The 57,671-nt window shown below is 69.0% G+C and carries 48 protein-coding genes and 1 riboswitch (2 of these 49 cut by a window edge); of the genes, 30 read left to right on the top strand and 18 right to left on the bottom strand.

Annotated features, from left to right (window positions below; all coding sequences use genetic code 11):
• From ACWGE0_RS17220 to ACWGE0_RS17190, 7 genes are all read left to right on the top strand, one after another.
• Positions 1 to 559, top strand: the 3' portion of a protein-coding gene (locus ACWGE0_RS17220; protein WP_452261858.1) for a (2Fe-2S)-binding protein. 92 nt of this gene lie to the left of the window's left edge; 559 of the gene's 651 nt are visible here — the last part of the coding sequence; its start codon lies beyond the left edge, outside the window; the stop codon is at positions 557 to 559.
• 48 nt (positions 560 to 607) lie between these two features.
• Positions 608 to 784, top strand: a riboswitch (cobalamin riboswitch).
• Between the two features lie 32 nt (positions 785 to 816).
• Complete coding sequence (locus ACWGE0_RS17215) at positions 817 to 1,005, top strand: CbtB domain-containing protein (protein ID WP_052685323.1); 189 nt, start codon at positions 817 to 819, stop codon at positions 1,003 to 1,005.
• A gap of 31 nt (positions 1,006 to 1,036) precedes the next feature.
• A complete protein-coding gene (locus ACWGE0_RS17210) occupies positions 1,037 to 1,792 on the top strand; it encodes a CbtA family protein (protein ID WP_452261857.1) in 756 nt (251 codons plus the stop codon).
• A 60-nt stretch (positions 1,793 to 1,852) separates the two neighbouring features.
• Positions 1,853 to 2,323 carry a YbaB/EbfC family nucleoid-associated protein gene (locus ACWGE0_RS17205; RefSeq protein ID WP_452261856.1) on the top strand — a complete coding sequence of 157 codons (471 nt, stop codon included), beginning with the start codon at positions 1,853 to 1,855 and terminating at the stop codon, positions 2,321 to 2,323.
• Positions 2,320 to 3,756, top strand: a complete 1,437-nt coding sequence (locus ACWGE0_RS17200) for a WXG100 family type VII secretion target (protein ID WP_452261855.1) — start codon at positions 2,320 to 2,322, stop codon at positions 3,754 to 3,756. The genes ACWGE0_RS17205 and ACWGE0_RS17200 overlap by 4 nt, the downstream gene beginning before the upstream one ends.
• Positions 3,756 to 4,235 (top strand): hypothetical protein, encoded by a 480-nt coding sequence (locus ACWGE0_RS17195; protein WP_452261854.1) that lies wholly within the window; start codon positions 3,756 to 3,758, stop codon positions 4,233 to 4,235. The genes ACWGE0_RS17200 and ACWGE0_RS17195 overlap by 1 nt, the downstream gene beginning before the upstream one ends.
• Complete coding sequence (locus tag ACWGE0_RS17190; RefSeq protein WP_452261853.1) at positions 4,232 to 5,314, top strand: hypothetical protein; 1,083 nt, start codon at positions 4,232 to 4,234, stop codon at positions 5,312 to 5,314. The genes ACWGE0_RS17195 and ACWGE0_RS17190 overlap by 4 nt, the downstream gene beginning before the upstream one ends.
• On the opposite strand, the gene ACWGE0_RS17185 is transcribed toward ACWGE0_RS17190, so the two are convergent.
• Genes ACWGE0_RS17185 through metH form a run of 3 tightly spaced genes read right to left on the bottom strand, consistent with a single transcriptional unit; the run spans position 5,265 to position 9,869 of the window.
• Positions 5,265 to 5,612, bottom strand: coding sequence for an MmcQ/YjbR family DNA-binding protein (locus ACWGE0_RS17185; RefSeq protein WP_452261852.1), 348 nt, complete (start codon positions 5,610 to 5,612; stop codon positions 5,265 to 5,267). The genes ACWGE0_RS17190 and ACWGE0_RS17185 overlap by 50 nt on opposite strands.
• 50 nt (positions 5,613 to 5,662) lie before the next feature.
• The gene (locus ACWGE0_RS17180) at positions 5,663 to 6,289 is read right to left on the bottom strand and encodes an HAD family hydrolase (RefSeq protein ID WP_452261851.1); all 627 of its coding nucleotides are present in this window, start codon (positions 6,287 to 6,289) and stop codon (positions 5,663 to 5,665) included.
• 37 nt (positions 6,290 to 6,326) lie between these two features.
• Complete coding sequence (metH, locus tag ACWGE0_RS17175; protein WP_452261850.1) at positions 6,327 to 9,869, bottom strand: methionine synthase; 3,543 nt, start codon at positions 9,867 to 9,869, stop codon at positions 6,327 to 6,329.
• Positions 9,870 to 9,974: 105 nt separating this feature from the next.
• On the opposite strand from metH, the gene ACWGE0_RS17170 reads away from it, so the two are divergent.
• From ACWGE0_RS17170 to ACWGE0_RS17160, 3 genes are all read left to right on the top strand, one after another.
• Positions 9,975 to 10,808, top strand: coding sequence for a PAC2 family protein (locus ACWGE0_RS17170; protein ID WP_452261892.1), 834 nt, complete (start codon positions 9,975 to 9,977; stop codon positions 10,806 to 10,808).
• A gap of 51 nt (positions 10,809 to 10,859) precedes the next feature.
• The gene (locus tag ACWGE0_RS17165; RefSeq protein ID WP_452261849.1) at positions 10,860 to 11,528 is read left to right on the top strand and encodes a hypothetical protein; all 669 of its coding nucleotides are present in this window, start codon (positions 10,860 to 10,862) and stop codon (positions 11,526 to 11,528) included.
• Between the two features lie 83 nt (positions 11,529 to 11,611).
• Entirely contained in the window at positions 11,612 to 12,772 is a 1,161-nt protein-coding gene (locus tag ACWGE0_RS17160) for an MFS transporter (protein WP_452261848.1), read from the top strand.
• Here ACWGE0_RS17160 and ACWGE0_RS17155 read toward each other — a convergent pair.
• Positions 12,702 to 14,300: an ABC transporter permease gene (locus tag ACWGE0_RS17155; protein ID WP_452261847.1), complete on the bottom strand. Its 1,599-nt coding sequence runs from the start codon at positions 14,298 to 14,300 to the stop codon at positions 12,702 to 12,704. The two genes, ACWGE0_RS17160 and ACWGE0_RS17155, sit on opposite strands and share 71 nt — an antisense overlap.
• Positions 14,297 to 15,184 (bottom strand): ATP-binding cassette domain-containing protein, encoded by an 888-nt coding sequence (locus ACWGE0_RS17150; RefSeq protein ID WP_452261846.1) that lies wholly within the window; start codon positions 15,182 to 15,184, stop codon positions 14,297 to 14,299. Before ACWGE0_RS17150 ends, ACWGE0_RS17155 begins: the two co-directional genes overlap by 4 nt.
• Positions 15,185 to 15,267: 83 nt before the next feature.
• On the opposite strand from ACWGE0_RS17150, the gene ACWGE0_RS17145 reads away from it, so the two are divergent.
• Both ACWGE0_RS17145 and ACWGE0_RS17140 read left to right on the top strand, forming a co-directional pair.
• The gene (locus tag ACWGE0_RS17145; RefSeq protein WP_452261845.1) at positions 15,268 to 15,765 is read left to right on the top strand and encodes a GbsR/MarR family transcriptional regulator; all 498 of its coding nucleotides are present in this window, start codon (positions 15,268 to 15,270) and stop codon (positions 15,763 to 15,765) included.
• A 138-nt stretch (positions 15,766 to 15,903) separates the two neighbouring features.
• Entirely contained in the window at positions 15,904 to 16,731 is an 828-nt protein-coding gene (locus ACWGE0_RS17140; protein ID WP_452261844.1) for a methyltransferase domain-containing protein, read from the top strand.
• Positions 16,732 to 16,778: 47 nt separating this feature from the next.
• Here ACWGE0_RS17140 and ACWGE0_RS17135 read toward each other — a convergent pair whose 3' ends face one another.
• Positions 16,779 to 17,879 carry a S1 family peptidase gene (locus ACWGE0_RS17135; RefSeq protein WP_452261843.1) on the bottom strand — a complete coding sequence of 367 codons (1,101 nt, stop codon included), beginning with the start codon at positions 17,877 to 17,879 and terminating at the stop codon, positions 16,779 to 16,781.
• 499 nt (positions 17,880 to 18,378) lie between these two features.
• Here ACWGE0_RS17135 and ACWGE0_RS17130 point away from each other — a divergent pair, with 499 nt between their 5' ends.
• Complete coding sequence (locus tag ACWGE0_RS17130; RefSeq protein WP_452261842.1) at positions 18,379 to 20,085, top strand: S8 family peptidase; 1,707 nt, start codon at positions 18,379 to 18,381, stop codon at positions 20,083 to 20,085.
• 69 nt (positions 20,086 to 20,154) lie between these two features.
• On the opposite strand, the gene ACWGE0_RS17125 is transcribed toward ACWGE0_RS17130, so the two are convergent.
• Positions 20,155 to 21,195 carry a hypothetical protein gene (locus ACWGE0_RS17125; protein WP_452261841.1) on the bottom strand — a complete coding sequence of 347 codons (1,041 nt, stop codon included), beginning with the start codon at positions 21,193 to 21,195 and terminating at the stop codon, positions 20,155 to 20,157.
• Positions 21,196 to 21,263: 68 nt separating this feature from the next.
• A complete protein-coding gene (mshC, locus tag ACWGE0_RS17120; protein ID WP_452261840.1) occupies positions 21,264 to 22,502 on the bottom strand; it encodes a cysteine--1-D-myo-inosityl 2-amino-2-deoxy-alpha-D-glucopyranoside ligase in 1,239 nt (412 codons plus the stop codon).
• A 236-nt stretch (positions 22,503 to 22,738) separates the two neighbouring features.
• On the opposite strand from mshC, the gene ACWGE0_RS17115 reads away from it, so the two are divergent.
• From ACWGE0_RS17115 to ctaD, 5 genes are all read left to right on the top strand, one after another.
• Entirely contained in the window at positions 22,739 to 26,899 is a 4,161-nt protein-coding gene (locus ACWGE0_RS17115) for a glycoside hydrolase family 2 TIM barrel-domain containing protein (protein ID WP_452261839.1), read from the top strand.
• A gap of 63 nt (positions 26,900 to 26,962) precedes the next feature.
• A complete protein-coding gene (locus ACWGE0_RS17110) occupies positions 26,963 to 27,760 on the top strand; it encodes a slipin family protein (protein WP_452261838.1) in 798 nt (265 codons plus the stop codon).
• A 58-nt stretch (positions 27,761 to 27,818) separates the two neighbouring features.
• Positions 27,819 to 31,715: an AAA family ATPase gene (locus ACWGE0_RS17105; protein ID WP_452261837.1), complete on the top strand. Its 3,897-nt coding sequence runs from the start codon at positions 27,819 to 27,821 to the stop codon at positions 31,713 to 31,715.
• Positions 31,716 to 33,041: a lipase/acyltransferase domain-containing protein gene (locus ACWGE0_RS17100; RefSeq protein WP_452261836.1), complete on the top strand. Its 1,326-nt coding sequence runs from the start codon at positions 31,716 to 31,718 to the stop codon at positions 33,039 to 33,041. It begins immediately after the preceding gene.
• A gap of 37 nt (positions 33,042 to 33,078) precedes the next feature.
• Positions 33,079 to 34,842, top strand: a complete 1,764-nt coding sequence (gene ctaD, locus ACWGE0_RS17095; protein ID WP_452261835.1) for an aa3-type cytochrome oxidase subunit I — start codon at positions 33,079 to 33,081, stop codon at positions 34,840 to 34,842.
• Positions 34,843 to 34,873: 31 nt separating this feature from the next.
• Here the strand turns inward: ctaD and ACWGE0_RS17090 are convergent, their stop codons facing one another.
• A complete protein-coding gene (locus tag ACWGE0_RS17090) occupies positions 34,874 to 35,686 on the bottom strand; it encodes an SCO6745 family protein (protein ID WP_452261834.1) in 813 nt (270 codons plus the stop codon).
• Between the two features lie 75 nt (positions 35,687 to 35,761).
• Between ACWGE0_RS17090 and ACWGE0_RS17085 the strand changes: the two genes are divergently transcribed.
• From ACWGE0_RS17085 to ACWGE0_RS17075, 3 genes are all read left to right on the top strand, one after another.
• A complete protein-coding gene (locus tag ACWGE0_RS17085) occupies positions 35,762 to 36,298 on the top strand; it encodes a DUF4240 domain-containing protein (RefSeq protein WP_452261833.1) in 537 nt (178 codons plus the stop codon).
• Positions 36,299 to 36,387: 89 nt separating this feature from the next.
• Positions 36,388 to 36,651, top strand: coding sequence for a hypothetical protein (locus ACWGE0_RS17080; protein ID WP_452261832.1), 264 nt, complete (start codon positions 36,388 to 36,390; stop codon positions 36,649 to 36,651).
• Positions 36,648 to 38,966, top strand: a complete 2,319-nt coding sequence (locus ACWGE0_RS17075) for a hypothetical protein (protein WP_452261831.1) — start codon at positions 36,648 to 36,650, stop codon at positions 38,964 to 38,966. Before ACWGE0_RS17080 ends, ACWGE0_RS17075 begins: the two co-directional genes overlap by 4 nt.
• Here ACWGE0_RS17075 and ACWGE0_RS17070 read toward each other — a convergent pair.
• The 3 genes from ACWGE0_RS17070 to ACWGE0_RS17060 are packed head-to-tail and all read right to left on the bottom strand — an operon-like array spanning position 38,935 to position 42,610.
• On the bottom strand, positions 38,935 to 39,294 hold the full coding sequence (locus ACWGE0_RS17070; RefSeq protein ID WP_452261830.1) for a hypothetical protein: 360 nt from the start codon (positions 39,292 to 39,294) through the stop codon (positions 38,935 to 38,937). The genes ACWGE0_RS17075 and ACWGE0_RS17070 overlap by 32 nt on opposite strands.
• On the bottom strand, positions 39,294 to 41,222 hold the full coding sequence (locus ACWGE0_RS17065; RefSeq protein ID WP_452261829.1) for a vWA domain-containing protein: 1,929 nt from the start codon (positions 41,220 to 41,222) through the stop codon (positions 39,294 to 39,296). The genes ACWGE0_RS17070 and ACWGE0_RS17065 overlap by 1 nt, the downstream gene beginning before the upstream one ends.
• Positions 41,219 to 42,610: a sigma 54-interacting transcriptional regulator gene (locus tag ACWGE0_RS17060; protein ID WP_452261828.1), complete on the bottom strand. Its 1,392-nt coding sequence runs from the start codon at positions 42,608 to 42,610 to the stop codon at positions 41,219 to 41,221. The genes ACWGE0_RS17065 and ACWGE0_RS17060 overlap by 4 nt, the downstream gene beginning before the upstream one ends.
• A gap of 156 nt (positions 42,611 to 42,766) precedes the next feature.
• Between ACWGE0_RS17060 and ACWGE0_RS17055 the strand changes: the two genes are divergently transcribed.
• The 4 genes from ACWGE0_RS17055 (at position 42,767) to ACWGE0_RS17040 (ending at position 47,275) form a co-directional block, all read left to right on the top strand.
• Positions 42,767 to 43,192 carry a YcxB family protein gene (locus ACWGE0_RS17055; protein WP_452261827.1) on the top strand — a complete coding sequence of 142 codons (426 nt, stop codon included), beginning with the start codon at positions 42,767 to 42,769 and terminating at the stop codon, positions 43,190 to 43,192.
• A 60-nt stretch (positions 43,193 to 43,252) separates the two neighbouring features.
• On the top strand, positions 43,253 to 44,050 hold the full coding sequence (locus ACWGE0_RS17050; RefSeq protein WP_452261826.1) for a hypothetical protein: 798 nt from the start codon (positions 43,253 to 43,255) through the stop codon (positions 44,048 to 44,050).
• A gap of 100 nt (positions 44,051 to 44,150) precedes the next feature.
• Positions 44,151 to 45,953 (top strand): VWA domain-containing protein, encoded by a 1,803-nt coding sequence (locus ACWGE0_RS17045; RefSeq protein ID WP_452261825.1) that lies wholly within the window; start codon positions 44,151 to 44,153, stop codon positions 45,951 to 45,953.
• A complete protein-coding gene (locus ACWGE0_RS17040) occupies positions 45,950 to 47,275 on the top strand; it encodes an extracellular solute-binding protein (protein WP_452261824.1) in 1,326 nt (441 codons plus the stop codon). Before ACWGE0_RS17045 ends, ACWGE0_RS17040 begins: the two co-directional genes overlap by 4 nt.
• On the opposite strand, the gene ACWGE0_RS17035 is transcribed toward ACWGE0_RS17040, so the two are convergent.
• From ACWGE0_RS17035 to fabG, 5 genes are read right to left on the bottom strand one after another with little or no spacing between them, the layout of a single operon-like run.
• Complete coding sequence (locus ACWGE0_RS17035) at positions 47,276 to 48,010, bottom strand: ABC transporter permease (protein WP_452261823.1); 735 nt, start codon at positions 48,008 to 48,010, stop codon at positions 47,276 to 47,278.
• On the bottom strand, positions 48,007 to 48,729 hold the full coding sequence (locus ACWGE0_RS17030; RefSeq protein WP_452261822.1) for an ABC transporter ATP-binding protein: 723 nt from the start codon (positions 48,727 to 48,729) through the stop codon (positions 48,007 to 48,009). Before ACWGE0_RS17030 ends, ACWGE0_RS17035 begins: the two co-directional genes overlap by 4 nt.
• A 34-nt stretch (positions 48,730 to 48,763) precedes the next feature.
• Positions 48,764 to 49,789 (bottom strand): ferrochelatase, encoded by a 1,026-nt coding sequence (locus tag ACWGE0_RS17025; RefSeq protein WP_452261821.1) that lies wholly within the window; start codon positions 49,787 to 49,789, stop codon positions 48,764 to 48,766.
• Between the two features lie 52 nt (positions 49,790 to 49,841).
• Positions 49,842 to 50,609 carry an enoyl-ACP reductase FabI gene (gene fabI, locus ACWGE0_RS17020; RefSeq protein ID WP_093588011.1) on the bottom strand — a complete coding sequence of 256 codons (768 nt, stop codon included), beginning with the start codon at positions 50,607 to 50,609 and terminating at the stop codon, positions 49,842 to 49,844.
• Positions 50,610 to 50,657: 48 nt separating this feature from the next.
• Complete coding sequence (gene fabG / locus ACWGE0_RS17015) at positions 50,658 to 51,362, bottom strand: 3-oxoacyl-ACP reductase FabG (protein WP_452261820.1); 705 nt, start codon at positions 51,360 to 51,362, stop codon at positions 50,658 to 50,660.
• 108 nt (positions 51,363 to 51,470) lie between these two features.
• Here fabG and ACWGE0_RS17010 point away from each other — a divergent pair, with 108 nt between their 5' ends.
• Genes ACWGE0_RS17010 through ACWGE0_RS17000 form a run of 3 tightly spaced genes read left to right on the top strand, consistent with a single transcriptional unit; the run spans position 51,471 to position 54,905 of the window.
• Positions 51,471 to 54,050 carry an FAD-binding and (Fe-S)-binding domain-containing protein gene (locus ACWGE0_RS17010; RefSeq protein WP_452261819.1) on the top strand — a complete coding sequence of 860 codons (2,580 nt, stop codon included), beginning with the start codon at positions 51,471 to 51,473 and terminating at the stop codon, positions 54,048 to 54,050.
• A 28-nt stretch (positions 54,051 to 54,078) separates the two neighbouring features.
• Positions 54,079 to 54,498, top strand: a complete 420-nt coding sequence (locus tag ACWGE0_RS17005) for a hypothetical protein (protein WP_452261818.1) — start codon at positions 54,079 to 54,081, stop codon at positions 54,496 to 54,498.
• A 2-nt stretch (positions 54,499 to 54,500) separates the two neighbouring features.
• Positions 54,501 to 54,905 (top strand): hypothetical protein, encoded by a 405-nt coding sequence (locus ACWGE0_RS17000; protein ID WP_452261817.1) that lies wholly within the window; start codon positions 54,501 to 54,503, stop codon positions 54,903 to 54,905.
• Positions 54,906 to 54,954: 49 nt separating this feature from the next.
• Here ACWGE0_RS17000 and ACWGE0_RS16995 read toward each other — a convergent pair whose 3' ends face one another.
• Positions 54,955 to 56,256: an MFS transporter gene (locus tag ACWGE0_RS16995; RefSeq protein ID WP_452261816.1), complete on the bottom strand. Its 1,302-nt coding sequence runs from the start codon at positions 56,254 to 56,256 to the stop codon at positions 54,955 to 54,957.
• Between the two features lie 116 nt (positions 56,257 to 56,372).
• Here ACWGE0_RS16995 and ACWGE0_RS16990 point away from each other — a divergent pair, with 116 nt between their 5' ends.
• Both ACWGE0_RS16990 and ACWGE0_RS16985 read left to right on the top strand, forming a co-directional pair.
• Positions 56,373 to 57,032, top strand: coding sequence for a response regulator transcription factor (locus ACWGE0_RS16990; RefSeq protein ID WP_319966548.1), 660 nt, complete (start codon positions 56,373 to 56,375; stop codon positions 57,030 to 57,032).
• Positions 57,033 to 57,671 carry the beginning of an ATP-binding protein gene (locus ACWGE0_RS16985; RefSeq protein WP_452261815.1) on the top strand. Its footprint extends 675 nt past the window's final position, so only the first 639 of its 1,314 coding nucleotides appear in the window; its start codon is at positions 57,033 to 57,035; its stop codon lies off the right edge, out of view.

Below are 57,671 nucleotides of genomic sequence, written 5' to 3'. Positions count from 1 at the left end.
GTGGCTGCCGGGAACGGCGCTGCTGGAAGGCCCGGCGCTCAGAACCACGATCGACGCCATCGCGACCCGGTACAAAGCGGAGGAACCACGCGTAGCGGCCAGCCTGTTCTTCCTCAGCTACACCGCGCGGCTGCTCAGCCCGCTCACCGCCGCGAACATCCCGATCGACGTCCGGCCCGAGAACCTGTGGTGGCACCACCATCCAGCCAACGGCCTGAGCGTCCGCATCGACCAGCCGCGACTGGGCCCACCGGCCGCTGAAGCGCTCGAACCCGTGGTGGAAGCGATCCAGGCGGTCACGCCGGTGGCGCGCGGATTGTTGTGGGGCAACGCGATGTCGAACATCGCGGGCGCGCTCAAAATGGTTGTCCGCGCACGCATGCTCACGGCCGAGGAAGCGGAAGAACGCGGTGAACAGCTCATGAGCGCACCGCCGTTCGAACAAGCGGGAGAATTCATCAGTTTTCCGGGCGAAGTCACGTTCCGGCGTCGGTCGTGCTGCCTCTACTACCGCGTTGCCGCAGGTGGGAAGTGCGGTGACTGCCCACTCGTGAAGTGATGAACACGACAACTCTTATGGCCGGTTGTGTTTAAGCCACCGATCAACTTACGGTGCACGCGCCGCAGTGACGGGAAGCCGGTGAAAATCCGGCGCGGTCCTCGCCACTGTGACCGGGAAGCGATCCCCGCCGAGCACGTCACTGGTCCCCGCGAGGGGGCTGGGAAGACGCGGGGGCAGCGTTGATCCGGGAGTCAGGAGACCGGCTGCGGCGCCGCTAGGAGAGTTGACTTCCACGAGGTATGGAGGAGCCCGTCATGACGAGCCCCGCAGCAAATCTGTCCGCCGTCCAGGTGCCCAAGTGGGCCTTCGCAGTAGCACTGCTCGGCCTCATCGTCACCTACCTGGTTTTGCAGGAGAACGGTCTCGCGCTCGGCGCGGGTTCCGAGATGCTGCACGAGTTCTTCCACGACGGCCGGCACGCGCTCGGCGTCCCCTGCCACTGATCCCGATCTCTGATCCCGGGCAGGGAAGTTCATGACTACGACGTACAAGTCTCTTGCGCTGCGCGGAATCGCGGCCGGCGGCATCGCCGGTGTCGCCTCCGCGCTGGTGCAGCTGCTGGTGACCGAGATCCCGATTCGCGCCGCGCTCGCGGTCGAGGAGGCCAGGGAACCCGCCGGTGAGGCCGGCCATTCGCACGGCGGCGAGGAAGAGCTGGTCAGCCGTGGCGCCCAGATCGCGGGCGGCATGCTCGGCGTGGTCATCGTCGGCATCGCGGTCGGGCTGGTGTTCGCCACGGCCTACGCGCTGTCGAAGCGCTGGTTCGCCGGCCGCACGCCGTTCAGCCGCAGTTTCGCGTTCGGTGCCGCCGTGTTCGGTGCGGTGGCGCTGCTGCCGTGGCTCAAGTACCCGGCCAACCCGCCCGCCGTGGGCGACCCGGAGACGGTGAACTACCGGACCGCGCTCTACCTCGGTGTGGTGGTGGCCGGTCTGGTGATCGTGTGGGGTGCCAGCTGGCTCGCCGAGCAGCTGCGCGCCCAGTCGCAGCCGCTGCGGGTCACCGCGGTGCTGCTCGCGGTGGCCGCGGCCGTCGCCGTGGTCCTCGTGGCGTTCCCCGCGCCGCCGGACACGATCCCCGCGGACATGCCGGTGAACGTGCTGTGGCAGTTCCGCCTCAGTTCGCTCGCCCAGCTCGCCACGCTCTACGTCGGTCTCGGCGTGGTGTTCGGCCTGCTGATCGACCCGGCCACGCGCAGGATCAAGGCCGTCGAAAAGACTGCTGTCGCCTGATGGTGTGGGGTGGCCGAGGGTACGGCCACCCCGCCCAGGCGGCATTGGTACGTTCGGCGCATGCCTGACAGCGCCGAGTTGCTGGAAGAGATGCGTCAGAAGCTCGAGTTCTTCGAGCAGGCCAACCGTGCGGCCGAGGCCCGTGCCGCCGGGTACGACGCGATGGGCACCGAGCTCAGAACAGTGGAAGCCAGCGCCCAGTCCCCCGACCGTTCCGTGACGGTGGTCGCGGGTTTGTCCGGTTCCATCAAGGAAATCCGGTTCACCGAGGACGCGAAGCGGCTCAGCACCACGCAGCTCTCCCAGGCCGTGATGTCGACGTTGCAGCTGGCCGTCGCCGCCGCGGCGCGCCAGCAGGCCGAGATCGTGCAGGGCCACGTCGGCACGGACATCCCGATCGCCGAGCGGGTCATGAAGACCCAGCAGGAGATCTTCGGGCAGCCCGGCGAACCTCCTGCCGGCCCGCGCCCGCCCGCGGACGACGACGGCGGCGACACCGGCAGCATCTTCCGCAAGGACGACCGCTGGTGACCGGCTACGTCGTGCACCCGGACGAACTGGCCCGGTGCGCCAAGGCCGTCGGCGGGCTCACCGGCACCTCGACCAAGCTAAACGACACGGCGACCACCGCGTCCGTGCCCGCGATCAGCTGGGGCGCGCTCGGGCACCTGCTCGGCCTGTACGAGCAGTACGACGCGCTGCTCGGCGACCTGCACGGTCACTTCGGCAAGATGACCGAGGGCTTCGGCAAGATCGACGCCGCCCTCACCGCCACCGCGCAGACCTACGCCGACCACGAGAAGACGACCACCGACGCGTTCGGCAAGACCCTCCGAACAGGACTCGACAACGCGACCGCGGCCCCGATGGTCTCCGGCGGCAAGGCGACCTCCAACGCGGGTGCGGTGGGCAGCAGCTACGGCGACCAGTTCTCCGGCGGCAACGTGGGCAAGCAGGCCGCGAAGTCCGTTCCGTTCGGTGGCAGCAGCTACTCGCTCATGAAGGACGCCACCAAGCTCGGTGACTCCATCAAATCCGGTGACGGCGCGGCGATCGCGAAGGACACCATCAGCGTCATCTCCGACATGAACAACTTCATGCAGGAGGGCATGAAACTCGCCGGCGCCATCGCCGACCCGCTGAACTTCCTGATCAGCAAGGGACTCGGCTGGCTGCTGGACGTCGTCGCACCGTTGAAGCAGGCCGTCGACCTGGTCAGCGGCGACCCGGCGGCCACCAGCAAGGCCGCGGGCGCGTTCAACGACATCGCCGAGCAGACCGAGGAACTGGCCCGCACGTTCGACGAGCAGTTGAAGGAAGGCCTGCAGAGCTGGAAGTCCGAGGCCGGCGACAAGGCGGCGGCCAAGCTCGGCAGCTTCCACCACGGCATCGAGGGCACGGCCTCCACCGCGGGCAACGTCGCGTCCGTGCTGCAGGCCAGCTCCATGTTCATGCAGGTGGCCGAGGACATCATCAAGGGCATCCTGAGCGACCTGATCGAGTGGCTGGTCGTCACGTGGATCGCCGCGCAGCTCGCCGCGATCCCCACCTGCGGCGCCTCCGAGGTCGCCGCGGCCGCCGCGACGCCGGTGGAGGCGGGTGTCTCGACCGCGAAGGCCACGGGCGAGGTGAACAAGGTCCGCTCGATCATCCAGAAGATCCTGAACGTGCTGAAGCGGATCCGTGAGGTGATCGGGCGTTCGAAGATCGGCAAGGCGTTCGTCGAGGGTGCGTCGAAGAAGCCCGACACGCTCGGCAAGGCGTTCTCCGAAGCCGTGGAGAAGAACGCGGACAAGGTGCTGGGTCTGGACAAGAGCGGCCCGGACGGCATGAAGTACACCGACCCGGTCAAGATCGCGAACAAGGTCGCCGGGTACGCCGACGGCATCTACAAGACCATCTCGTACGACCAGCGCGGCGCGGACCAGGAAGCGGAGAAGACCGACCAGGAGCTCGACATCTGATGTGGTGGCGGCCCAAGCGCTTCACGCCCACCGAGGTGGTGACGTCCGTCGGCGGGCGCACGTTCACCACGCGCACCGAGGTCCGAGTGGTCGGCCTGGAGTCCGCCGGCGGTGGCGACCAGAAAGCACGCGAGGAAGCCTTCGTCGCGGTGAGCACCTCGCTGGGCCTGTGCCCTCCCCTGCGAGTCGCCGCCCGTGCTGAAGAGGACTGGCGCCGGATCACGCACGACGAGAACGCCGGCGCGGTGGCCGTCGGCGTTCCGTCGTTCGACGACAGGTTCCTGGTGTTCTGCGAAGAACTCGCCTTCGTGCGCTACCTGACCCCGGCGCTGACCGCCGAGCCGTGCGAGTCGACCGGCGGACTCGAACTGGGTGGCGGCCGGATCACCGTGCACCGCAACGGAATCGGCCACGACGTGGCCGCCGCGAACTACCTCAACACCCTGATTTCGTTGCTACCACCGGAGTTGCGCCGATGAACGACGCGCCGATCGTCGTACCGCTGTCCGACGAGGGCGCCGTGGTGATCGAGCAGGACCGGGTGCTGTTCACGCTGTTGGTGAACGGTGCGCGGGTGGCCACCGACGTGATCGGCGTGCCGCTGGCGGGCGTCATGAAGGTCGAACCGGGCGTGCTGCTCAAGCCCGTGAAGTACCGGACGCCGGAGCACTCGTCCAGCCATCCCCTGAAGTTCGAGCTGCCCGCCGGACCCGCGGTGTGGATTCGCGCGGCCTACGACATCCTCATCCCCACCCCGGATCCCCGCGGGCTGGCCGCCGAGATCGAGCGCCGCCGGCACCGGGTCGCGCGCTACGGCGGCGTGGCGTCGTCCCTGGTCTGGGAGATCAACCCACGGCTGCGGGTGGCGGGCCCTGACGGCTACGAACCCGGCGTCCTGCCAGGCGCGCCCCTGGAGCCCGCCATCGGGAAGTGGCACAGCTCCGAGGCGGCACCGATCGGCCCGTTGTCTCCAGGATGGCCCGCCGGTGAGCCGACTGTGCCCGCGGCGCTGCCGTATCCCGAGTCGCTGCCGGTGGTCTCGGAGACGCTGGCGAACGGTGTGCGGTTCTCGGTGTCGGTGCGGCGGACGTTCCTCGGCTTCGAGCCCGTGTCGCCCGGGGTGGTTGTCGACGCGGCGCCGACGTCGTCGTTGAGCGAACCGCTGGCCGCCTGGCACGTGGTGCGTGCCGGGACTGTGCGGGGCACGCATCGGCCCGTTCGGTGGTGCGCGGCGGACGGGCGGACCGAGATCAGGACGGAGCTGGTGGACGGGCCCGCGCTGTGGCTGTGGGGGCCGGTGCAGGAATGGCTCGTGTGCACGCCGCGGGCCGCTGAGCTCGCCGACGAGGTGCGGCTGCGGCAGGGCGTGGGGATGCGGTTCCCGTTGTCGAGCGATCTCGGGGCGGAGCGGCGGACGTGGCGGAACCTGTCGTCGACGCGGCCGGTGGACACGCCTGCCGGGCGGGCGTTGCCGCCGGTGCCGGAGTGGGCACCGACGGCGCCGACGCTCATCCCTCAGGGTTGCTGGGAGCAGTGCGCAACCTCGCCGGCGCCTTGAGCCGCCACGCCTCCTCGATCAGCTCTGCCAGCTGGCCGTGGTCGACCCTCGTCAGGTCGACCAGGATCGCCCCGTACCCGTCGTAGTGCGGTGTCGTGTAGAACGCCGGGTCTCGAGAAGCGAGCAGCGCTGCTTTCTCGTCGAGGTCGCACATCACCACGAGTCCGCCTTCGGCCTCGGTCCGGAGCCGTGCGAACCCCTTGCCGGACACTTTCAACGACGGCGTGCGGTACCAGGTCGCTTCCTCGACCTCTGGCAGCCGCGACGCCATCGCCACCACGTCTTCCCATGTCGCCATGGGTGTCATGGTCGCAGTGGCCTGCCGGTACCGCCTTGGACGAATGGAAACTAGAGGGCCTTCAGGACGTCCAGGTCCACGCCCACCAGCGAGTCGCGGAAGATCCGCCGCTCCCCCGCCTCCACCTCGACGTCGCAAGGCACCACCAGCACGGTGCACCCGGCAGCCACCGCCGCCGCCACCCCCGTCGGCGAGTCCTCGATCGCCACGCACCGCGCCGCGTCCACGCCGAGCAGCCGGGCGGCCTTCAGGTACGGCTCGGGCAGCGGCTTGTTCAGGCCGTCCACCTCGTCGCCGCACACCGTGACGTCGAACAGGTCGCGGCCGATCGTGTCCAGAGCGACCTCGGTCAGCGCCCGCTCGGTCGACGTCACCAGCGCCATCGGCACGCCGGAAGCTCGCACCGCGCGCAGAGCCTCGGCAGCGCCCGGACGCCACGGCAGGCCGGCGCGGAACACTTCCTCGGTGCGGCGCGAGATCCACGAGGCGCCGTCGAGCAGGTCCGACTCGGAAGGCTCGATGCCGACGTCGGCGAACAGCAGCCGCATCGTGGTGGGCACGTTGGTGCCGACCATGCGTTCGCGGGTGTGCAGCGACAGAACCCCGCCGAGCTTCTCCGCATACTCGTAGAGCGGGATGTCCCAGAGCTTTTCGGAGTCCAGCAGCGTGCCGTCCATGTCCCACAGGACACCAAGGGGATGAGAGACAGCCGGGTCAGACATTGAAGTACTTCGCCTCCGGGTGGTGCGCCACGAAGGCGTCGGTGGACTGTTCTGGGTGCAGCTGGAGCTCCTCGGACAGTGAGACCCCGATGCGCTCGGGGTCGAGCAGGTCGACGATGCGCCGGCGGTCTTCCATCTCGGGGCAGGCGCCGTAGCCGAACGAGTAGCGCGCGCCCCGGTAGCCGAGTTTGAAGAACTCCTCGACGTCGGCCGGGTCCTCGGCGGCGACGGTGCCGCCCGACGACCAGGTCAGCTCCTCGCGCACCCGCTTGTGCCAGTACTCGGCCAGCGCTTCGGTGAGCTGGACCCCCAGTCCGTGGACTTCCAGGTACTCACGATACGCGTTCTTGCCGAACAGTTCGTTGGCGTAGTCGGCGATCGGCTGGCCCATCGTCACGAGGTGGAACGCGATGACGTCGACCTCGCCGGACTCCTTCGAGCGCCAGAAGTCCGCCAGGCACAGCCTCCGATCCCTTTTCTGGCGCGGAAAAGTGAACCGGAAGCGCTCAGGCGAGTCCACCGAAGGTTCCGAAAGGATCACCAGGTCGTCGCCGTCCGAGACGCACGGGAAGTAGCCGTAGACGACGGCGGCGTGGGCAAGAACACCTTCGGTGGCAAGGCGTTCCATCCAGTAGCGCAGGCGCGGTCGGCCCTCGGTCTCCACCAGGTCCTCATAGGACGGTCCGTTGCCGCCGCGGGTGCCCTTCAGGCCCCACTGGCCCATGAACGTCGCCCGCTCGTCGAGCAACGCCGAGTAGTCGGCGACGGGGATGCCCTTCACGACCCGGCTGCCCCAGAACGGCGGCGCCGGGATCGGGTTGTCGGTGGCCACGTCCGAGCGGCCGGCGACCACTTCTTCCTCCACCACGGCGGCTTTGCGGGCGGCGGCGATGCGCAGCGAACGTTCGCGGCGCGCCTTGCGTTCCGCGGCTTTGGCCTCGGCTTCGGGATCCACGAGCGGGCCCTCGCCGCGCTTGGCCGCCATGATCGCGTCCATCAGGCGCAGGCCCTCGAAGGCGTCACGGGCGTAGCGGACGTCGCCGAAGTACATCTCGGTCAGGTCGTTCTCGACGTAGGCACGCGTCAACGCCGCGCCGCCCAGCAATACCGGCCACCGCGCGGCGACGCCCCGGGAGTTCATCTCCTCGAGGTTCTCCTTCATGATCACGGTCGACTTGACCAGCAGGCCGGACATGCCGATCGCGTCCGCGCGGTGTTCCTCCGCGGCCTCCAGGATCGTGTTGATCGGCTGCTTGATGCCGATGTTCACGACCTCGTAGCCGTTGTTGGACAGGATGATGTCGACGAGGTTCTTGCCGATGTCGTGGACGTCGCCCTTGACCGTGGCGAGCACGATGCGGCCCTTGCCGCCGTCGTCGGAACGTTCCATGTGCGGTTCGAGGTGCGCGACGGCGGACTTCATGACCTCGGCGGACTGCAGCACGAACGGCAGCTGCATCTGGCCGGAGCCGAAGAGTTCGCCGACGGTCTTCATGCCCGCCAGCAGCGTGTCGTTGATGATCTGCAACGCCGGGCGCTGGTCCAGCGCGTCGTCCAGGTCGGCTTCGAGGCCGTTGCGCTCACCGTCGACGATCCGGCGCTCCAGGCGTTCGAACAACGGCAGCGCGGCCAGTTCCTGGGCCCGCGTGGCGGAGTTCGACTTCGTGGTGACGCCCTCGAACAGCTCCATGAGCTTCTGCAGCGGGTCGTAACCCTCACGCCGTCGGTCGTAGACCAGGTCCAGCGCCACCGCGCGGTGCTCGTCCGGGATGCGTGCCATCGGCACGATCTTGGAGGCGTGCACGATCGCGGTGTCGAGGCCCGCCTGCACGCATTCGTGCAGGAACACGGAGTTCAGCACCTGGCGCGCGGCGGGGTTCAGTCCAAAAGAGACGTTCGACAGGCCCAGAGTCGTCTGCACGTCCGGATAACGGCGCTTGAGCTCGCGGATCGCCTCGATCGTCTCGAGGGCGTCGCGGCGGACCTCCTCCTGGCCGGTGGAGATCGGGAACGTCAGGCAGTCGACGATGATGTCGTTGACCCGCATGCCCCAGTTCTGCGTGAGGTCCTCGATCAGCCGGACGGCGACGCGGACCTTCCACTCGGCGGTGCGGGCCTGGCCCTCCTCGTCGATGCACAGCGCCACGACCGCCGCGCCGTGCTCGGAGACGAGCCGCATGATCTTCTGGAAGCGGGAGTCGGGGCCGTCGCCGTCCTCGTAGTTCACCGAGTTGACGGCGGAGCGGCCACCGAGACACTCCAGGCCCGCCTGGAGCACGTTCGGTTCGGTCGAGTCGAGCATGATCGGCAACGTCGACGCGGTGGCCAGCCGGGAGGCCAGCGCCTTCATGTCCGCCTCGCCGTCGCGGCCCACGTAGTCGATGCAGAGGTCGATCAGGTGGGCGCCCTCGCGCGTCTGGTCCCGCGCGATCTCGATGCAGTTCTCCCACTTCTCCTCGAGCATCGCCTCGCGGAACGCCTTGGAGCCGTTGGCGTTCGTGCGCTCGCCGATCATCAGCACCGAGGCGTCCTGTTTGAACGGGACGGCCTGGTACAGCGAGGACACACCGGGCTCTGGGCGCGGACGTCGTTGCGAGGGACCGAGATCGCGCACCGCCGCGGCGACCTGGCGCAGGTGCTCGGCGGTCGTGCCGCAGCAGCCGCCGACGAGCCGCGTGCCGAACTCCTGCACGAACCCGGCCAGCGCCTGGGCCAGTTCCTCCGGCCCCAGCGGGTAGACGGCGCCGTTCGGGCCCAGTTCCGGCAGGCCAGCGTTCGGCATCACCGACAGCGGGATGCGGGCGTGCTTGGACAACGTCCGCAGGTGCTCGCTCATCTCGGCGGGACCGGTGGCGCAGTTGAGTCCGATGAGGTCGATGCCCAGCGGCTCCAGCGCGGTCAGCGCGGCGCCGATCTCCGACCCCAGCAACATCGTGCCGGTCGTCTCGACGGTCACCTGGGCGATGATCGGGACGCTCCGGCCCTCAGCGGTCATCGCGCGCTTGGCGCCGATGATGGACGCCTTGGTCTGCAGCAGGTCCTGCGAGGTCTCGACGATGATCGCGTCCACCCCGCCGACCAGCAGGCCCTTGCACTGCTCCTGGTAGGCGTCGCGCAACGTCGCGAACGGCGCGTGCCCGAGCGTCGGCAGCTTGGTGCCGGGACCGACACTGCCCAGCACGAACCGGGGCCGGCCGGGCGTGCTGAACTCGTCCGCCACCTCACGTGCCAGCGCGGCACCGCGTTCGGACAGGTGGAAGATCTGGTCCGGAATGTCGTACTCGGCGAGGTTCGCGAGGTTCGCGCCGAACGTGTTCGTCTCGACGGCGTCCACGCCGACCTCGAGATAGCCGCGGTGCACGGCCTTCACGACGTCCGGCCGGGTCACGTTCAGGATCTCGTTGCAGCCCTCTAGACCGTCGAAGTCGTCCAGAGAGAGGTCAGCTGCCTGAAGCATGGTGCCCATCGCGCCGTCAGCGACAACGACCCGATTCACCAGCGCTTCCAGGAACGGCGACTCTCCGCGATCACGCATGGGCCAAGCCTACGATGAGTTAGATAGGGGAGGCCGTAGTCTGGCGCCGTGAACGATCCGTCCCAGACCCCGTCGCACACGCGTCAGCCTCTCACCGACCCGATCATGATCTGCGGGTTCGAGGGATGGAACGACGCGGGGGATGCCGCCAGCACCGCGATCGAGCACCTGCAACTCACCTGGGACGCCACGCCGCTCGCCGAGATCGACCCGGACGACTACTACGACTTCCAGGTGACCAGGCCCACAGTCCGGATGGTGGACGGTGTCACCCGAAGGGTCGACTGGCCGACCACGCGTCTCTCGGTGTGCCGCCCGCCCGGCTCCGCTGTGGACGTGGTCCTCGTGCACGGCATCGAGCCGAACATGAGGTGGCGCAAGTTCGTCGCCGAGCTCCTCGGCCACATCGAGACGCTCGGCGTCACGACCGTGGTGACCCTGGGCGCGCTGCTCATGGACACGCCGCACACCCGCCCCGTGCCCGTCACCGGCACCGCCTACGACCCGGACGCCGCCGAGAAGTTCGGCCTCGAGCACTCCAAGTACGAGGGCCCGACCGGCATCGTCGGCGTGTTCCAGGACGCCTGCGTGCAGGCCGGCATCCCGGCGATCTCGTTCTGGGCCGCCGTGCCGCACTACGTCTCGCAGCCGCCCTCCCCCAAGGCCACGCTCGCGCTGCTGCACCGGGTGGAGGAGGTCCTCGACATCGAGGTCCCGCTCGGCGCGCTGCCGGAGCAGGCCGAGGAGTGGGAGCGCACGGTCACCGAGATGGCCGACGAGGACGAGGACGTGCGCAACTACGTGCGCGCGCTGGAGGAGCGCGGGGACGCGGCCATCCAGATCACCGAGGCGTCGGGGGACGACATCGCCGCGGAGTTCGAGCGGTACCTGCGCCGCCGCGGGCGCGGTCCGGGCTGGCCGTCGACCGGCCCTCGCTGACATGATTCGGCCCCGAATGCACGCCACCGGGGCTGAATGCGAGGCAGAACAGTGGCTGGAGGCGACGACGGCTCGTCGACTGACAACCGGATCGACGCGGAGAGGCTGAGCGGGACCGGGATCCAGGCGCAGCGGATTCGCGACGTCGACGCCCGCAGGACCAACAACTTCACCGCCCTCAGCATGACGCTCGGCGTGGTGGTCACCCTGCTGTCGTTCGTGGTCTGGAGATTCGCCGGAGCCGACGAGTCGATCGCGGGCCGGCCGACCACCGCACCGAGCACCGCACCGACCACCGGGACACCCGCCTCGACGGCGGGTTCCGCGCCCACCCGGCCGGACAAGGCCGGAGAGTGCCTCGAAGAGCACCTGGACAAGGATCCCGCGGTCCTTCGACCGTCGCGGTACCAGTTCCCCGTCGACGTCCAGGCCTCCCGGCTCCAGACCGGCGACCACAAGTACCCGATCGCCGGCACCCTGGTCCGCGACGGAAAGACCGTCGGTGCGATCAAGCTGTTCTACGAGTTCAGCGGCACCGGTCTGCAGGTGCTCGAGGTCGTCGACGCCTCGTGTGCGGCGGTCGAGTTCTCCAAGCCCGAGAAGGTGGCGGAGGACAGCTACCGGACGACGTTCCAGATCGCGGGTCAGGCGTACGAGGTGGAGATCGTCACCCCCGTCGCCATCTTCCTGGACATCACGTTCCGGCTCGCGTCGAACTGACCCCGCTGAAGAATTTAGCTACGACAACAATCACAGCGCGCTTCCGCCGTCCACCGCACTAGGGTTGGGCGGCGGAGGTGTCTGTGGGCCGTTTGGCACGCGCCGGGTTGTACGCCGGCGCATTGATCGGGCCGTTCGGCGGCGCCATCACCACGTCGATCCTGCCCGAGATCGGGGACAGTTTCGGCAGGTCCGCTGGCGAGGCGGCCTCGACGCTGACGTTCTACCTCGTGCCGTTCGCGGTGCTGATGCTCGCGTCCGGCACGTTCGCGCAACGCTGGGGTCCACAACGGACTGTCCGGATCGCCTACATCGCCTACGCCATCGCGTCCGCACTCGCGGCGAGCGCGTGGACGTTCGAGGTGCTGCTGGCCTCACGGGCGTTGCAGGGCGCGGCGAACTCGTTCACGACACCGGTGCTGCTCGCCGTGATCGCCGCCTCGACGCCGAAGGAGAAGCTCGGGCGCGCGCTCGGGTTGTTCGGGTCGATGCAGGCGGCCGGGCAGACGTCGGCCCCGCTCGTCGGCGGGCTGACCGCGGAGATCGACTGGCGGCTGGCGTTCGTGGTGATCTCGGTGGTGGCCGTCGGGCTGGCGATCCTGGGGGTGCCGGAGACGGACTCCGAGCCGGAGCGCGACGCGAGTCTGCGCAGCGCGTTCGTGCCGAGCACCATCAGGCCGGCCCTGGTCGCGTTCGTCGGCTGGGGTTGCCTGGGCGGGTTGTCGTTCCTCGTGGCGTTCCGGCTGGACGACGTGTTCGGGCTGGGCGCCGGTGAACGCGGGCTGCTGCTCACCGGCTTCGGCATCGTCGGGTTCCTGACGGCGCGGCACATCGGCAAGGCCATCGACCGGTTCGGCGCCATGACCACTGTCGTCGTCGGCGCGACGCTGGGCGGAGGCCTCGTCGCCGCGGTGGGCACGACGCCGTTCGCGGCGGTCGCGGTTCTCGCGTGGGCGTTGACCGGTGCGGCCGCGCAGGGCGTGTTGGTGAGCGTCAACGCGTTGGTGTTGCAGAGCGAGAACGCCAACAGGGGCGGCAGCGTCAGTGTCGTGCAGTCACTGCGCTTCATGGGTGCCGCCGCCGCACCGTTGGCGTTCGTCCCGCTCTACCAAGCCCATCCGCTCGCGGGTTTCCTCGTGCCCGCCGCGCTGCTGGTCACCGTGCCCGCGATCATCACGTGGTCAGGTCGCGGCGCCGGAAACCGGCGAACCCGGCAGCCAGAAGCACCACCGCCACCCCGGTGAGCCACAGCAGCGGTCCCGCGGTGATGTCCGGGTACTTCGGGATGTGCGTGAACGGCGAGACATCGATGATCCACTGATCGAGCTGCAGGGCCGGGCCGAGCAGCGTGATCACCAGCGACACCGACACCACCGCCCAGCTCACGCCGGTGAGCTGCGGGAACAGGCCGAACAACACCAGCGCGAGGCCAGCGATCACCCAGGCGGCCGGCAGCTGGGCCAGTGCCGCGCCGAGCATCTGCGGCAGGACCGTGCCGAGGTCGTCGATCTGCAGGCCGTAGACCAGGCCGAGGCCGAGACCGGACGCCGCCAGCACGACCGCGCCGCCGGCCAGGGCGAACACCGCGTGCGAGGCCACCCAGCCCCAGCGCGAGACCGGGGTCGCGAGCAGCGGCTCCGCGCGGAACGAGGTCTCCTCCGACCGCAGCCGCAGGATCGCCTGGACCAGGTAGATCGAGGAGATCAGGCCCAGCAGCTGCGTGATGGTGGCGAAGAAGGCGTCCACCATCGCGTCGGCGCCGCCGATCTTGCTGACGATCTGCCCGAGCGTCGGGTTGTCCTGCACCATCTGCCCGACGGCCTGGGCGACGCTGCCGTAGATCACGCCCACGCCGAACAGCGCGATGGACCAGCCGATCAGCGAGCCCTTCTGCAGCCGCCACGCCAGCCCGAACGGACTGCTGATCGTGCCGTGCGCCGGGCCGAGCCGTGCGGCCAGCAGACCGAGACCCACGTCGCGGCGGGTCACGATGTACGCGGACACGCTCACCAGCACTGCGAACGCCGCCAGCGGGAGCAGCAGCACCCAGAACCTGTTGTCGGCGAACGACCGCACGTGCTCGGTCCAGCCGATCGGCGAGAACCAGGTCAGCCACTGCGGGCCCGACTCCCCCGCCGCGTCGCCGGCGGCGCGGAACAGGTAGGTCACGCCGAGGAACCCGCCCGCGATCGCGTTGGACACGCGGGAGTTCTCCGACAGCTGTGCGGTGAACGCGCTGACACCGGTGAACACCAGCCCGACGCTCGCCGTGGACAGCCCGAACGCGAAGGCACCCGCCGGAGCGAGGTCCTTGCCGATGAGCGCCAACGCCTGGAGCAGCCCGATCAGCAGGCTGGTGCCGCCCGCGACGATCACGGCGGCGGCCAGTGGCGCGTGCCGGCCGACGACCGCCGCGCTGATGAGTTCCGTACGGCCCGCTTCTTCTTCGGCGCGCGTGTGCCGGGTGACGACCAACATGGCCATGACCGCGATGAACAGGCCGGAGAAGACGCCCCAGCGCCACACGACCAGGCCGCCGAGCGAAGACCAGTCGTGCAGCGGCCCGAGCATCGCCAGGAACGCGGAGTTCGCGTTCGCGGTGGCGCCGAGCAGATCGCGCGACTGCTGCGTGTTGTACAGCTCCTGCAGCGCGGTCGTCGTGGAGTAGGTGACGCCGACCAGGAACAGGACCCAGACGGGCAGCAGGATCCGGTCTCGGCGCAAAGCCAGCCGGACCAGTTGCCCAGTTCCGATGAAGGCTGTGCCGATCATTTCGCGTCCTCGTAGTGGCGCAGGAAGAGCTCTTCCAGCGTCGGCGGCTGCGAGGTCAGCGTCCGCACGCCCGTGGACACGAGCTGCTTGAGCACGAGGTCGAGCTTGTCCGAGTCGACCTCGAACCGGACGCGGTTGCCCTCGGCCACGAGGTCGTGCACGCCGGTCATCGAGGTGAGGCCGTTGGGCGGGCCGGCGAGCTCGGCGGAGATCGACGTGCGAGTCAGGTGCCGCATGTCGGCGAGCGTGCCGGTCTCGACGATGTGGCCGTTGCGAATGATGCTCACCCGGTCGCACAGCGCCTCGGCCTCGGCGAGGATGTGGCTCGACAGCAGCACGGTGCGGCCGCGCTCGCGTTCGTCGTTGATGCAGTCCTGGAAGACGGCCTCCATCAACGGGTCGAGGCCTGAGGTCGGCTCGTCCAGGATGAGCAGCTCGACGTCGGACGACAGTGCCGCGACCAGCGCGACCTTCTGCCGGTTGCCCTTGGAGTAGGTGCGGCCCTTCTTGCGCGGGTCCAGTTCGAAGCGCTCCAGGAGCTCCGCGCGGCGTGCCTTGTTCAAGCCGCCGCGGAGCCGTCCGAGCAGGTCGATGACCTCGCCACCGGTCAGGTTGGGCCAGAGATTGACGTCGCCGGGGACGTAGGCGAGGCGGCGGTGAAGGGCTGCGGTGTCCTTCCACGGGTCGCCGCCGAGCAGCCGCGCGGTGCCGGAGTCGGCACGCAGCAGGCCGAGGAGGATCCGGATCGTCGTCGACTTGCCCGCACCGTTCGGGCCGAGGAAGCCGTGCACCTCACCGGTCTGGACGTCCAGGTTGAGATCGTCCAGTGCACGCGTCGGGCCGAAGGTCTTCACCAGGCCCGACACGGATATCGCAGATGTCATGCCCGGTAAGCTACACTTCTTTCACAACTTCGTGAAGGACGTAAATTTTGCCCGATCGGCTGACGAAAGGGGATGATGCCGCCGTGACGAGTACTACGGAGCGTGACACGCAGGCGGTGAGCCAGTTCGTCGAACGGTTCGGCGGGATTCTGGCGGACACCGGCGTGCCCCGCATGCCGGCTCGCATCCTCGCGGCGCTGCTCACGACGGACTCAGGACGGCTCACCGCAGCCGAGATCGCCGAACTGCTGCAGATCAGCCCGGCGGCGGTGTCGGGCGCGGTGCGCTACCTGACCACGGTCCAGATCGTCAGCCGCGAGCGCGAGCCCGGATCCCGCCGCGACGTCTACCGGATGCGCGACAACGTCTGGTACGAGGCGACGTTCCGCAAGGACCAGATGCTGGTGATGATCGACGAGGTGCTCAGAGAGGGCGTCTCGGCGCTCGGGCCGGACACCGAGGCGGGCACGCGGCTGGACGAGACGCGCGAGTTCTTCCGGTTCGTCCACGGCGAGCTCGGCTCGATGCTGGACCGCTGGCGGGTGCACCGCGAGAAATGGCTGGGAGAGCGCGAGGCCTGAACCGTACGATCGCCGCGTGAAGTGCACGAGCGTTCCGCAGCGTTGGGTCAGTTGATCTGAGGGCTTGAGGGCGATGCCGGACGGGTGTCGCTCTCTTCTGCATGCCCATCTCACGACTCAGCCTCGCGTGGAGTGCTCATGTCTTTTCCGCATGCCCTCGAACTCTCCCTGGATCTGCTGCGCTGTCCGAGGTGCCGCGACCACCGTTTGAACCCCGATCCCGGCGCGCTTCGCTGCCCGGCGGGGCACACGTTCAACATCGGCCGCCATGGCTACGTCAGTCTTCTGGCCGACACCCGCGCCACGAGCGGTGACGACCCGGCCATGGTCCAGGCACGCGACAGGTTCCTCGCGACCGGCCACTACTCCCCCATCCGCCACGCCGTGACCCGGCTCGCGGCCGGCGCGACGCCCTGCCGCGCGACGGTCGTGGACGTCGGGTGCGGCACGGGCTACTACCTGGCAGGCGTCCTCGACCACCTGCCGGGCGCTCGTGGACTGGGCCTCGACACGTCGGTGCGCGCTTTGCGGTCGGCGGCCAGGGCCCATGCCCGCGCGGCCGCGGTGACCTGGGACGTCTTCCGCCCGTTCCCGCTGGCCGACGCGGTGGCGGACGTCGTGCTGGACGTGTTCGCGCCGCGCAACCCCGCCGAGTTCCACCGGGTGCTGCGGCCCGCCGGCCGGTTGGTCGTGGTGCGCCCGACCCGGCGTCATCTGGCCGAACCGGGACTGACGCTGACGGTCGACCCGGCAAAGGAGCAGCGCCTGCACCGGACGCTGGACGGCTACTTCGCCGCGGTCGCGACGGAAGAGGTGGAGTACTCGGTGTCCCTGACCGGACAGGAGGTGCGGGACCTGGCGGGGATGACGCCGAACGCCCGTCACGTGGACCGGGCGGACCTCGACCGCATGCAGGGCCAGGACGTCACCGTCTCCGTGCTGGCCACCACCTACCAGCCCCGATGACGAGGGGGAGCTTCCGGCGCCGGAAGCTCCCCCTCACCTCATTCACGTCAGCCCGTGACGAGCTTCAGGCCGTACGCCGAGAGGATCTCGTTGACCGGCTGGAAGTAGGTCGTGCCACCGCTGGTGCAGTCGCCGGAGCCACCAGAGGTGACGCCCTGCGCCTGCGTGCCGCTGACCCACGAGCCACCCGAGTCGCCGGGCTCCGCGCACACGTCGGTGCGCGTCAGGCCGCTGACCGAGCCCTCCTGGTAGTTCACCGTCTGGCTCTTGGCCGAGACGGTGCCGCAGTGCCAGCCCGTGGTGGAGCCGGAACGGCAGATCGACGCGCCCACCGCGGACTCGGTGTTACCGGAGACGATGACATCCGCACCGCCGTAGTGGTTCACCTTGGCCGTGGTCGTCCACGCCGAGTTGGTCTTGACCCACGAGTAGTCGTTGCCCGGGAAGGACGACTTCTCGAACGTGCCCATCGCCGAACGGTCGACACCGTTCACCGAGTCGCCGGCGGAACCGCAGTGACCGGCCGAGACGAACCCGCCCTCCACCGCGAACCCGACCGAGCAGCGGCCCGCGTTGTTGATGTAGTAGGCGTCACCGCCGCGGACGTCCTTGAGCAGCCGGGGCGCCTCGTCGGTCTCGACGACCTTCGCGAGCGTGCCCGCCTTCTCCGCGAACGACTTCGCCACCTCGGCCTGACCGCGCTTGACGGTCACCGTGACGGCGTTGGCCCGCGTGTCCACGAACCAGCCGGTGACCTCGGCCGGAGCCTTCGAGGCGTCCAGCTTGGCCTTCGCCGAGTCGAGGTCACTGGCCTTGTTGGCGACCGTGCGGGGCTCCGCGCCGAGCCTGCGGAGCCGGTCGGTCTTGGCCGCGTCGGTCACGCCCACGACGAGCTTGCCGGAGGACGCGTCGAACCACGCGCCACCGAAGTCGTCGCCCGCGAAACCCTCCACGACCCGCTGCAGGACCGCGGCCGCGCTCTCCTGGCGCAGCCGTTCCGCCGCCTGCCTGGCGTCCAGTCCGAGGTCGCGCTGCATCGCGGCGAGCAGGTCGCCAGACGGTTGCGGAGCGGCGACGGCGGCAGGGGAGACCGTCGTCGCGAGTGCACCCGCCAGTACGGCGACAGCCGCGACAGCCATGCGCTTCATAGGCACTTCTCCTCAGTTTTCGGTTTTTGCAGGGCCGGTGTAACGCCGGACCGGGCGACCGCGATGAGGAGATCAGCTGTGCTGCAACACAGCCTGTACGACACCGGATGAATGGCGTCCCCAGGCGGCGAACTGCCCGATCAGTTCGTTGCTCCGTCTGGGCGACGCTACTTCGGCATGCCTACCCGACGGTAGGGTCGATCGAGGGGTGGACCTCTCGGCGTTCGGGTTGGTATAGGGAATCCAAATGCGTTCTCTCAGCCTATTCCCGTGACTGTGCGCGACCGATCGCGTTGCCACGAAACGTCAAATCTGTCAACAGTTCGCACACAACGGCGTATCCCTCTGACCTGCGGTTTAGGGCTAGCGTGCAGGACACCCTGTTCCCTGCACGAGGGAGAACCCTGCAATGCGAAGAGTCTTGGGTACGGGACTCGCCGCCGCCGCTGCCGTATGTCTGGCAGCCGCCGTGGTGCCCGCCGCAACAGCTCAAGAAAACGTGGGGACGATTCTCGGCGCCGAGCGCGCCGATGTCGTGAAGGACAGCTACATCGTCTCGCTGAAGGCCGGCACGGCGTCGAGGGCCGCCGCACCGGGCTTGGCGGGCAAGTACGGCGGCCAGGTCGGTCAGGTCTGGCAGCACGCGCTCAACGGCTTCTCGGTGAAGATGTCGGCCAAGCAGGCCGCCCGTCTGGCCGCGGACCCGCAGGTCGCGTACGTCCAGCAGGACGCAGAGGTGCACCTGCTCGACGTCCAGCAGAACCCGCCGTCGTGGGGTCTGGACCGCGTTGACCAGCGAGACCTGCCGCTGAGCAACAGCTACCAGTACGACACCACGGCGTCCAACGTGACGGCGTACGTCATCGACACGGGTGTGCGCACGACGCACTCCACGTTCGGTGGCCGCGCGACGTGGGGCACCAACACCTCCGGTGACGGCAACAACACCGACTGCAACGGCCACGGCACGCACGTCGGTGGCACCATCGCCGGCTCGCAGTACGGCCTCGCGAAGGCCGCCAAGGTCGTCGCCGTCAAGGTGCTGAACTGCCAGGGCTCCGGCACCACCGCCGGCGTCGTCGGCGGTATCGACTGGGTGACGGCGAACGCGGTCAAGCCCGCTGTCGCCAACATGTCGCTCGGCGGCGGCGCGGACGCCACCCTGGATGCGGCCGTGCGCCGTTCCATCGCGGCCGGCGTCACCTACGCCATCGCGTCCGGCAACTCGAACACCGACGCGTGCAGCACCTCGCCTGCGCGCGTCACCGAGGCGATCACGGTCAACGCGTCGACCAACACCGACGCGCGCGCCTCGTTCTCGAACTACGGCTCCTGCACGGACATCTACGCGCCGGGTCAGAACATCGTGTCGTCGTGGAACACCAACGACACCGCGACGAACAACATCTCCGGCACCTCGATGGCCACCCCGCACGTCGCGGGCGCTGCTGCCCTGTGGCTCGCCACGCACCCGAACGACAACCCCGCCGCCGTGTGGGCCGGCCTGAACGCGGCCTCCACGCCCAACAAGATCACCAACGTCGGCGCGAACACGCCGAACAAGCTGCTCTACACCCTGTGGGGTGGCGGACAGCCTGGTGACCCGTCGGTGACGAACCCCGGTACGCAGAACTCCACGGTCGGCCAGGCGGCGTCGCTGCAGCTGGCGGCCACCGGCGGCACCGCGCCCTACACGTGGTCCGTCTCCGGTCTCCCGGCCGGTCTGTCGGCGTCCGCCTCCGGCGCGATCTCCGGCACGCCGACCACGGCGGGCACCTCCACGGTGACCGCCACGGTGACCGACTCGGCGGGCAAGACCGGCTCGGCGACCTTCTCCTGGGTCGTCAGCGCGGTTGGTGGCGGCTGTGACGCCAAGACCAACTCGACGCCGGTCGCGATCGGCGACCTGTCCACCGTGACCAGCACGATCGTCATCTCGGGCTGCGCGGGCAACGCGTCGGCCACGGCGTCGATCAAGGTCGCGATCACGCACACCTACAAGGGCGACCTCGTGGTCGACCTGGTCGCGCCCGACGGCACGGTCGTCAACCTGCACAACCGGTCCGGCGGCTCGGCCGACAACATCAACGAGACCTACACCAAGAACCTCTCTGGTGAGGCTGCCAACGGCACCTGGACGCTGCGCGTGCGCGACGCGGCGTTCCTGGACAGCGGCACGTTGAACAGCTGGACGCTCGACGTCTGAGAGTCCGCCTGAGCATCACCGTGTGAACGAGACCGCCCCCGGCGCTTCCGCCCCGGGGGCGGTTTCGCACTACAGCCCGATGCGCTGCCGCTCCTCGTCACGGAGCCGCTCGTAATGCGCCACCCTGCCACCGGCGTTGCCCGCGGCCGCGACCGCCGCCTGCAGCACCACCAGCGGCAGCGCGAGCCCCTCGGCCTTCCGGTCCGCCTCCGCGAACACCTCACGGGCGAGGTCTGGCGAGGCGACTCCCGCCAGCAGGAACAGCTCCTCCACGTAGTCGCTGCCCGTCCCCTGGTCGCCGCATTCCCGCAGCGCCTCCCACGCCGCGCGGTGGGCGCCGGCCTGCCGTTCGAGCCCGCCCAGAATCCGCCACCCCGCCGCGCGGTCCGTGTCGTTCTCCGCGAACGCCAGGCACTCGCGCTGCGCCAGAGCCGCCTCGGCGAACGCGCCCAGGTCGGCCAGCTCGTACCGCAGCTGGTTCAGCGTGGGGAGGTCGCGGGGCCGGTCCGCGGCCCACCGGTCGAGCTCGGCGCGGGCGAGGTCCGGCCGGCCCGCCAGCTTGGCGCGCGCGACCCAGGTCAGCGGGTCCTCGTCGGCGACGTTGTCCGGGAACCATTCGCGGCGGGTCTCCCGCCAGTCGTCCAGGTCGTCGTCGTCCTCGTCGCCCAGGAGTTCCAGCACTTCGTCCCGCTCGAGGTGGTCGCTCTCGCGGACGTGGCCGACGGTGGCGGACCACCCGGCGGCGTAGAGGTGCTGGCGGTCGTAGCCGCACCAGGTGTCGAAGTTGGCGCGCTTGATCGCGTGCTGCCGCCATACGTCCTCGACCCGGCCGTGCTCCGCCAGCAGGAAACCGGCCAGCTCGGTCTGCTCGCCGATGCCCTGGAACGCCGCGTTCCTGCGCAGCAACGCCTCCTGCTCGGCGAGGAACCGCACCAGCGGCAGGTCGTCGGGACGGCGGTCGTACTGCAGCGCCCACAACACTTTCGCGCGCGGGACCTCGTTCGTGTCGTCGGCGGTGTCGCTGTCCGTGGACGGCGAGTAGCGCAGCTCCTGCCACGCCTCATGCGACGTGCGCATCCGTGCCAGATCGCGCCGGGCTTCCTCCATCACGGGTCCATTGTGGCCCGCGCGCAGGCTCAGCCGGTGACCGCCGGGCAGGCGGTCACCGGCCGGGCCGGCTAGAGGTCCACGCCGAGCAGCGCGTCCACGGCCGTGCGGATCTGGGACGGGCCGTGCTTCTCGGAACCGCCGTGCGCCAGCGCCTCGTCGGCCCACGCGTCGATCGCGGCGAGTGCCTTCGGGGTGTCCAGGTCGTTGCCCAGGTGGTCACGCAGCCGGGTCACGGTGTCCACAGCGGACGGTCCGGTGTCCAGGTCCGCGGCCTTGCGCCACTTGTCGAGCCGCGTCTGGGCCTCGTCGAGCAACGACTGGGTCCAGGCGCGGTCGGCGCGGTAGTGGCCGGCGAGCAGGGCCAGGCGGATGGCGTTCGGGTCGACCTTCTGCGAGCGCAGCTTCGAGACGAAGACCAGGTTTCCGCGCGACTTCGACATCTTCTCGCCGTCGAGGCCGATCATGCCCGCGTGCACGTAGTGGCGGGCGAACGGGTGTTCGCCGGTGTGGGCCTCGGCGTGCGCGGCCGAGTACTCGTGGTGCGGGTAGATCAGGTCGGAGCCGCCGCCCTGGACGTCGAAGCCCATGCCGAGGCGGTTGTAGGCGATGGCGCTGCACTCGATGTGCCAGCCGGGGCGGCCGTCGCCCAGCTCGGACGGCCACGAGGGCTCGCCCTCCCGCTTCAGCCTCCACAGCAGGGCGTCGAGCGGGTGCTTCTTGCCGGGACGGTCCGGGTCGCCGCCGCGCTCGGCGAGCAGCTTGGTCATGGTCTCGGCGTCGTAGTTCGACTCGTAGCCGAAGTGGCCGGTGGCGTCGTGCCTGAAGTAGATGTCCGGGTACTCGGAGTCGTCGACGCGGTAGGCCGCGCCGTCGTTCACGAGCTTGACGATCACCTCGACGATCTCGGGGATCGCCTCGACGATGCCCACGAAGTCCTGCGGCGGCAGCACGCGCAGGGCCTCCATGTCCTCGCGGAACAGCGCTGTCTCGCGCATGGCGAGCACGACCCAGTCGTCCTGGTCGCGCAACGCCCGTTCGAGCAGCGGATCGTCGACGTCGGTGACGTTCTGGACGTAGTGCACGTTGTGGCCGTTGTCGAGCCACACGCGGTGCACCAGGTCGAACGCCAGATAGGTGGCGGCGTGGCCGAGGTGAGTCGCGTCGTACGGCGTGATCCCGCAGACGTACAACCTGGCGGTGTCTCCTGGAGCCGTCGGACGCACTTCGCCCGTAGCCGTGTCGAACAGCCGCAGCGGGCGGGGGTCCCCCGGAACCCGTGGCACAGGAATCGATGACCAGGTCTTCATGCATCCGACACTAACGCGTGCCGCCGTACGGAGCGCGTATTCCGGCTGTTGGGACCACCACTGCGAACCCGTCGAGACAGAAAGATCGGACATTCGTTGACGACGTTGTCACCACCTCCCTAGCGTCCAAGGGCATGCTTCGTGTCGTCGTAGCCACGGTGGTAGCGCTCTCACTCTCCCCTGCAACCGCACAGGCCGAACCCCTGGATCCCTTGGCGTATCTGGAGAATCCCAGAATGACCGGGGAGAACCAGGAGCCTCCGCACCCGGACCTGTCGCCCGAACGTCGGCTGAGCCTGAACGGCGAGTGGCGCATCCGGATGTTCGACAAGCCGGAGGACGTCACCAACACCCCGGACGGGTGGCGCACGGTCAAGGTGCCGCACACGTGGCAGACCGACTTCCTCGACCACCCGATGTTCCGCAACATCCCCACCGAGATGTACCCGGACAACCCACCGGCCATCCCGCGCGACGTCAACCCCACCGGCGTTTACGAGAAGACTTTCGACCTGCCGGCGAACTGGGACCGCACGCTGGTCAGGTTCGAGGGCGTGACCAGCGGATACTTCGTCTGGGTCAACGGCACGTACGTCGGCTACGACCAGGGCGGCTACACGCCCGCCGAGTTCGACATCACCAGCAAGCTCAAGCCCGGCCGCAACACCCTGAAGGTCCAGGTCCACCGCTGGGGCTCCGGCTCCCATCTCGAGGACTACGACCAGTGGCGGTTCTCCGGCATCTTCCGCGAGGTCTGGCTCTACTCGACCCCGAAGACCTACCTCCAGGACGTCACCATCAAGACCGACCTGGACGCCCAGTACCGCGACGCCACGATCAGCACGGACGTCAAGATCGGCGGGCCGGCCGCGGGCCACACCGTCCGGACCAGGCTTTTCGATCCGCAAGGCCGTGAAGTACCGATCACCAACGGCACCGTCGCGAACCCGCTGAAGTGGACCGACGAGACCCCGAACGTCTACGAACTCAAGATCGAACTCATCAAGGACGGCCGCGTCGTCCAAACCGGCAAGCAGCCGGTCGGGTTCCGCAAGATCGAGATCTCGGACAGGCAGCTGAAGATCAACGGCAAGCGCGTCCTGTTCCGCGGCACGAACCGAGCTGAGACGTCCACGCACGGCAGCAGGTACGTCACCCGCGCTGACCAGGAAAAAGACGTCCAGCTGATGAAGCGGTTCAACATCAACGCCGTCCGCACCTCGCACTACCCGAGCGACCCGTACTTCTACGAGCTCGCCGACCGCAACGGCCTGATGATCGCCGACGAGGTCGACATCGAGACCCACCACCACGACGGCTGCCCGAGCAACTGCCTCGCCGAACGCCCTGAGTGGCAGGACGCGTTCCAGGACCGGTTCGTCGCCATGATGCAGCGCGACAAGAACCACCCGAGCGTGATCATGTGGGACACCGGCAACGAGGCGGGCCTCGGCAAGGCGCACTACACGATGGCCGAGTACGCCAGGAAGAACGACACCCGCCCGCTCTACCACCAGCCGAACTCGCCGGACGGTGACGCGCCGTTCGCGGACGTCTGGGGACCGCGCTACCCGTCGCCCGCGAGCCTCGAAGCCAAGGCGAAGACCACCACCAAGCCGATCATCATGGGCGAGTACGCGCACGCGATGGGCAACAGCCTCGGCAACTTCAAGGAGTTCTGGGACGTCGTGCGCGCCTATCCGCAGGTGCAGGGCGGCTTCATCTGGGACTGGGCCGAGCAGAACATCGCGCTGCCGCTCTACACGACACCGGACGACGCCAACGGCATCATGAGCTGGCTCTCCGGCAAACCGTCCCAGGTGGACGGACCGCACGGCAAAGCGTTGCAGCTCAGCGGACTCGACGACTTCGTGGAGGTCTACCGCGACCGCAAACTCGACGAGGTCAGCACCGGCCTCACGCTCGACGCCCAGGTCAAGCCCGCCACGTGGACCGGCGACTTCACCGTCATCTCCAAGGGCGACCACCAGTACGCGTTGAAGATGGCCAACCGCACCACGCTGCAGTTCTTCATCCACAGCGGCACCTGGCGCACGGTGGAAGCCCAGGTCCCGGCCGACTTCTACGACAACTGGCACCGCGTCACCGGCACGTTCGACGGCACCAAGCTCCGGCTGCTCATCGACGGCAAGGAGGTCGCCACCACCGACTACACCGGCTCGATCGACTGGTCGCACTGGCCGGTCAACATCGGCCGCAACGCCGAGACCATGCAGGAGAACGTCCAGACCCGCATGGCGCACGGCACGATCGACCAGGTCCGGATCTACCACCGCGCCCTGACCGACGCCGAACTGGCGCAGGACCCCAAGAAGACCGCGGTGCTGGCGCTCGACTTCGAACAGCTGGAGGACAAGGGCCGCAAGCAGTCCTACGGCGCGGGCACCGGCGGCGTCGACGGCGTGGTGTGGGCCGATCGCCGGCCGCAGCCCGAGACCACCGAGCTGATGGCGGTCCACTCCCCCATCCGGTTCTCGTTCGCGGACAACAGGCTCACGACCGTCAGCGAACGCCAGTTCACCGGCACCGACGACCTCGAACTGCGCTGGCAGGTCCAGGACAACGGCCGCACGATCGCCCAGCACCGCGGCAAGCTCCAGCCCGGCACGATCACGTTCCCGGACTACTCCGCGCCGACCGAGCGCTGGCTGACCGTCCGCGCCACCGACCGGCAGGGCAACGACGTCGGTGTCGGCCAGTTCCCGCTGGGCGGCACGCAGATCGCCGGCCTGCATACCGAGAACTTCCCCGGCAAGCTCACGACCACCCAGAACGACGACGAGATCGTGGTGTCCGGCAAGGACTTCCGGTACGTGGTCAGCAAGAGGTCCGGCACGCTCACGTCGATGCGCGTGCGCGGCATCGAGCTGCTCAAGACCGGCCCGGAGCTGGACGCGTGGCGCGCGCCGCTGTCCAACGAGTTCATGAGCGAGGACAACTCCTGGTACCGCAACGGCCTGGACCGGCTCGGGACCACGCCGTCGAGCGTCACCGTCACCCAGAACGCCACGGACACGGTCATCACCGCGAAGTCGACGGCGCAGGCGGTCCAGAACGCGTCGTTCGGCCAGACCTTCACCTACCGGATCACCGGTGACGGCGAGATCAACGTCGGCCACCGGGTCGCCGCGCGGGACCGGATGCGCGACCTGAGCTACCTGCCGGGCATCGGTTTCACGCTCAAGGTCCCGCAGGACTACCAGAAGTTCACCTGGTACGGCCGCGGTCCCGGCGAGAACTACGACGACCGCAAGGCGGGCAACCCGGTCGGCGTGTACCAGTCCACTGTGGACCGCGAGTTCAACGACTACTACAAGCCGCAGGACTTCGGCAACCACGCGGACACGCGCTGGGCGACGCTGTCCAACGGCCGCGCGGGCCTGCTCGTCGCGGGTGACCTGGACGTCCGGGTGTCGCAGTACGACGACCTCGACCGGGCGCCGTACCCGTTCGCGCTCAAGAAGAACGACGGCTGGACGACCCTGCACGCGTCCCATCGCGTCACGGGCGTCAGCGAGACGTTCCACGAGCCGTTGCCTCAGTACCAGGTCGAAGCGGGCAACGAGTACGCGTACTCCGTGCTGCTGCGCCCGCTCACGCCCGTGGAGGCCGCAACGGGCAGGCTCGGCCGGCACGTCGCCTGCGCCCCGGCGGTGGCGGTCAACGCCGCTGACACCGCGCTCGAACCGGGCGAGCAGGTGGAAGCCGAACTGGTGATCACCAAGCCGTGCCCTGGCACCACCACGGCCAGGCTGACCGCTCCCGACAACTGGTCGGTCTCCCCCGCGACCGTCGACCTCACCGGCGGTTCCGCGAAGGTGACGATCAAGCGGGACGGCGGGAACACCGGTACCCGGCCGTTGTTCGTGGAGGTCTCCACCGGCAAGGCGACCACGACCGTGACCAAGGACTTCACCGCCACCCCGCCCGCGCCGACAGGCCAGGCGGTGGTGTCCGCGCAGGAGTTCCTCAACGAGAGCAACGGCTGGGGCCCGATCGAACGCGACCGCAGCAACGGCGAGAACTCCGGCGGCGACGGCAACCCGATCAGCATCCGGGGAGCGAAGTTCGACCAGGGCGTCGGGGCGCACGCCGACTCCGAGTTCCAGGTCTACACCGGTGGGAAGTGCTCCTCGCTGAGCGCCACGATCGGTGTGGACGACGAGACGAACGGCAGCGGCACCGTCCGGTTCGAGATCCTCGAGGACGACCAGTCGGCCTATCAAAGCCCTGTGCTGACCGGACAGAGCGCAGCCGTCCCGATCACCGTGGACACGACTGGAGCAACGGTGCTGACGTTCCGGGTGACAGACGGAGGTGACGGCAACGCCCACGACCACGCCGACTGGGCGAGTGCGATCCTGACCTGTCGATAACTGTCAGACCCGAGGCGTACCGTTGGGGATCAAGGGCATTCGCCGACGTAAGGGCGGGGTCTCATGATCTTCTTCGAAATCCTCGGCGGGCTGGTCGTGCTCGGAGGCATCGGCCTCGCGATGACCGCCAGAGTGATCAAACAGTTCGAACAGGGACTGGTGTTCCGGTTCGGCAAGCTCCAGAAGGGCGTGCGCGGGCCGGGGCTGACGATGCTGATTCCCGGGGTGGACCAACTCCGGAAGGTCAACCTGCAGATCGTCACCCTGCCCGTGCCGGCCCAGGACGGCATCACGCGCGACAACGTCACCGTGCGCGTGGATGCCGTCATCTACTTCAAGGTGCAGGACGCGGCGAAGGCCGTCGTCAGCATCGAGGACTACCGGTTCGCGATGCTGCAGGTGGCGCAGACCTCGCTGCGGTCGATCATCGGTAAGAGCGAGCTGGACGACCTGCTGTCCAACCGCGAGCACCTGAACCAGGGCCTGGAGCTGATGATCGACACCCCCGCACTGGAGTGGGGCATCGACATCGACCGGGTCGAGATCAAGGACGTGGCGCTGCCGGAGAGCATGAAGCGCTCGATGTCGCGGCAGGCGGAGGCCGAACGCGAGCGGCGGGCCCGCATCATCACCGCGGACGGCGAGCTGCAGGCGTCCAAGAAGCTCTCCGAGGCCGCGGGGACGATGGAGGCGACGCCCGGCGCGCTCCAGCTCAGGCTGCTGCAGACCATCGTGGAGGTGGCTGCGGAGAAGAACTCGACGCTGGTGCTGCCGTTCCCGGTGGAGCTGCTGAGGTTCCTGGAGAAGAACACCAACATCGAGTTACCTGGGCAAAAAGACCGCACCGATTCGTCCGAGTGAGTTAACCGGCGTAACGCCCACTGCCCCAGAACGACGTCCGGGCAGGGGGTAGTGAGGCATGCAGGACAGGGTCAGAGGCAGGTTCGTCGGCATCGGCGTCGGCTCCTACGAGCTGGTGCAGCCGCTGCAGCACGCCGTGAGCGACGTGCGGGAGCTGCGCGCCCTGCTCAAGGGCTACGAGGGCGATCCGCTGGCCGACCCGACCGAGGCCGAGATCCGCGCGCACATGAAGGGGCTCTGCCAGCAGCCGCAGGACGGCGGCGCGCTGGTGGCGTTGTGGAGCGGGCACGCGATCCCGGTCGCGGGCAACCTCAGGCTCCTGGCCAGGGACAACGGCGGTGCGGTCGACGGCATCACGCTGCACGAGTTCGCGCTGTGGTGTGCCGCGTCGGGCGCGCACCAGGTGCTCATCATCATCGACGCCTGCTACTCCGGCGCCCAGATCGAGGAGGCCGTCCGCACGGTCGCCGCCCTCCAGGAAGAGCTGCTGGCAGGCAAGGTGCACTGGGCGGGCGTGCTGGTGTCGTGTTCGAGCGTCGAAACGGCCCGTGACGGACTGTTCGGCGGCAAGCTCCGCAAGCTGCTGCGTGCCGGTCCGTCGGCTGATGAGGACGCACGGCGGTGGAGCGACCGCACGGCGTTGGTGGACGGTGGCGCGGTCGGCACCGCGTTGCTGAACGCGTGGGACAGCGATGTGCAACGGCCGCGCTTCATGCAGTACGGCTCCGCACAGCCGATGCTCCCCAATCCGCTCTATGCCGCGAACACGGTCGTGAAGCACCTTATGCTGGCCGCGCGCGGCGGTGACTCGGCGGACAACCGGTCATGGTTCACCGGCCGCACCGCCCAGGTCGACAAGGTCGTGAGCTGGGTGAAGTCGGGGAACGCGGGTCTGCGGGTGGTCACCGGGTCGCCCGGCACCGGCAAGTCCGCGATCGTCGGCCGGGTCGTGAGCCTGTCCAACTCGGCGGAACGCGACCTGCTGCTGACCGCCGGGCCGTCGTTCCGGCACGCCGACCCCGGCCTGGGCTCTGTCGACGCGGCCGTGCACGCCCGCGCGATGGACGCCGACCGCGTCGCCGACCTGCTCAGCCGCCAGCTCGTGGGCGCCGGCCTCATCCCCGAACCCGACGGGCCACGTCGGGGTGCCGCCGAACTCGTCGGTGTCGTCAGCACGCTCACCTCACCGCCGGTGCTCGTGATCGACGGGCTGGACGAGGCGCGCGGGGAGTCGTTCTCGATCGCCACCTCGCTGCTGACCAAGCTCGCGAACCACGCCGTCGTGATCGTCTCGACCCGGCAGGCGCATCGCGTCGCGGGTGGCGCGCCGCTGCTCACCGAGCTGTCGCCGGTCGAGGTGCTGAACCTCGACCAGGCCGACAACGCCGCGGACGTGCGCGACTACGTCCTGGCGCGCCTGGGCTCCACCGTGCCGCAGTCCACTGTGGATGAGCTGGCGCAGCTGCCGTTCCTGACCGCGTGGATGCTCACCGACCAGCTTCTGGCCGACGGCGGGGCGGACCTCAAGCTGTCGCTGGACGCGGCGTTCGACCGTGAACTGGCGAAGGTGCCTTCTGCCCGTGCGCTGCTGACCGCGCTGACGTGGAGCTACGGCGCGGGATTCCCCGAAGCCGAGTGGATCGCGGTCGCCGAGGCGTTGTCCGGTGAGACGTTCGGCCGTGACGACATCACGGCCGTGCTCACCGAGCTGGGCCGTCACGTCGTGCAGGACGGTGAGGAAGGCACGGCGGTCTTCAAGCTGACGCACCAGACGTTCGCCGACCACCTGCGGCCGCCGTTCGCGCCGAGCCGGGACGAGGTGTTCGCGCCGGACGCGGAGAAGGTGGCGTGCGCGCTGGTCGGGCTGTACCGGCAGCGGATGGAGGCGGGCGTGCCGCCGAACGTGCCGGGCTATCTGTGGAAGTACGCGTGGCGGCACTGCGGGCACGCCGGCACGCAGGCTCTGGACGGGCTGCGCGCGCTCGCGGGGATGAACCGGATGTTGTTGCCGGACATCGCTCTCGCGACGACGACGGCGGCGAACGAGCTGATGCACTGGGGTCGTGGCGACGAGGCCATCGCGCCGCTCGAGGAGGCCGCCGAACACTTCCGCGCACTGGTGCGGACGACCCGGATGTACTTGGCGGACCTGGCTTTCGTGCTGAACAAGCTCGGCCGGCGGTTCCGCGAGGCCGGTCGGTTGCAGCAGGCCGTCGCGCCCGCCGAAGAGGCCGTCGTGCGGTATCGCGAACTGGTCGCGTCGACTCCGACGACAGCGGAAAGCATTACGCACAAACGTCTTGCGCAACGCATCGCGAAAACGACGACGCACGGCGGTGACAACCCGACGTACTCGGCGCACCTGAGTGGCGCGTTGGTGGACCTGAGTGAGGTCTACGCGATGTTGGGGCGACGGCACGAGGCGCTGTCCACGGCTCGTGACGCTGTGGCAGCCGTGGACACCGACGCCCCACTCGCGCGCGCGATGTCGTGCCTCGCCGCACGGTGCAGCGAAACGGGCCGTCGCTATGAGGCCATGCAACGCTCCAAGCAGGCAGTCGAGCTCTTCTACTCGCTCGCGCAGACGAACCCTGTGTTCCTCGCCGACCTGGTCACCGCGCTGGTCGAGCTGAGCCGCGACTACCTCGCCCTGGGCAGGTTGCCCGAAGCCGACCGCATCACCCAGCAGGCCGCGGAGATCAGCGGCACGCTCGGCAGGCACGCCGCGTTCCGCCCGCTGCTTGCCGACGCCGCGCTGAGCCTGAGCGTCGCCTACAGCATGGTCGATCGCACGGAACCGGCGTTGAACACGGCCCGGCAGGCCGCCGATCTCGCCGACGGACTGCGGATCCACGCCCAGGCGCTGCACAACCTGATGCGCCGCCAGCGGGACGCGGACAAGCCCCGCGAGGCCCTGGCGACCGGGCTGCGGACGGTCGAAGTGTGCCTGCTGCCGGAGAACACCGACCGGCTGTCGACGCTGGCGGCGGCGTTGTTCACGCTCGACACGATCTGCGCGGGGCTGAAGCAGCCCGAGATCGTCGACGAGACCTGGGAACGCGTGACCACCCGGTTCAACGGTCCCCACCTGGCGACGCTGCTGATGCTGCGGGCGGCGGCGATCAAGGCCGGTGATCCGGTGGCGGCGAAGTGGCTGTGCCAGGCGCTGACCCACGTCGGCCAGTCCCGGCAGGCCATTCACGACGTGCACGAGATCGCGCGCCGCCACTACGACTCGGGCCCGTGGCCGTGGGACACCACGCCGGACTGGCTGACCGTCGACCGTGCGTTGCTGAAGACCGCACGGCGGTGGGTGTTCGCGCGCTCATACGCCGACGAACGCGCGATTCTGCTCGAACACCCCGAGCTGCTCTCGACGGACGCGGACGTCGCGGTCACCGAGGCGTTGTACGGCACGAGCCTGATCGAGGCGCAGGTCATCCAGTCGCGCCGAACCACCGCGCAGCAACAGGGTGTGGCGCTCGCGTACCGGCCGTGGCTGCTCGCGAGCCTCGCGGACGAGTTCGTAGACGCCACGCCGGCCCGCCGCCGCGAGCTTCTCGCGACGCGCCGGGAAGAGTTGCTGGACAAAGAAGTCCTGCGCAACATCCGGGACAACAAGCCCGTGCACGCGTTGCTGATGCTGGCCGACGAGGACATCGAAGTGGTCGATGTCGTGCTGGACGCGTTGGAAGACTCCTCGCGGGTCACCGAGATCCTTCGTGGGCTGGCCACGAGTGCGTCACCTCAAGCACTCACCCAGGCCGTGACGGCGTTGGAGCCACACGCCTTGGCAGCGCTGTACAAGGTGGTCGCGCGCGCTCGCGCCGGTGACGGGCGGTTGGCGTTGCCCGCGGCGGGCCGGCGTCTGGCGTGGATCCACGAGCTGACCTATCTGGTGCCCGCCAACCCCGAGCTGCTCACCCTCATCCGCAAGCTGGCCGAGGAGTCCTAGATGAGTGATCTCGTCGTCGTCCTGCCCGGCATTCTCGGCAGCACGTTGCGCGACAAGGACGGCATGGTGTGGGAGGTGTCCGGCAAGGCCGCGCTCCGGGCCGTGCTGTCCCTCGGCCGCAACCTCCAGCGGCTCAAGCTTCCGTCCGGCATCGGCGACGAGCACCCTCAGGACGGCATCGAGCCCGTGGCGTTGATGAGCGACCTGCACGTCATCCCGGGCATCTGGACGCCGTTGAAGGGCTACGACCGGGTGACCAAGCGGATGAACGCGCTCGGTTACACCGTCGAAAAGGGCAACCTGCTGTTGTTCGCCTACGACTGGAGGCTGTCGAACCGCTATAACGGCGCGTTGCTGGCCCGGCGCGTGGACGAGGCGTTGGACAGGATCGGCCCGAACGCCAAGGTCAGCTTCGTGTGCCACTCGATGGGCGGGCTGGTCGCGCGGTGGTGCATCGAGCAGTGCGGGATGGCCGAACGGACCGACAAGCTGATCACGATGGGCACGCCGTACCGCGGCGCGGCCTCGGCGTTGGAACAGCTGGTCAACGGCGTGCGCAAGGGCCTCGGACCACTCGCGATCGACCTGACCGAGTTCTCCCGCTCGATGCCGTCACTGCACCAGCTGCTGCCCGAGTACGCGTGCATCGAGTCGCCCGGTGGCCTGCTCAAGACCACCGAGACGTCGTTGCCCGAGCTGGACACCAAGATGGTGGAGGACGCGGCGGCGTTCCACGGCGCGTTGACCGACTCGTTCGCCGACCGGACGTACGCGATCCTCGGCGGTAAGCAGCCAACGGCCACCACGGCACGCATCGCCGACGGCAAGGCGACCTGCTACCGGACGTACGAGGGCGACGACCTGTACGGCGACGCGACCGTTCCGGCGGTGGGTGCTGTGAGGAAAGGTCTGGCGTTGTCGTCGAACACGCTGCACCGCGTGACGGAGCAGCACACGTCGTTGCAGGACAACGCGGCAGTGCTCGACGCGGTGGAGTCGTTCCTGACCGCGAAGGCCATCGTCCCGCGCAACGTGACGGCGACGGAACCGCAGGTCAGCGTGCCCGACCTGGCGTTGGTGGGTGAGGACCTGGAGGTCACCGTCGAGCTGAAGGACACCACTCCGCGTGCGTTGAAGGTGGCGTTGGTGAACGAGCAGGGCAAACAGGTCGAATCGCGCAGTCCGGCGATCTCCGAGACCATGACGATCAAATTCGATGGATTGGCCCCCGGCGCCTACTACGTGCAGGTCAGCGGCATCTCGGTGGGCGCCCCGGTGGTCCCGGTGACCTCCGCGGTGCTCGTCGTGGATTGCCCCGTGGTCTGACCGGGAGGACGATGTTCCCGGTACATGAGGAGGCGAGATGACCACGATCAAGCCCACGCCGGTGGTACCTCATCCGGGGGCCGCGCGCGCCCGGCCGAAAGGGTCGTACTTCCTCTCGCTGTTCAAGACGACCGATCCCAAGCAGATCGGGATCATGTACCTGACCACGTCGTTCGCGTTCTTCATGGTCGGCGGCCTGATGGCGCTGCTGATGCGCGGCGAGCTGGGGCGGCCGGGTCTGCAGTTCCTGTCGAACGAGCAGTACAACCAGCTGTTCACCATGCACGGCACGATCATGCTGCTGCTGTACGCGACGCCGATCCTGTTCGGGTTCGCGAACTTCATCCTGCCGCTGCAGATCGGCTCGCCGGACGTCGCGTTCCCGCGCCTGAACGCCTTCTCGTACTGGCTGTACCTGTTCGGCGGCCTCATCGTGGTCGCGGGGTTCATCACGCCGGGTGGCGCGGCGGACTTCGGCTGGTTCGCCTACACGCCGCTGTCCTCGGCCGTGCACTCGCCGGGTGTCGGCGCGGACATGTGGATCATGGGTCTCGCGATCTCCGGCCTGGGCACGATCCTCGGCGCGGTCAACATGACCACCACGGTCGTGTGCCTGCGGGCGCCGGGCATGACGATGTTCCGGATGCCGATCTTCACCTGGAACATCCTGGTGACGTCCGTGCTGATCCTGCTGGCGTTCCCGATCCTCACCGCGGCCCTGATGGGCCTCGCGGCGGACCGGCACCTCGGGGCGCACGTGTTCGACCCTGCCAACGGCGGCGTGATCCTCTGGCAGCACCTGTTCTGGTTCTTCGGCCATCCCGAGGTGTACATCGTCGCCCTGCCGTTCTTCGGCATCGTGACCGAGGTCTTCCCGGTGTTCAGCCGCAAACCGTTGTTCGGCTACAAGGGCCTGGTGTTCGCGACGCTGGCGATCGCGATGCTGTCCGTGGCCGTGTGGGCGCACCACATGTACGCCACCGGTGCGGTGCTGCTGCCGTTCTTCGCGCTGATGACGTTCCTGATCGCGGTGCCGACGGGCATCAAGTTCTTCAACTGGATCGGCACGATGTGGAGGGGTCAGCTGACGTTCGAGACGCCGATGCTGTTCTCGATCGGCTTCCTCGTGACGTTCCTCTTCGGCGGCCTGACCGGCGTCCTGCTCGCGTCGCCGCCGGTGGACTTCCACGTGTCCGACACGTACTTCGTGGTGGCGCACTTCCACTACGTGCTGTTCGGCACGATCGTGTTCGCCACCTACGCCGGCATCTACTTCTGGTTCCCGAAGATGACCGGGCGGATGCTCAACGAACCGCTGGGCAAGCTGCACTTCTGGACGACGTTCATCGGGTTCCACGGCACGTTCCTCGTCCAGCACTGGCTGGGCAACGAGGGCATGCCGCGCCGCTACGCCGACTACCTCGCCTCCGACGGCTTCACGACGCTGAACACGATCTCGACGATCGGCTCGTTCCTGCTCGGCGCGTCCGTGCTGCCGTTCGTGTTCAACGTGTTCCGCTCCTACCGCTACGGCGACCCCGCCCCGCAGGACGACCCGTGGGGCTACGGCAACTCGCTGGAGTGGGCCACGACCTCTCCCCCGCCGCGGCACAACTTCAAGGAACTGCCGCGGATCCGGTCCGAGCGCCCGGCGTTCGAGCTGCACTACCCGCACATGGTCGAGCGCATGCGGGACGAGGCGCACTTCTCGCTGACCCATCCCGGCAAGCACAGGGCCGGCAAGGATGAGGCCACCGAGAAGGCGCTCGCCTCGACAGAACGTGACGGGCCGACCGAGTAGGTCAGCCCTGGGCAGGTCGGTTTGGGGTAGGTCAGCGCCGGCCGGGCACCATGCCGGCTTCGAGAACGGCCTTGCTCAACGGCGAGGCCAGCTCGACGAACCGCTCCTTCTCCTGGTCCGACAACACGTCGTAGGCCGGCGCGGCCATGCGGTCCGTCTCGTCCTCGATGCCCTGCCTCAGCTCGCGCCCCTTGTCGGTGAGGAGCTGGTCCTCGCCGATGAGTCCGCGCTGCTGCAGGTCTTCCAGCGTCGCCGCCCACTGCTCCTCGGACCACGCGCGCGTCTTGCGCAGCACCTCGGCCGGGAAATCACCCGTCCCCACGTGCAGGACGAGCGCCTCGATGCCGGTGACGTTCTGGCCGAGCAGGGCCGCGAGGTGCCCGTCGCCACGGAACTCACGCAACAACGTCTGCGCGTGGAACAGCTGCAGCAGAGTGTCGTCCGGCCACGGCAGAGCAGCGTGCGCGGCGAACAACGTACGGCCGTGCAACATCTCCTTGGCCCGCTCGGCAGCACGCTTGGCCAGCTCGGTGATCTCCTTGAGGTCGTCCGGCAGCACCTTGCGCAGCGCCTCGTCCGCCGCCTCCCACCGCAGCTCGAGCATGCGCTGCGGCGTGACCTTCTCCCACGCCTGCGGAATGCGCGCCCGCACGATCGCGGGGTTGAAGTTGTAGAACGTCGCGATCACGACCTCGGCCCCGACCGCCCCCAGCGCCGCCGCCCGTGACGCGAAGTACCCACCGGGCCGATCCAGCCCGACACTGGCGTACCGGGTCTCCGCCTCGGGGGCGAAGTAGATCATTCCGTGCACGGCCTCGAGCGAACGAAAGAGAGTCCTGATCATCTACCCAACCTAGAACCTCCAGGCTCGTAAGTCAGGCGCCAAAAATTGTCAGACCCCTCTGTCAAGCTCCAAGACGTGGACTCGAACACCTTCTGGAAGCTCATCGCCGACGCCAGAGCGAGCGTCTCCGACCCCTCCGACAGCGAGGCCGTGGTCGCCGCAGCCACCACCCTGCTGGCGGCCCAGCCACCCGCCGAGATCGTCGCGGCCCAGCAAGTCCTCTGGGACCTGCTGGCGGAGTCGTACCAGAACCCGCTGTGGGCGGCGGCCTACCTGATCAACGGCGGCTGCTCGGACGACGGCTTCGACTACTTCCGCGGCTGGCTGCTCACCCAGGGCGAGGAGGCCTTCACCTCGACCCTGGCCTCCCCGGACTCGCTGGCGTCCCTGCCGGTCGTGGTGGCCGCCGCGGAGTCCGGCATGGAGATCGAGTGCGAGGACGCGCTGTCGATCGCCTGGAACGCGCACATCAAGGCCACCGGCATGCAGTTGCCGCAGGACGCCTTCCGGATCCGCTACCCCGACCTCGACCCGGAGTGGGACTTCGACTTCGACGACGGCGAGGAACTCTCCGCCCGCCTGCCGAAGCTGGCCGCGCTCTACGAGGTCTGACCGCGCTCCTGCCCGCTCTCCACCTGGGCTGAACGGGTGAACGCACGGCTGCGGGCTCACACCGGACGACTGCTCCGCGATGAGCAGGTATGCGCTGGTTGTTGCTGTTCTTCGGACTGGTCGCGCTGGCCGGCGCGGTCCTGGTGGTGAAAGCCGGCCTCGAGAACGCGGACCAGATCGCCAGCGTCGTCGGTGCCGCCGCGGGCCTGCTCTCGCTGGCGTTCACGATCTACGCCTTCATCGTCACCAAACCGGCGCCGCCCACGGAGCCGCAAGGCAACACGATCTCGAACTCCACCGTGCACGGATCGGTGACCCAGGTCCGTGACGTCAAAGGCGACCTGAACCTGTGAGCATCACGAACTCCTTCGTGGCGGGCAACGCCGTCCAGATCGGCTCGGTCGGCGGCAACGTGACCCTCGCGCTGGACCGCCCCGACTACCAGGTCCAGTGGCTGGCCCCCACCCCGCCGCCGACCTACACCCCACAACGCCATCGCACCCCGAGCAGCCTGCTCGACACCAAGCGCGAGGTGGTCCCCTACCGCCACCGCCCAGCAGAAGAACAACGCCTCCTCGACTGGCTGGCCACCGACGCCCCCTCCTCCGTGCTCCTGCTGCACGGCGCCGGCGGCCGCGGCAAAACCCGCCTGGCCAACGCTTTCGCCGCGCACTCCCACGCCACCGGCTGGTCAGTCGCCCACGCCCTGAACCGCGTGACCGACAAGCCGTGGATGCTGCCCACCGGCACGCCCAACGCCACCACACCCGGCCAGGGCGTGCTCGTCGCCGTCGACTACGCGGAACGCTGGCCCGCCGACGTCCTGCTGACGTTGATCACCGACCTCTCCCGCACCCACCCGACGGAGAAGGTCAGGGTGCTCCTGCTGGCACGGTCCATTCAGGACCTCTGGCAACCGCTCTGCGACCAGCTCGACCGCACCCCGATCGAACTTCCGGAGCCGATCGAACTCGTCGACCTCACCGACTCACCAGACGCCCGCACGTGGGCGTTCACCGAAGCAGCGCAAGCGTTTCACGCCGCGCTCGGCCTCACCGGCGCCTGCCCAACGGCACCACCCGACCTCGCTCACGACGACTACGCCTCACCCCTGATCCTGCACATGACCGCGCTGGCGGCGGTCTGCGCCGAACGCGACCACGAGGAGCTCCCGAACCGCGACGAACTCTCCGGCTACCTGCTCGCCCACGAACGCCGCTCCTGGCCACCACACCCGAACGGCGGCGACGCGGTCTTCCTCGCCATCCTCTTCGGCCCGATCGACAGCGAGGACAACGCCCTCGAACTGCTGCAGGTCGCAGGCGTCACGGACAGCACTGCCACCAGCCGCTCTCTGCTGACCTGGCACGACCGCGTCTACCCGGCACCGCGGACCACCCTGTCGCCGCTTCTGCCGGACAGGTTCGGGGAAGACTTCGTCGCCGAACACCTCAAGTCGTACCCACGCGCCGCGGCCCTCATCGAAAGGGTGACGCAGAGCCACGTTTTCGACTCATCGGCATTTCGACGACCAACAGCGGTTCTGGTCGCTGCCGCGGCCAGGCACCCTCACATGTGCACCACGCTGTGGCAGGTCCTGCCGAAGTGTTTCGGGCTGTATCACACGCCGAGCGCTGAGCTGGTCCAGCTGGCGATCGCACATGCCCCGTTCGACATCAGAACCTTGCTGCACGACCGGCTACCCGGACCCAAGACAGGCATGCGGAAGCTGGGTCTTGAGCTGACCCGGAGCCTGATGAACGACATGACCGACGACACGCCTGATCAGACCAGGGCGGGCATCTTCATGAACGCCGCCAGCCGATTGGCGGACGTCGGCAGCGATCACACTCTCGTGCTCGAACTGGCGCACCGCAGCACCTCCTTGATCATGGCCGCCTGGAGGGACGGATCCAACGACCTGCAGATGCCAGCGGCGCAGATAGTGCTCAACGGTGGAGCGCATTTCGCCAAAGCCGGTGACCTGCCCAGAGCGCTGCTCCTGACGGAAACCGCCATCAAGATCCTTCGCCGGGTGAACCCCGATGATCGAACTGATCGCGACATCAATCTCGTGTGCGCACTGAACAACCTGTCCAACCAACTTTGGCAGCTGGACCGCACGGACGAGGCCGAAGTCGCCGCCACCGAAGCCCTGGAGCTCGCTGAACGCAACACAGGGTTCAGCCTCCGCATGTCGGACCTGGCTGGAGCGGCCGCACTGCTCTCACGTCGGTTCGCGACGTGGAAGAAGATGAGCGAAGCCGTACGAGCATCCAAAGTCGGGGCGGAGATCTACCTCCGGCTGGCACATCAATCACCGGAGTTCTACGCAAGGCATGCGACGGTGAGCCTCAACGAGTACGCAACTTATGTCGCCATGGCGGGCACACCTGACCAAGCGCTGATCGAGATCGTGAGAGCCATCCAGATCGCTCGTCGTAGCCTGGACGCCGACATCGAGGGGTTCGAGCGTGAACTCCCTCAACTGCTTCACAATGCGGCTGAGATCGGTCTGATGACACCTGCCGCGAGCAATACCAGCCAGGCACATGCCTGGGCCACTGAGGCCGCTGAGCGCTACCGCGCTCTCCTGCCGTCACATCCCGACCTCCGACCACGGCTGACCGAGGTTCTCAAGCTCCTCCGTGAGATCGACGGGCGATGAGCACGCCGAAAGCCACGTGATCCAGCCACTGCGGAACCCGTGGCAGGGCGCGGATCTGCGCGTTGTGCCGCCCGACGACCTCCAGGTCGAGGACGGCGATCAGCAACCCGGCCACCGCCCCACCAACCACACCACGCACCCGCAGCCGTGTGAGTACGAACGTCCAGAACGCCGACACGGCCAAGTGCACCACCACGCCCGCACCAGCACCACCGCGCACCAACGACCCAGCAGCGCGCGTGGCACGCAACGGCGAGTCGCCCGTCACCAGAGCGTGCACGGTCGACGGCACGCCGCTCAACACCACAGCGACCAAGAACCGACGCACTAGCGACGCTTACGCCGGGACTTCAGGTAGTCGCTGACCACGGCAGCCCCGAGCCCTTCCTCGTCCGGCGACACCACTCGTCCACCACCCCGCCGGGCCACGATGTCCACGAACTGAGCCAGCCGGGGGTCATCCCCGAGCTTGAACACCGAGATCGTCGCCCCGAGCCGGGCCAGCGCGTCGACCTCGTTCAGCGTCTTGGTCAGCGTGCGGGGCAGCGGCGGGTAGTTGAACTCGGCGTCGCCCTCGGGTTCGAGGTGTGCCGTGGGTTCGCCGTCGGTCACCACGAGCACCACGGGCTGTGCGTCGGGGTGGCGGCGCACGTGCCGTCCTGCCAGCAACAGCGCGTGGTGCAGGTTCGTGCCCTGTTCCCACACGCCTTCCAGCGCGGTCAGCTGGCCGATGTCCACGGCCTCGGCGTAGCGGCCGAAGGTCACCAGTTGCAGGGCGTCGGTGCGGAAACGGGTGCGCACGAGGTGATGTAGCGCCAAGGCCGTGCGCTTCATCGGCACCCAACGGCCGTCCTGCACCATCGACCACGAGGTGTCCACGCACAACGCCACGGCGGCGCGCGTGCGGTGTTCGGTTTCGGACACTTCCAGGTCCACGACGTCCATGGACATCGCGCCGGACCGCAGCACGGCGTTGCGCAGGGTTCGCGGCACGTCCCACGGTTCGGTGTCGCCGAACTGCCACGGCCGGGTCGAGCCCATCAGCTCGCCCGCGGCGCCGGCGGAGACGGTGTCGCGCGAACCCTGCGACGAACGCAGCTGGTCGACGACGCCGCGCAGAGCTGTCTCGCCCATGCGCCGCAACGCTTTCGGGGTCAGGCGCAGCGAGCCGTCCGGAGCGCGTTCCACGATGTTCTGCTGTTTCAACGCACGTTCGAGGTCGGCCAGCCGGCGGGCGTCGACCGAGGCCGACTCGCCCAGCTGGCGTTCGAGCGCCTCCAGGTCGATGTCCTCCAGGCGCGCGCCAGGATACGACTGGGACAGCTGCTCGGCCAGGCCGTCGAGTTCGGCGAGGTCCGCCATCGCCTGGGCGCCCTCGCCCAGGCCCAGCGGGTCCTGACCGCGGAAGCGCGACGACGAGGTCCAGTCCTCGCCGGGTCGCAGCTGCTGGAGCAGTGAGTCCAGAGTGGACAGCTGGGAGCCGATGCCGCCGAAGGCCTGCTGGGACAGCGCGGAAAGCTCGGCGCGCTGGGCGTCGGTCATCGAGTTCATCATGCGTTGCGCGGCGGCCGAGCGGGCGGCCAGTGCGTCGATGAGCTCGTCGACGTTGCGGGGGTTCTCCGGGAAGAAGTCGCCGTGCTTGCGCATGAACTCGTCGAACTGGCGAGGCGTGTCCGGGGAGCCGGCAGCGTGGGCCTCCAGCAACGAGTTCAGGTCGCGCAGCATCCGCTGGATGCGCTTGACGTCCTCGGAGTCCACGTTGGACAGTGCGTCCTTCATGCCTTTGAAGCGCTGGTCGAGCAGTTCGCGGCCGAGCAGGTCGCGGATCTGTTCGAACGCCTCGCGGGCCTCCAGCGACTGCCAGTCGTAGGAGGACAGCTCGGAAACGGCCGCCGCGGTGCCCGCCGGCAGGGCGTCGAGCTGGGCCTCGCGGAAGCGCGCGTCGTCGGACGGGTCCGGGAACAACGCTCGGCGCTCGGCCTCGACCGCCTTGTCCAGCAGCTGGCGGACCTCGGACAGCGTGCCGTCCAGCCGGTGCCGGCGCTGGATCGACGCACGGCGCTGCCACAACCGCGAAGTCAGGTCGTCGAGACCACGGGTGCCGTCGACGCCGCGCCGCAACAGCTCGCGCAACGCCGCGTTGGGCGACGCGCCTTCCATGATCTCGCGGCCGAGCTCGTCGACAGCCGCGCGGAGGTCGACCGGCGGCGCCAGCGGGTCGGCGCCACCACCCCAGCGTCCGTAGCGATATCTCATCCGTACACCGATCGGTCGTCGTCGGAGGAGGTGTCCTTCGACAGGTGGCGAGTCAGGTACAGCGACTCCAGCGCCAGCTCCACCGCGGAGGCGATGCGGCCGACGGGGTCCTTCGGGCCCGCGCCCATCCGTGCCGCGACCTCGTGCAGGATCGGGAGCTCCGGCAGCGCCGCCAGCAGGTCGCCGGCGTGCACGCGGTCACCGGTCGCGACCGGGTGGCCGTCCGAGACGACCTCGGCCAGCGCCCGCAGGTTCAGCCCGGCCAGGCGGGCGCGGGCGGTGTCGGCGATCGAGCGGCGCAGCAGGTGCACGAGCACCTCGTCCTCGCGCCCCTCCTCCCCCGCCTCGAACTCGAGCTTGCCGCGCAGCACGTCCGGCACCGACTCGAGGTCGATCGGACGGGCGATGGCCGGGGTCTCGCCGATCAGCGCGGACCGGCGCAGTGCCGACGCCGCAACGGTTTCCGCCGCCGCGACGGCGAACCGGGCGGAGACACCGGAACGCTGGTCGATCGACGACGACTCGCGCAGGTGCCGGACGAACCTGGCGATGATCTCCAGCAGGTGGTCGCCCACCTCGGCGACGAGATCGGCTTCCTGGCGGACCAGGTCGACCTCGGCGTCGATCTCCAACGGGTAGTGCGTGCGCACCTCGGCGCCGAAACGGTCCTTGAGCGGCGTGATGATGCGGCCGCGGTTCGTGTAGTCCTCGGGGTTCGCGGTCGCCACGAGCAGCACGTCCAGCGGCAGCCGCAGCGTGTAGCCGCGGACCTGGATGTCGCGCTCCTCCATCACGTTGAGCAGCGACACCTGGATGCGTTCGGCCAGGTCAGGGAGCTCGTTGATGGCGATGATGCCGCGGTGGGCGCGCGGGAGCATGCCGTAGTGGATCGTCTCGGGGTCGCCCAGCGAGCGCCCCTCGGCGACCTTCACCGGGTCGACGTCGCCGACCAGGTCACCGACGGACGTGTCGGGCGTCGCGAGCTTCTCCGCGTAGCGCTCGTCGCGGTGCCGCCACACCACCGGCAGGTCGTCGCCGAGCTCGGCGGCACGCCTCTTCGACTCCGGCGTGATCGGCTCGAGCGGGTGTTCGCCCAGCTCGGAGCCCTCGATGACGGGCGTCCACTCGTCCAGCAGGGACACGATCGTGCGCAGCAGCCGGGTCTTGCCCTGACCGCGCTCACCGAGCAGGACGACGTCGTGGCCTGCCAGCAGCGCGCGTTCGAGCTGCGGGAGCACCGTGCGGTCGAAACCGACGATGCCGGGCCACGGGTTGCGTCCCTCGCGCAACGCCGCGAGGAGGTTCTCCCTGATCTCGGTCTTGACGCCGCGCGGCAGGTGCCCGGCGGCGCGCAGTTCGCCCGCCGTGCGGGCCAGGTTCTGGGTCACCCCGACGACGCTACGCACCGAAACGGGACCCGTCGACGTGGAGCAACTCCAGGGCGCGGACGCTTCTCGTACAGCAGAATGCGGGGCGATATGAGTGACTCTGTTGATTTCAGGTGGGCGCCCTCACCGGCGGACTGGCGGGCCAGCCTGCGGGCGATGGTGCCGATGTTCCGGTGGGCGCCGTGGTTCGCGGCCGTGCTCGGCGGGTTCTCGCTGATCCTGCTGTTCGGCTTCGACGACGTGGTCCCCGTGGCGATCTTCGGCCTGGTGTGCGCGCTGGTCATCGGCTTCATGGAGCCGGTCGCGGTGTGGTGGCGCTTCTCGTCGGACGAGATGATCAGCCGAACGGTCATCGGCAGCGCGGACGACCAGTCGTTCCGGATGGCCGTCGGCACCTCGGTGCGCGAGGAGATCGGCTGGCAGGAGCTGCCGGGCTGGACCGAGACCCGGCAGGGCTTCGTGCTGGAGACGCTGGACGAGGGCGCGGCGTCGCTTTCGGTGCCGCACCGGGCGTTCGCGTCCGATGAGGACATGGCGTCGTTCCGCACCCTGCTGGAACAACACATCGGTCCGGCCAACTAGCTGTCTCGGATCGGGCACACCGGGTGGGGCTCGTGGGGCCGGGCCACGTAATCTCGTCGGGTGTCCTGTGCAAGTGCCACGCTGGTCGTGTGGACGTCGGGATGGCTGCACGGTCTGGCCGCCGCCGACGACGTTCTCGACGCCCTGCACACGTGGGCCGAGCAGCACGAGGTGGTGGCCGACGACGACGGCACCGCCACGGCGCTCGACCTCCCCGGTCCCGACGAGGCCCCGGTGGGCCCCGCCCTGCTGCTGGCCGCGTTGCGGCGCGCGGGCGCCACTTCGGCGCGCCTCGCGCTGCCGATACCCGGTGACGTGCGCGGGCTGGGCGGCAAGGGCCCGCTCTCGACGTGTGCGCTGCGGTCCGGCGAGGCACTGGTGATCCCGTCCGTGCACATCGGCCTGGTGCCGAAGATCGTGGCCGACGGCGTGATGCGGTGGACGGTGTTCGACCTGCCGTCGTCCAACGGCCTGGAGCACATCCCGATCGGCGAGGCCGAGCACGGCCTGAGCGCGGCGCTGCGGGAGGCGACGGCCGCGCTAGCGTCGCTCGACGTGGCCAAGCACCGGCCGAACGTGCGCAAGGAGATCGCCGACCTCGCCGCCACGAACTCACACCTGCCGTGGCCGGACGCGATGCCGCCGCGTGCGTTGCGGGTTTTGCAACGGGCCGCAGAGGTCGACGCGATCGTGCAGGTGGCCAGGACGGACGCCCCCGGCGGTGCGATGTCGGCGTCGGCGATGTCGGCGCGGACCGAGGCGTTGCGGCCGGTGTCGGAGGCGGTGCGGCGGGCGCGGTGCGCGGCGATCGACGAGGCCGTGCGCGTGCTGGCGGACAGCGGCGCCGGCAAGCACTGATCCAAACGAGTGGTTCTCCGCCGGTAGCCGCCCCGCGGCAGGCAACTCCCCCGGAACTGTCGGTGCCCCGACATAGGGTGCCGATCGGGGAGGAAGCCGGATGGAGGACGTCGACCAGCGCCGGTCGAGCACAGCGCCCAGGTACGCGGGCGCTCTCATGCTGGCCGCCGTCGCCGGGCATCTGCTCTCCCAGACGGCGACCGGTGCGCTCGCGACGTGGCAGTCCTGGGTTCTCTACGGCACCGGCACGGCACTTCTCGTGCTGTCGGCGTCCGCGATCGACCGGTTGAACCAGCTGGCCAAGCGCATCCGGTTGCGCTGGGTGGTGTTCACGGCCGTGCTGGTCGTCGCGGCCGGACTGATCGCTGTCGCCGCACCGCCGTTGCTCGCGTACGGCCGGGTGTTGCTGCTCGGATGCCCCCAGCCGACCGAGGTGCGGGTGCTCACGTCGCAGGACGCGGCGCCCGCGATCGGCGAGGTGGCGCGGAAGTTCGAGCAGCACACGGCGGAGGAGAACCACGGGTGCCGCACGGCGCGGTTGTACGTGTTCTCCGCGCCCGGCAACCGGGGAGCCATCGCGTTGCGGTCGTCGTGGTCCTCTCCGGACCTGCGCGAGATCGGGCCACACCCCGACGTGTGGCTGCCGGACTCCACCACGGAGACGAACGAGGTGGTGCGCCGCACGGGTGGCGTCGGGTCGGCGGTGACCATCCGGCAGGGAGCCTCGATCGCGTTCTCCCCGGTCGTGCTCGCGGTGCCCACACCGATCGCGCAGGACGTCGTCTCCGACTCCTCCGAGAAGTGGGGCGACCTGCTCACCAAGGTCGGCAACACCGGCATCGCGATCGGCAGGCCGAACCCGCTGATGGCGATCGACGGCAGGCTCGCCACGCAGGCGTTGTACGAGACGCTCGACCCGGCCGTCGTGGAACGCCGGGTCGAGGAGGCCGACCGGCTCGCACCGGACACCGCGATGATCACGACCGAGCAGGTGTTGTTGCGGCACAACAAGACCAGCTGCGCGCAGAAACCGTGCCTCACCGCGCTGTACCCGTCGGACACCTACCGCGCCGACTACCCGCTGAACCTCGTCGAGTGGGACGCACCGGACGTGTCGAACCTCGCCGCGCGCGAGCACGCGACCCGGTTCCAGGCGTGGCTCGGCACGCAGGAGGGGATGACGGCGCTCAACGCCGCCGGACTGCGCCCCGCCAAGCAGGCCGCGGGAGCCGAGTTCCGCGAGGAGCTCGGGGTGCGGGCGGGCCTGGCGCTCGACCGCGACGAGGCCGCGCCCGGCGAGGCGGCGCAGGAGGAGTTCGGGAAGAAGTACGAGCAGGCCAAACGGGACGGCCGGGTCTGGCTGACGCTCGACGCGTCCGGGTCGATGGCCGAGCAGACCGCCACCGGTGAGAGCCGGTTCGCCGTCGCGGTCGACGGCGTCCGCAAGGCCCTCACGCAGATGGGCACCAGGGACACCTACGGCCTGTCGGTGTTCAACGACACCGTTGTCCGGCCGCTCATTCCCTTGGGCCGACGCGACAAGGAGGCCGCGACCGCAGCCCTGAGCACCGTGCAGCCGGGCGGCGGCACGCCTCTGCACCAGGCGATCCTGGACAGCCTCGACCGGGTCGGCACGAACGACGCCGGCCACATCAGCGCGGTGATCGCGTTGACCGACGGCGAGGACACGACGAGCCCGCAGACCCGGCAGGACGTGGTGAACGCGGTGCGGCAGAAGGGGATCAGGGTGTTCGTGATCGCTGTCGGCGAGGCGAGCTGTGCGGCGCACGCGCTGACCGAGCTCACCGACGCGGCCGGCGGCGACTGCCACGATTCGACCACGGACACCCTCGGCGACGATCTGGCGGCGTTGTTCCGCGAACTGTGGGGAGGCGCTCGATGAGGTGGCTGAGACGGGTGTGGGCGGCGCTGCCGAGACTGGGCCCGCCCGGCGTGGTGTGGGCGAACCGCTCGTGGCTCGCGATGGGCGTGGCCGTCGGCATCGTGCTGACGATCCTGTTCACCAGCGGCGTGCAGCCGTTGTTCCGCGAGTCGGCCGAGTGGGAGAAGGGCAAGCTGATCGTGCTCAGCGGCCGCGACCAGAGCGACGGCGGCCAGCGGCGCGCGTTGATCAACCAGTGGAACGCGGAGCACCCCGAACAGCCGGCGGAGATCGTCGAACTGCCGCCGGAGGCGGACGGCCAGCGCAGCGAGATGGTCGCGCGGGCCAGGGAGCAGGCCGAGAACGCGGACGTCTACAACCTCGACGTCACGTGGACCGCCGAGTTCGCCCAGTCCGGCTACCTGCGCCCGCTGTCCGCAGTGGACACCAGCGGGTTCCTGCGCCGCCCGTTGGAGAGCTGCCGCTACCAGGGCGTGCTGTGGGCGCTGCCGTTCAACACGGACGCGGGCCTGCTCTTCTACCGCAAGGACATCGTCAAGGAAGACCCACTTGGGCTCGACGACATCGCCACCACCTCCACCCGCGCGCTGCGGGCCGCGCCGGACGCCCGCCTCACCGCCGGCTACACGGGCCAGTTCGCCGACTACGAGGGCCTCACGGTGAACGCCCTGGAGCTGATCTGGGCCGAGAAGGGCGACGTCGTCGACGACACCGGCAAGGTCGTCATCGACTCCGACCGCACCCGCCGGGCCCTGCGCTGGCTCGCCGACGGCCTCAAGGGCCAGAACCCCGTGGTGTTACCGGACTCCCGCGCGCAGAACGAGCAGCTGAGCACCCAGGCGTTCCGCGACGGCAAGGTCGTCTTCATGCGCAACTGGCCCGTCGCCCACCGCACCCTGCGCGGCAACCAGGGCGAGTCCGCCGGCCGCCCCGGCATCGACTTCGAGGTGGCCCAGCTACCCGGCCCGAGCGTGCTCGGCGGCCAGAACCTCGCCATCTCCGCCAAGTCCACCAAGCCCCGCGCCGCCCAGGCCCTCATCGAGTTCCTCACCGGCCCCCGCAGCCAGCAGCTCCTCTTCGAACGAGGAGGCCTGGCCGCCACCCGCGGCATCGTCTACCAGGACAGCCGCGTCGCCACCGAACACCCCTACGCCCGCATCCTGCTCAAAGCCGTCGAGGACGCCAAGCTGCGTCCCGTCACCCCGTACTACTCGCGCTTCAGCGACGAGTTCCGCGCCGTCGTCCGGTACGCCCTCGACCACGACGGCGCTCTGCCAGAGGGTGCGGAGGAGTCGCTCACCAGAGCCCTTCAGGGCCGGTGATCAGGGGGTGCGCCGGCGCAACGTCACCGCGCCCAGCACCAGCGCCAGGAGTCCGCACGCCGCCACGATCGCGAGGTTGCGCACCAGTTCACCCGTGATGTCGGACGACGTCGTCACGGCCGTGAGCGCGTCAACGGCGTACGACAGCGGCATGACGTTCGACAGCCACTCCAGCACGGGCGTCATGGCCTCTCGTGGCGCGAACAGCCCGCACAACAACACCTGCGGCATCACGAACAACGGCATGAACTGCACGGCCTGGAACTCGGTGCGCGCGAAGGCACTCGCGAACAGGCCCAGCGCCGTACCGAGCAGCGCGTCCAGCCCGGCGATGACCACGAGCAGCCACACCGAGCCGCCGATCTCCAGGCCGAGCCACGTCAGCGAGATGCCGACCGCGACCAGCACCTGGACCAGAGCCACGATCCCGAACGCCAGCGCGTAGCCGAACAGCAGGTCCAGCTTGCCCATCGGCATCGTCATCAGCCGTTCCAGCGTGGCCGTGGTGCGTTCGCGCAGGGTCGTGATCGACGTGACGATGAACATGATCGCGAACGGGAAGACCGCCAGCAGGGCCGGTGCGGCGCGGCTGAAGGCCTGGTCGGAGTTGAAGACGAACCGCAGCAGGATCAGCAGCAGCGACGGCATGAGCACCATCAGCGCGACGGTGCGGCGGTCGTGGCGGAACTGGTTGAGGATCCGCGCGGTCGTGGCCAGCAGGATCGAGGTGTTCACGCCGCCTCCTTCGCCCGGACCAACGAGAGGAACGCCTGTTCCAGGTCGCTCGTGCCGGTCTCCGCCAGCAACGCGGCCGGGGTGTCGTCGGCCAGCAGCGCACCGTCGCGCATCAGCAGCAGCCGCTCACAGCGCGCGGCCTCGTCCATGACGTGGCTGGAGACGAGCAGCGTGACGCCACGATCAGCGAGTTCCCGGAACAACGTCCACAGCTCGTCGCGCAGCAACGGGTCGAGGCCGACCGTCGGCTCGTCGAGCACGAGGAGTTCGGGCTTGCCGAGCAACGCCACCGCGAGGCTCGTCCGCGACAGCTCACCGCCGGACAACGACGCCACCAGCTGCGACTCGTGCCCGCCGAGCCCGACCTCGTCGATCACGCGCCGCACGTCGGAGCGGGGAGCTCCCAGCACGGCGCAGAAGTAGCGGAGGTTCTCGGCCACGCTGAGGTCGGCGTAGACGGCGGGGTTCTGCGTCGCGTACCCGATCCGGTTCCGCAGCCCGGGATTGCCCGCGGGTGCGCCGAGCACCGTCACCTCGCCGGACTCGACGATCTGCACGCCGACGACCGAGCGCATCAGCGTGGTCTTGCCGCAGCCGGACGGGCCGAGCAGGCCGGTGACACTGCCCCGCGGGATCGTGCAACTCACGTCCCGCAGGACCAGACGCTTGCCCCGGCTCACCCGGAGCCCGGTGACCTCAACGGCCGCGGAACTGGTCATGCGACCAATTCTGCGCCCGTTGAAAAACCAATGTCTAGGCTCGGGCGGGCCTCTTGGCCGGTTCGCAACACAACGGCGCACACGGCGCGCCGTTCACGGTGCAGCCCGCCGCCACGAACGACGACAGCTTCCGCACCGGAGCGTCAGCCGTGTGTTCGGCGACCAGCTCGATCACGAGCTCGGCGAACCGCGGGTCCGAGTTCGGGGTGGCGGCACGGGCGAACTCCATGCCCAGCTCGGCGGCGCGGTCGCGGGCCTCGGTGTCGAGGTCCCAGACCACCTCGAGGTGGTCGGACACGAACCCGATCGGGCACACGACGACGCCGGTGACGCCCTTGGCGTGCAGGGCGTCGATGTGGTCGACGATGTCCGGCTCCAGCCACGGGATCTGCGGCGGCCCCGACCGCGACTGCCACACGACGTCGTACTCGGTGACGCCCAGCTCCGCCGCCACCAGTCGCGAGGCCTCGACGACCTGGCGCGAGTAGCGGTAACCACCCTCGGACGCGGGCCCGGCGGCCTTGTCGGCGGACACCGGCACCGAGTGCGCGGTGAAGACGAGCCGGTAGGAACCGGACAAAAAAGAAGCCGCGGCACGAACGCCGTCAGCGAAAGCACCGATGAACAGCGGGTGGTCGAAGAACTGGCGCAGCTTCACGAGCTCCGGACCGTCCGGCACGGCCTGCAGCGCCCGCACGATGTCCTCGTCGTACTGCCGGCACGCGGAGTAGCCGCCGTACGCGCTCGTCGGGAAGACCAGGGCCCTGCGCACCCCGTCGGCCTTCATCCGCGCGACGGTGTCCTCGACCATCGGGTGCCAGTTGCGGTTGCCGAAGTAGATCGGCAGCTCGAAGCCACGGGCCTTGACGGCCTCGATCGCCTCGAGGTTCAGGCGGTTGATCGGCGACACGCCGCCGAAGTGCTGGTAGTGGGCCTCGACCTCGTCCAGCCGCTCCGGCGGCACGCCACGCCCGCGAACGACGTTCTCCAGGAAGGGACGGACGTCCTCAGGACCTTCCGGGCCGCCGAAAGACAGCCAGAGCAGCGCATCGAAACTCACCGCTCCATCCAATCAGACGCCCGATCGCCTCACATGACGAACAGATGTGACGTCAGAGACCGAGGAAGTGCACGCCGCCGTCCACGAAGACCATCGAACCCGTGGTGGCCGGGAACCAGTCGGACAGCAGGCCGCACACCGACTTCGCGACCGGCGTCGGGTCGTCGACGTCCCACGAGAGCGGTGCCTTCTCGCCCCACATCTTCTCCAGCTCGCCGAAGCCCGGGATGGACTTCGCGGCCATCGTGCGCACCGGGCCGGCGGAGATCAGGTTCACGCGGATGCCGTCCGGGCCGAGGTCGCGCGCCATGTAGCGGTTGATCGACTCGAACGCCGCCTTCGCCGCGCCCATCCAGTTGTAGGCGGGCCACGCCTGGCGGGCGTCGAAGTCGAGGCCGACGACCGACGCGCCGTGCGAGAGCAACGGACGCGTGGCCTGCACCAGGGCCTTGTACGAGTACGCCGAGACGTGCATCGCGACGGAGACGTCCTCCCACGGCGCGTCCATGAACGGCGCTCCGAGGCAGCTCTGCGGGGCGAAGCCGATGGCGTGCACGACGCCGTCGAGGCCGTCGACGTGCTCACGCACCCGGTCGGCGAGCGTGTCGAGGTGTTCCTGGTTCTGCACGTCGAGCTCGACGACGGGCGCGGGCTTGGGCAGACGCTGCGCGATGCGCGTCACGAGGCTCATCCGGCCGAACCCGGTCAGCACGACCTCGGCGCCCTGCTCCTGGGCGACGCGTGCGACGTGGAAGGCGATCGACGCGTCGGTGATGACACCGGTGATCAGCAGTCGCTTGCCTTCGAGCAGTCCGGTCACTTGATCCAACCCTTTCGCAGTACGGAGAACAGAAGTCTGGAAGAAGCTTCAGTGGCCCATGCCGAGGCCGCCGTCGACCGGCAGCACGGCACCGTTGATGTAGCCCGCCTCGTTCGCCGCGAGGAACGTGACGGCGCGCGCGATCTCTTCTGCCGCGCCGTAGCGGGCGGCCGGGATCTGCTTGAGCGCGGCGTCGCGGACGGCCTCGGGCAGGTCGGCGGTCATGTCCGTGGTGATGAAGCCGGGCGCGATGACGTTCGCGGTGATGTTGCGCGAGCCCAGTTCCAGGGCGATCGAGCGCGCCATGCCGACCATGCCGGCCTTGGACGCCGCGTAGTTCACCTGGCCGGCGCCACCGGTGAGGCCCACGACCGAGGAGATGAAGACGATGCGGCCGAACTTCTTGCGCAGCATGCCGCGGGAGGCGCGCTGGGCGAACCGGAACGCGCCGGTCAGGTTCGCGTCGACGACCTGGGTGAACTGCTCCTCGCTCATCCGCAGCAGCAGCGTGTCCTGCGTCATGCCCGCGTTGCAGACCAGCACCTCGACCGGGCCGTGCGCGGCCTCGACCTCGGTGAACGCGGCGTCGATCTCCTCGGAGTTCGTGACGTCGCACTTGACGCCGAGCAGGCCTTCGGGAGCGCCGGACCCGCGGTGCGTCACCGCGACCTTGTCGCCCTGCGCCGCGAACGCCTGCGCGATCGCGAGGCCGATGCCGCGGTTGCCTCCGGTGACGAGAACGGACCGACTCACTAGCTCTCCCTGCGATCGCTGCTGGTTGACCGGCTGAGGCTATCGGCTACCGGCAGGTAGTCCGGCATCGGCGGAGCCATGTCACATCCATCCAGGCATGATCGGGTGATGCGGGCCTTTCTCGACCGACTCCGCCGTGACGTGGACGGCGACGTCCTCGACGACCCCGCGAGCCGGGCCCTGTACTCGGCGGACGCGTCGAACTACCGGCACGTGCCACGGGTGGTCGTCCGTCCACGCACGACGGACGCGGTGCTTGCGGCCGTCGGGATCGCCGCGGAACACCGCGTGCCGATCACCAGCCGTGGCGCGGGAACTTCCATCGCGGGCAACGCGTGCGGCACCGGTCTGGTGATCGACTTCAGCCGCTATCTGAACGCGATCGAGATCTCGGGCGACCGGGCGCTCGTGCAACCCGGCGCCGTGCTGGACCGCGTCAACTCCCAGGCCGGGGACTTCCTGTTCGGGCCGGACCCGTCGACGCATTCGCGCTGCACGATCGGCGGGATGATCGGCAACAACGCGTGCGGCGCGCACTCGGTTAAGTGGGGCAAGACCAGCGAGAACGTCGCGAACCTGCACGTGCTCACGGCGGACGGGCGCACGTTCGACACCACGAACCCGCCTGGGTTCTCACTGTCTGCTTACGACCCGGCGTGGTTTCCGCGGCTCAGCCGCCGGGTCAGCGGATACGCCCTGGACGCCCCGACGCTGACCCAGCAGCTCGTCGGGACCGAGGGCACCTGCGTGGTGGTGCTGGGCGCCGAACTGAAGCTGGTCAGGCGTCCGGAACGCCGCATCCTGGTCGTGCTCGGATTCGCGGACACCTACGACGCCGCCGACCAGGTCACCCAGATCGAGGACGCACTCGCGGTCGAGGGCATCGACGAGGCCTTGGTGCGCAACGTTCGTGTGCGCCCCGACCTGCCGGAGGGCCGCAGCTGGCTGTTCGTCGAGGTCGAGGACCACCCCGAGCGTGTTGCCAAGATCACCAAGAACTCGATGATCATCCACGACCCGGCGCGGCAGCGGGCGTTGTGGCGGATCCGCGAGGACGGTGCCGGGCTCGCGACCCGCATGCCCGACGGCGGTGAGGCGTGGTCGGGCTGGGAGGACGCGGCCGTGCCGCCGGAACGTCTCGGCACCTACCTGCGCGAGTTCGACCAGCTGCTGGCCCGGTACGGCCGGCGGGGCATCACCTACGGCCACTACGGCGAGGGCTGTCTGCACGTCCGCATCGATTTCGACCTGGAGCAGGGCCATCGCGCGTTCCTGGAGGACGCCGCCGACCTCGTCGTGAGCCACGGTGGCAGCCTGTCCGGCGAGCACGGTGACGGGCAGGCGCGATCCGAGCTGCTGAGCCGGATGTACCCGCCCGAGGCGATCAAGGCGTTCCGGGACTTCAAGCACGCCTTCGATCCGGGGAACCTGCTCAACCCCGGCCGGATCGTGGAGCCGCTCAAGCTCGACGACGACCTGCGGATTCTCGTCGCTCCCCCGAAGATTCCGACGCGTGCGGAGTTCGCGAGCGACACACGGCGGTGCGTGGGTGTCGGCAAGTGTCTCAACACCAAGGGTGGCGTGATGTGCCCGAGCTATCGGGTGACTCGCGAGGAGAAGCACTCGACTCGCGGCCGCGCGCACCTGCTGTTCGAGATGCTCGCGGGCGACGTGATCAAGGACGGCTGGCGGTCGTCCGAGGTCGCCGAGGCGCTGGACCTCTGCCTGGGCTGCAAGGGCTGCAAACGCGACTGCCCGGTCGACGTCGACATGGCGAGCTACAAGGCGGAGTTCCTGCACGAGCACTACAAGGGACGTCTGCGGCCGCGATCGCACTACGCGATGGGCTGGCTGCCGACGTGGCTGAAGTACGGGCTGGTCAACAGGTTCACGGCGAAGTTCGGCAGGTTCGCCGGGATCACGCCGGAACGCGCGCTGCCCACCCAGACCACCTCGCTGGTCCGCCAGCTGCACCCGCTCGGCAAGGGCGATCCCGTGCTGCTGTTCCCCGACACGTTCACGAACTTCTTCGAGCCGGGCATCGGCCTCGACGCCGCGAACGTGCTGGCGCACCTGGGAAACCGGGTCGAGATCCCGTCCGCGAACGTCTGTTGTGGACTGACGTGGCACTCGACCGGCCAGCTCGCCAAGGCCCGCCGGGTCGTCGAACGCACGGCGCGGGCGCTGCGGCCGTGGACGAGCCAGGGCGTCCCGGTGATCGGCCTGGAGCCGGGCTGCACGGCGTTCCTCAAGACCGAGGCCCCGAAGCTGTCGGACGACCCGGCCGTGCACGCGCTCGCCGAGGCCACCCGCACGTTCGCGGCGCACGTCGCACCCCGGTTGCCCGCGGTGGAAGGCGCGCGTGAGGCCGTCGTGCAGACCCACTGCCACCAGTACGCGGAACTCGGCTTCGAGCCGGACCGCGAGGCGATGGCCAAGGCCGGCCTGAAACCGACGATCGTCGAAGGCTGCTGCGGCCTGGCCGGCAACTTCGGGTTCGAGCAGGGCCACTACGACGTGTCGATCGCGTGCGCCGAACAGGACCTGCTGCCCGCACTGCGCGCCAACGAGGACGCACTGGTCATCGCGGACGGCTTCAGCTGCCGCACGCAGATCCGCCACACGACCGACCGCAAACCGGTGCACCTGGCCACCACGCTGGCCACCCTGATGGAGATTTACCGCTGACTAACCGCGCCCGGCCAGAGTCGGGCACATGCAGAGAAGGATTGGCGCCGCCGTGCTGGCGGCCGCGGCCATCGCGATGACCTTCACGGGGCCCGCGCAGGCCGAGACGAACCCGTCGTGCCCCAGCGGCGTCACGCAGATCGGCGGCACCAAGTACCTCAAGAGCGGCAGCACGACCATCGCCTCGGTCAAGCAGTTCAAGGGCTGCAACAAGAACTGGGGCTACGTCTACGTCTGGGACTCCTGGCGTGCGAACCACCGCACGTACCGGATCTACGCCGGTGTCCAGGTTCGCGGCGCCGAGTTCCCGAGCGGTTACAACAGCGTCGAGAACAAGCAGGAACTGTGGTCGTACGGCACGGACACGCTGGACAAGTGCACCAAGGGGTACGGCTCCATCGTGGCCTCCTCCTACAGCGATGGTGTCGAGACCGAGGAGCGTTGCTGACCATGAAGAAACTCAGTGCCACCGTGCTCGCGGCGGCCGCGATCGCGCTCACCTTCACGGGATCGGCGCACGCCGAGACGAACCCCAAGTGCCCGAGCGGTGTCACGAAGATCGGCTCCACCAAGTACATCAAGTCGGGCAGCGCGACCGTCGCCTCGGTGAAGCAGTTCAAGGGCTGCGGCAAGAACTGGGGCTACATCTACGTGTGGGATTCGTGGAAGGCAAGTCACAGCAACTTCATCGCCGCCGTCGCCATCACCAGGGGCGACGGCGGCATCGACGAGAACAGCGGCTCACGCGGACAGCAGGAGGTGTGGTCCAACGGCGCGAACACGCTGCAGTTCTGCACCATGGCGTACGGCACGGTGTCCGGCGGGGGTGCGGGCTTCACCGACGAGGTCTGCTGACGTGAGGAAGCGGAGGGCGGTCGCCGCAAGACCGCCCTCCGCGAGCCTGCTAGTCGCGGTCCAGCACCGAGTCCTTCGACGTCTCACGCATGAACCCGTAAACCAGCAACGAGATCAGCACGCACCCGGCGACGTAGTAGAAGAACACCGACTCCATGCCGGCCTGCTTGAACCACAACGCCACGTACTCGGCCGTGCCTCCGAAGATCGCCACGGTCAGCGCGTACGGCAGGCCCACCCCGAGCGCGCGGATGTTCGTCGGGAACAGCTCGGCCTTCACGATCGCGTTGATCGACGTGTACCCGGTGACGATCACCAGGCCGCCCAGCATCAGCAAGAACGCCGGAAGCGCCTCGGAAGTCTTCGCCAGCGTCGACAACAACGGCACCGTGGCCACCGTGCCGAGCACCCCGAACCCGAGCAGCAGCGGACGGCGGCCGATCCGGTCGGACAGCGCGCCCGCGATCGGTTGCAGCACCACGAACACCAGCAGCGCGGCGAAGTTGATCCAGCTGACCGTCGCGGCGTCGATCTTGCTGGTGTTCACCATGAACTTCTGCAGGTAGGTCGTGAACGTGTAGAACGCGACCGTGCCGCCCAGCGTCAGGCCGACGACGAGCAGGCATTCCTTGGGATGCTTCAACAACGCCCTGAAGGTGCCCTGCTGTCCCTGGTTCTGCGGGTTGTTCTTCTGCTTCTCGAAGTTCTCCGACTCGTCCATCCCGCGGCGCAGCCACATCACGATGATCGCGCCGGTCGCCCCGATGACGAACGCGATCCGCCAGCCCCACTCCATCATCTCGGTCTTGGAGAGGAACTGCTGCAACACGATCTGCACGCCCAGCGCCACCAGCTGGCCGGCCGTCAGCGTCACGTACTGGAAACTGGAGTAGAAACCGCGGCGCGCGGGAGAGGCCACTTCGGACAGATAGGTCGCCGACGTCGCGTACTCCCCACCGACCGACAGACCCTGCAACAGTCGTGCGAGCACCAGCAACACCGGCGCGGCAACACCGATCGTCGCGTACGACGGCGTCAACGCGATGATCAGCGAACCGAAAGCCATCAACGTGACCGACAACGTCAGCGCGGCACGACGGCCGTGGCGGTCGGCGTAACGGCCGAGCAGCCAGCCGCCCAGCGGTCGCATCAGGAAGCCGACGGCGAACACGGCCGCGGTGTTCAGCAGCTGCGCGGTCTGGTCGCCTTTCGGGAAGAAGGCCGCCGCGAAGTAGATGCTGAACGCGGTGTACGCGTACCAGTCGTACCACTCGATCAGGTTTCCGACTGATCCGCGCAGCACGTTCGCCACCACTCGGCGCTCGGCGCGTTTCTCCTGAACCACTGTCATGCCCGACACCATCTCGGCGCGAAGACACCCCTCACAACCTGGGCAGAGGCATCTTTACAGTCACTTAGGCGCGTCGCCACGCGCAGGAAACAGTCATGATGGCCGATACTGCTCGAATGCGGGTGCTGCTGGTCGAAGACGACGACGGCGTCGCGGACGCCCTGGTGGAGGCACTGCGGGCGAACGGGCACCGGCCTTCCCGCGTGCGCCGGGGAGCCGACGCGTTGATCGCCCACCGCGACGCGGACGTGGTGCTGCTCGACCTCGGCCTGCCCGACCAGGACGGCCTGGAGGTGCTGCGCAAGCTCCGCAAGATCGACCCGGTGCCAGTGCTCGTGCTGACCGCCCGTGGCGACGAACGGACCGTCGTGCGCGGGTTGCGGCTGGGTGCGGACGACTACCTGGTCAAGCCGGTGCGACTGGCCGAACTGCTCGCGCGCATCGACGCGGTGGCTCGCCGGAGTGCGGCGCGGTCGCAGGAACCGGACGACGTCGTGCGGGTGTCCGATGTGGAGATCGACCTGCAGAGCCGTCAGGTCGTGGTCGGCGGGCGGGAGATCTCGTTGACCACCAAGGAGTTCGACGTGCTGGCGGTGCTCGCGCGCAGGCCGGGCACGGCGGTGAGCAGGCAGCAGCTGATGGACGAGGTGTGGGGCAACGCTTTCGTGGCCGTGTCACGGACGCTCGACGTGCATCTCACGCAGTTGCGCGCCAAGCTCGACCGGCCGGGGCTGCTGCACACGATCCGCGGTTTCGGCTACCGGCTCGGTGAATAGATGCGGCAACGGCTTCTGTTGGTGCTGCTGCTCTTCTCGCTCTCGGCCGTGACCGCGTTCGCCTTCCCGCTGCTGATGAGCACCGCTTCCGAGCGCACCCAGCAGTTCGTGATCAGCCGCACCGCCGACATGGACCGCTTCGCCACCCTGCCCGCCGACGTCGTGGTGTCGGAGGCGTTGCGGCACAACGAGGTCTACGGCGAGGAGGTCGTGGTCGTCAACGCGGCCGGCGAGCCCGTCGTCGAGGCCGGCATGAAGATCGCCGAGGTCTCCGCACAGATCGACGCCGCGCTGCGCAACCAGCCCGCCGCGCCCGTGCCGACCGTGATGCCCTGGAACGGCGGCGACGTCCTGTTCGCCCGTCCCGTCGGCACCGGCACCAAGGTGGCGGGCGCCGTCGTCATGCGAGCCTCCACGCGGGTCGCCGCTCTGGACGTGGCACGGCGATGGGCGATCGTGCTGGCCGGAGCCCTGCTGGCGGCCTGCGCGTGTGTCCTGCTCGCCCTGGTGGTCGCCCGCTGGCTGCTGCGCCCCCTTAAGGAACTCGACCGGGGCGTCCGTGCGGTCGCAGAGGGCCAACGGCGCACGCACGTGGCCGACACCGCGGGGCCGGCCGAGCTGCGGGCGTTGTCCGAGTCG

Source organism: Lentzea sp. NPDC054927 (assembly GCF_053610285.1).
Note: the sequence above shows the minus strand (reverse complement) of the source record. Positions and strands in the feature narration are given on the sequence as shown.

What these genes read in the sequence shown, in the direction of transcription:
- ACWGE0_RS17215 (WP_052685323.1), top strand. Translation starts at nt 817, where the DNA reads ATGACGAGCCCCGCAGCAAATCTGTCCGCCGTCCAGGTGCCCAAGTGG.
- ACWGE0_RS17210 (WP_452261857.1), top strand. Translation starts at nt 1,037, where the DNA reads ATGACTACGACGTACAAGTCTCTTGCGCTGCGCGGAATCGCGGCCGGC.
- ACWGE0_RS17205 (WP_452261856.1), top strand. Translation starts at nt 1,853, where the DNA reads ATGCCTGACAGCGCCGAGTTGCTGGAAGAGATGCGTCAGAAGCTCGAG.
- ACWGE0_RS17195 (WP_452261854.1), top strand. Translation starts at nt 3,756, where the DNA reads ATGTGGTGGCGGCCCAAGCGCTTCACGCCCACCGAGGTGGTGACGTCC.
- ACWGE0_RS17190 (WP_452261853.1), top strand. Translation starts at nt 4,232, where the DNA reads ATGAACGACGCGCCGATCGTCGTACCGCTGTCCGACGAGGGCGCCGTG.
- ACWGE0_RS17185 (WP_452261852.1), bottom strand. Translation starts at nt 5,612, where the DNA reads ATGGCGACATGGGAAGACGTGGTGGCGATGGCGTCGCGGCTGCCAGAG.
- ACWGE0_RS17180 (WP_452261851.1), bottom strand. Translation starts at nt 6,289, where the DNA reads ATGGACGGCACGCTGCTGGACTCCGAAAAGCTCTGGGACATCCCGCTC.
- metH (WP_452261850.1), bottom strand. Translation starts at nt 9,869, where the DNA reads ATGCGTGATCGCGGAGAGTCGCCGTTCCTGGAAGCGCTGGTGAATCGG.
- ACWGE0_RS17170 (WP_452261892.1), top strand. Translation starts at nt 9,975, where the DNA reads ATGATCTGCGGGTTCGAGGGATGGAACGACGCGGGGGATGCCGCCAGC.
- ACWGE0_RS17155 (WP_452261847.1), bottom strand. Translation starts at nt 14,300, where the DNA reads ATGATCGGCACAGCCTTCATCGGAACTGGGCAACTGGTCCGGCTGGCT.
- ACWGE0_RS17150 (WP_452261846.1), bottom strand. Translation starts at nt 15,184, where the DNA reads ATGACATCTGCGATATCCGTGTCGGGCCTGGTGAAGACCTTCGGCCCG.
- ACWGE0_RS17140 (WP_452261844.1), top strand. Translation starts at nt 15,904, where the DNA reads ATGTCTTTTCCGCATGCCCTCGAACTCTCCCTGGATCTGCTGCGCTGT.
- ACWGE0_RS17135 (WP_452261843.1), bottom strand. Translation starts at nt 17,879, where the DNA reads ATGAAGCGCATGGCTGTCGCGGCTGTCGCCGTACTGGCGGGTGCACTC.
- mshC (WP_452261840.1), bottom strand. Translation starts at nt 22,502, where the DNA reads ATGAAGACCTGGTCATCGATTCCTGTGCCACGGGTTCCGGGGGACCCC.
- ACWGE0_RS17115 (WP_452261839.1), top strand. Translation starts at nt 22,739, where the DNA reads ATGACCGGGGAGAACCAGGAGCCTCCGCACCCGGACCTGTCGCCCGAA.
- ACWGE0_RS17110 (WP_452261838.1), top strand. Translation starts at nt 26,963, where the DNA reads ATGATCTTCTTCGAAATCCTCGGCGGGCTGGTCGTGCTCGGAGGCATC.
- ACWGE0_RS17105 (WP_452261837.1), top strand. Translation starts at nt 27,819, where the DNA reads ATGCAGGACAGGGTCAGAGGCAGGTTCGTCGGCATCGGCGTCGGCTCC.
- ACWGE0_RS17100 (WP_452261836.1), top strand. Translation starts at nt 31,716, where the DNA reads ATGAGTGATCTCGTCGTCGTCCTGCCCGGCATTCTCGGCAGCACGTTG.
- ctaD (WP_452261835.1), top strand. Translation starts at nt 33,079, where the DNA reads ATGACCACGATCAAGCCCACGCCGGTGGTACCTCATCCGGGGGCCGCG.
- ACWGE0_RS17090 (WP_452261834.1), bottom strand. Translation starts at nt 35,686, where the DNA reads ATGATCAGGACTCTCTTTCGTTCGCTCGAGGCCGTGCACGGAATGATC.
- ACWGE0_RS17080 (WP_452261832.1), top strand. Translation starts at nt 36,388, where the DNA reads ATGCGCTGGTTGTTGCTGTTCTTCGGACTGGTCGCGCTGGCCGGCGCG.
- ACWGE0_RS17065 (WP_452261829.1), bottom strand. Translation starts at nt 41,222, where the DNA reads ATGAGATATCGCTACGGACGCTGGGGTGGTGGCGCCGACCCGCTGGCG.
- ACWGE0_RS17055 (WP_452261827.1), top strand. Translation starts at nt 42,767, where the DNA reads ATGGTGCCGATGTTCCGGTGGGCGCCGTGGTTCGCGGCCGTGCTCGGC.
- ACWGE0_RS17045 (WP_452261825.1), top strand. Translation starts at nt 44,151, where the DNA reads ATGGAGGACGTCGACCAGCGCCGGTCGAGCACAGCGCCCAGGTACGCG.
- ACWGE0_RS17040 (WP_452261824.1), top strand. Translation starts at nt 45,950, where the DNA reads ATGAGGTGGCTGAGACGGGTGTGGGCGGCGCTGCCGAGACTGGGCCCG.
- ACWGE0_RS17030 (WP_452261822.1), bottom strand. Translation starts at nt 48,729, where the DNA reads ATGACCAGTTCCGCGGCCGTTGAGGTCACCGGGCTCCGGGTGAGCCGG.
- ACWGE0_RS17010 (WP_452261819.1), top strand. Translation starts at nt 51,471, where the DNA reads ATGCGGGCCTTTCTCGACCGACTCCGCCGTGACGTGGACGGCGACGTC.
- ACWGE0_RS17005 (WP_452261818.1), top strand. Translation starts at nt 54,079, where the DNA reads ATGCAGAGAAGGATTGGCGCCGCCGTGCTGGCGGCCGCGGCCATCGCG.
- ACWGE0_RS17000 (WP_452261817.1), top strand. Translation starts at nt 54,501, where the DNA reads ATGAAGAAACTCAGTGCCACCGTGCTCGCGGCGGCCGCGATCGCGCTC.
- ACWGE0_RS16995 (WP_452261816.1), bottom strand. Translation starts at nt 56,256, where the DNA reads ATGACAGTGGTTCAGGAGAAACGCGCCGAGCGCCGAGTGGTGGCGAAC.
- ACWGE0_RS16990 (WP_319966548.1), top strand. Translation starts at nt 56,373, where the DNA reads ATGCGGGTGCTGCTGGTCGAAGACGACGACGGCGTCGCGGACGCCCTG.